Consider the following 57072-nt stretch of genomic DNA (forward strand, 5'->3'; position numbering starts at 1 on the left):
TTGTCCGCTCTTTCCGGCACTGGCCCCTTCCCTTCGATTGTCAATTGTCGAAGAGTGCTTTCAGGAACATTTAACAGCCGAACAAGATCAAGTGTAGAAAATGTCCGAGCGAATGTCTTCTGCGCCGAAGGCGGATAGACGGCTTCGCGCATGTCGTTGAGTTCTGCAGAGAGCTTCGAAGTGTAAACCCCGATTTTCGATGCCGTATCTCTGACGTTCTGAGAAGCCGGTTGAAGCATTCTGTCCTCTTGACGGTTATGATCACTAAACGAGATCATTACCGTCACGGATGACAGAGAGAGTCCGATTCTTCAAGGGATTTTTCGTTAAGCAGAAATTAACGCGCGTAACTCGCACAAGGACTTTACAATTGTAAAGTTCGGGGACCCGCCGGTACGTCATAGAAGGAGCGTAGGGGCCGGATACCTCTCGCTTCAGCCTAAGCCAATGGATGAGGCTTCAAAAGACACGCGCCGGGTATTGCCGCGCGCTCCATAAGAGATGCCCTGGATAATTCCGCATTAGGGCATCTCCGCCCGGGGCATTTCAATCGACAACTTCCTGAGTGAACCTCGCCCGGCCCTCCGACAATAACTCAAGCAATGCAGAAAGAAAGAACTAAGTTTAGGCAATGAACGCCGCATTGATTGATGTCTCGCATCGGGTCAAAATTAGTTCTATACATTTGGTTGCTGCGTCCGGATGCTTTCGCTTTTCCCTATCCAATCCGGTTGAAGCATAACAAGCGTCCCATTGTTCACTTCGTTGTGCGATCTATGGATTTTCGCCGCCACTATCCGGGGCTTTTCGCGTCATATCCAGGGGCCGATGCAGTGTAATAAACGCGGTCTTCGATCCGCATCCAACTGTCTCATACTCGTCCGACCCGGTCCCGTCACGTCCCTCATGGCCTTTAAAAACGTATGGCTCGCCCCGTCTGCAAGCGCTTTATGATCGATGTTTGAACAAGTCTGCGCCAACGTATCCGGTCTCAGGGAAAACCCTGGCCAAGATGGAGCTCCGCGCGTTTCGATCCTCATAACTTCCTCGGCGGCTTGCACCATTTTTTTAACCAGGATTTCGAAATGCCGTTCGACAGTCAGGCCATCTTTCACAACCACATGCAGATATCTTCAGCAGCGTCCGCCAGCGGCGATCGTTGCTGATTATTTGGTTATGCTTGGATTACCGAACCCAAGCCGTCTTCTTTGTAGGGACGGCAGCTTTGCAACACAGCCCACACGATACGCGCTAACTTTGCTGCGAGTGCAACGATCACTTTGTTCTTGTGAGCGCGACCAAGTAGACCCCGTAACCAGTCGCCAAGAGGCGTCGCAGATTTGGAAAGCATTGGAAGAGCTGCGCGCGCGCCGTGGATGATCATCTTTCTTAGATATCCATTTCCTCGTTTGGTGATACCAAGTAATTTCGGTTTCCCCCCGGTTGTTATCTGTCGTGGCACAAGGCCTAGCCAAGCCGCCAGGTCTCTGCCGCGTCCAAAGGTTTGCGCATCCCCAACTGACGCAACCAACGCAGTTGCGTTCAGAGGTCCAATGCCGGGGATAGTGCCTAGAAGCCGGCATGGTGAGGGTTATTGTCCGGCGACTGAGGGCGGGCTTTCCTTCATCGGTTTTCATGTCAAGCCAGATCTCGAGCTTACGACGACCTTGCGGAACGGTAAGGCCGCGCTCCAAGAGGATCGCCCGCAGTTGGTTGATCAAAGCAGTCCGTTCCGCGACGAGACGGTCACGCGCACGATGGAGGGTCTGCATATCCAACTGGTTTTCGTCCTTGATTTCGACGAAACGCATCGTCGGACGCGTAGCCGCTTCAGCTATTCCCTCTGCGTCGCGGTCATCATTCTTTTGAGCCTTTATGTAAGGACGCACATATTCGGGTGACATCAGACGAACATCATGACCTTGAAGCTGAAGTTGCCGACCAACATGGTGGGCGCCACAGCACGCTTCCATCGCCATTATGCACGTCGGCAGAGTTGAGCCGAGTTTGATGACACCCTCTCGACGCAACCGTCGCCGAAGTACGACTTGCCCACGCTCGTCAAGTCCAACCACACTGCAGCTATTCTTTCCAAGATCAATTCCTAACACAGCTATCTGCATTGCTCTGCTCCTTGTTAAATCTCTTCATGCAAAATGCAAAATGCACGATGTGGGAGGGAGGGGCGAGCCATTCCATAACTTTATCCGCGGATGAACTTCAAAAAAACGGTTGTAAAAGGCTTTGCCGCTCGGCACGGCTTGGAGATGATCCTCGCTCTTCCAAAGCCAAGCAGCAAGACCGCGAGTTTGCGTACCACCGCCGATCGCGCCCGCTTTGGACCCAAACATTTCGCGAACTTCAACTCCCTGCTTCGCAAGGCGCACGGCGCGGTCACCGCTGTCAGGAGACAACCCGCTGCCTCATAGTGATAGTGCCGCAACATATCGTCGCCCTGTTTGGAGATCGAGCCTGTCACATCTCGATCGCCCGACTGGTACTTTGGTGTCAGGCCAACGTAAGAAAGGTGGATCGGCTTTTTCCAAAACGTCGCAGGATTTTCCGCCGCGCCACGAAGGGTAGGGAGGTCAGCGGTCCGACGCTACGCACCACATCAGATGCCAGCACGCTTTGATGCGGCCGTCATTTGCGGCACCTTCTTATTCAGGCGGGCCAATTCCACCGAAACCCCTGCGAGCGTATCAAGAAGTGCCGCAATGCCGATATAAGGATCATCGTGTCGGTTGCAGAAAGATCGCACTTCATCGTCGAATTGCTTACCTTCGGCTCGAGCCAAATTCTTGATGCCGAAAGACCGCAGCAGCCCACGAACTTGTCCATAAAGTCCCGAGTTGGGCCTGATTGTGAACTTGCAAGAAAGAAGCAGATGATGTGATCGATCGATCCGAGGCGCGTGACAATCCGTTCGTTCCAATGGCCGTCAAGGTCGTCGCACTGTTAGGAACTCGCGCTGCGGAAATCATCTTGGCCAGTGGTCATGTGCGACCACACACAAAGGCCGCACATATGGAAGCAAGCGATCCGATCAAATATCTGCAGAAAACACTTGCAAGCGGGGGCCGTCCACATATGGGACGACGAACAGGCCATGTATCGAGATGCCAATTTGAGACGATCTTAATAGCCGAAATGTCAGCGCTCGCGTGAGAGGCGTGCGATATCGTAACGCCGAATGAGTTCCTGCAGGTGATCTCGGGCAGCTTGGGCATCTGAGCGTCACAGGGCCGCCTCTTCGGAGGAGGCCCTCTACACGCGGTCGGACTGCAATCGGGCTGCGATCTCATCTCGACGTGACTCTCGTTCCGATCGAGAATTGACAATTTGCCCAAAGCCGGGTCAATCGTCGCAGTGCTCGATACTAGGGCGCCACCGGCTGCCTTCACCGCTTGGCTATGAGACGCCGGGCAGCGTTTCCTTGGTCACGGCGTCGCCTGGACATCGTGGCGTATCGCGGCCTTCTGCGACGGAGGGGAGAAGACGCGCCATTTCGCCAATGTAAACGACTGGCAAGCCGCCGGCGCACTGTGTCGGACCCGACGATCGAAGGGACCGCTGGTAGCGCAGGTTTTGCCGGTCATTGGCTGGCATACCGCGCGGTGAGGATCGATGTCGCGCTGATCGGGTAGCTAGAGATGGTGGACGACGAATTTCAGCAGCAGCGCCTCGGTCGCGGGACAGGGGAGGGAGGCGCCGGTCGCGGCCAGCGACTAGGCCCGTAGGCGAGGTCGGAGGTAAGCGCGCAGTTGATATGCCCCATGCTCCGTTGACCATTTGGCGCAGCTTTTCGATGTCCTGGTGGGTCAACAGTTCGTCCAGTTTCGTCGGCGCGGCGATCGATGACGGTATTTGAGAGTGACCACACGGTCATAAAACCTGCGGATCGATGGTCTTGACGGCCGATCGATAGTGCACGTATCTAATCCGTTGTTTTGCGATTCAAGTCGACCACCTCCATCGATAAGGGATACTTATCGAAGGTGAGAGGCGCGGTTATGGTTAATAATTGGTTACGGAAGCGAATGCCGGTTTCAATGCCGCCAAACACGTTCTATTTAATATAATCAATTGCCTAGGCGTCTCGAACCAAGCGAAATGACCGTCAAATTCGGTACGTGGGGCAGATTTGGTGGCGCTGCCGGTTTGTCAGGCAATTGTGTCGCTGACTTCCTTCTATCATAATCGGCATCGTGCTTGAAGAAGACTGCCATTGGAGGATGGATCTGCGCCATGACCGACATCGATATCGACACGCTCGATGAGACCGAACTGCTAGCGTTGAACGAGCGTATCGTCGAACGGCTTCATCTTCTGCATCGGCAAAAGACAGACCAAGCGTTGCAGCAGATCAAGATCGGCAGTGCTGTGATGTTCGAGACACACGACGGCAGAACGATCACGGGTATCGTCATCCGTCGCAATCGCAAGACCGTGACGATCCATTCTGATGACGAGAAGCACTGGAATGTCTCACCAACGCTCGTTAGGCTGATCGGGCGGAATGTTTTGGAGGACTTGACGCCCAAGGATGGGCGCGTGCTGCCATTCACGAAGCCCGGCAGCCGTTAGCAACGCTCAGGCTCTCGCCGCGACAAGGCCTGCTAATTGCGGGATGGCCTCGCCACCAATGCCGAGCCGGTCGCCAAGATAGTCGTAAAATGAGATGCCGAGCTTCCGGCACGTCTGCATCAGACCGAGCATTGTATCGCGTGCAATGCGACCGTCTCGGCTCATCGTGCCGCCAGAGATCTTCCGCTTGGTCACAATCGTCCGCAGGGCGCTTTCCGATGCGTTGGTGTGCAGCGGAATGTCGGGATAGTCGAGCACCTTCAGGAGTTCGTTCTTTCTTCGATGCAGCCGCTCAAGAAGCTTGTCGAGGGCCTCATAACCGGTGCGTAGAGTGAAGATCCGATCGAACCGTCGTCGGAATGCGGGAGCGGATGCTGGGGTAGGGTTCTGCTTGTAGGCTTTCAAAGCTTTGTAGTATCGCCAGATGAGATCGCGGACGACTGTGGCCCATCGCTCCTCCTTTGCGTTTGCCGGCATCAACTTTTGCACCAGACGTTCTGCATGCACCCAACAGAGGGCATGATTGCCGACGCGGAACTGGCCGGCATCGTCGGACACGATCACCATGTCACCCACCAAACCATGATGGCGGATGGCACCCCAGAGCCCGGCTTCGGCAAGCAGGCCAACGGCTTGCGTATCAAAAATGTCGACGCCCTTGCCAGCCAGATGCGTCATGAACGGAACCTGGTTGCTGAAGTGTTGCGGTTCAAAACTCCTCAGTCCGGCGGTCAACGGTGACCCACCACGGCGTTCTTCCAAGTATTCAAAAGCAGCGTCGTTCAACACATAATCCTGGTAACTGCCGCGTAGCAGCGACAGAAAATTCAGCCGTGATTTCGATTTCGTCGTGCGGAAAACGCTAAAGTTCGGGTGTCGATGTGTGTGGCGTAACCGTTATTATGGCAATGACGGGCGCCGGTGTCGTCAACAGTGACGTAAGACGACGATACCAACCCGGCATGCAGCACCGCCGTATCCTCGGCTGCAAAGCCATCCAGTTGCCCGGTCACAAGTCGCACCACCTGGCGCTTTGAGATATCGAGACCGATATCGTTCAGCAATGTCGTGAGGCGTCCGGTCGTCACCTGCCCTTGTGTATGGAGCATCAGACAAAGACGCCTGAGGTTGAGGCCGTAGCCAGCAGTGATCCCCGCCGGCAAGGACGCAAGAATTGTCTTTCCGTCCGGCGTCAGCCAGCATTCGCGGCGGTAATGCACAAGCTCCGCCTTCATCACCAGATCGCGAACATAGATGCTTCTGTATCCCTTGAAGCGCGACCCGACGGGAGCATCGACGCGCAGGACTTCCTGCCGGCTCACCCGCTTCACATCCAGCTTCGGGCCACGGGGCTTTTTCTTATCCGCCGATATGTCGCCGGGTTTGGCATCCGTTGCCTTCTCCATGCCGGAGGAGCGAAACGGCGGCCGGGGTGGCAGGTTCTTCAGCCGGGCGATCTCGTCGCGCAGCAGCTGGTTCTCGAGTTTCAGCCGGGTGTTCTCCAGGCGAAGGGCGGCGTTCTCTTCGCGAAGCTGGATGTTGTCGACTTCAAGCTTCTCGAGCCGGGCTTCCGCTTGCAGCGACCGTTCCAGCAGCCCCGTCACAAGCCCGCGCAACGCATTCAGCGAAAGCGTGTCGGCATGCTCGGGGGAGGGGAGCCGTTTCTTCATGATGGAATCGAATCATGATTTGCCCCGCTCAGGGAATCCCCCAAGCCGAGAAACAGTTATCAACGCGTGCGGTTATGCACACTTTCTAGGCCCGGCGCCGAAACGCTGCCACCGAATCTGCCCCACGTACAAATTCGGGCGACGACTTTCCGATATCGGCGGCGAGGGGACCTTGTGGAAAAATTCGATGGCGGCGAGGTCGAAATGCTCATCGCTAGCCATGACCGCGACCGTCCAGAACTCCGTCGCCGATCCGAACACCGTTGAGATCTGGACAACCTCGATATCGTTCGGCTCCGAGATTGCCGCACTATCTGCGATCAGACGGCGGGCCCAGTAGAAGCGGTTGGGTTCGAGTTGGTCGATGCCGATCGTGTTCATGCGCCCTTGCCCCCTCAGACATTAACAAGAGATTACCGCACAATCGGAAAAGAGTCTCAGGGGGTGGCGGGAATTCACAGGATTGGCTTTCTTATCTGAGAACTGTTGGTCTTCGCTCCTCGTCCCCATTATAAAATTTATGGTATTTTGCATACAACTTGGACATGTTTTGTGAAGAAGGCTTCACGCCCTTCTCGGACGCTCGAGCATGGTAGAAACTTGGTACAGGAGTGAAAACATAAATGTCAGCCGTTCTCGATCGATGGGTTGTCACTCCTCAATTTCTCTCTGCATGGCTCCAAGCCGCAGCAGCGCTTATCGCACTTGTGATCAGTGTGATCGCGATTGTCAGGTCTGACGCGGTTGTCAGGCGGCGAGATAGACTGGAAATCAAATCACTCGTTGTTGCCATTTATCCAGAAATTCAAATGCTTCGCGAAAGTGTCGACACGGCCAGAGCTAACATCGCGGGCCTTAAAGCTGAATTTGGCCAATTGGTTGGGCAGTCGATTGCCGCAACCGTTCAGTACAAAACATATTTACCGATTCCTGCAATGATGGACAGATATACCGACAAGCTTTTCATTTTGGGCGATGTGGCGGGCCCAACGTGTATCCATCTCGTGAGACTTCTTATGCAGTACAATGATTTCGCTGCCCAGGTGGCAAGCAGTATTATTTCAATGAATGCGCAGCAGTGGCTTGTAGCGATTGACCAACTTGATGAGCATCTTGTTTTGCTCCTACACGTAATCGAAAAAGGCGAAAGAGAAGTTCAACCTCTTCACGCTACGATCTCCGGATAGCGGGCGTCCTCGATCGTGAATCCGCCGGCTTCATCACTCACGCCCATTTGGCCACTAGCAAGCCTCGGACTGAGAAGCGCATCTGTCGATCGCACAATGGCCTCTGACCGCCGCCGAGGTTGGGCTGAAAGAGCATGACCGGCTGACGCTGGCGAAAACGATGATGGACCGAAAAATGCACGGGCGGCGGCCGTCTTCCAAACTGCCGGAGCTGGTCGAGCTGGTGATGGCTCGGCCCTTGGTGTCGGCCGGGATGGTGGCCAATACGCTTGATGTGACGCCGCAGGCGGCGCGGCGAATTGTTTTGGAGTTGGGGCTCAGGGAGATGACGGGAAGGGGGAGGTTTCGAGCGTGGGCTATTATTTGAGTTACCAGCCAATATCCTCTAGGGCGCTTGTCAAGGCAACCACGATACTGGAATCAAGAAATCCTTCTCCCCACGCCAGTTGCCGGCCTCGAATATGTTATCATGTTGACCCCAGGCCTTTTCGTCGGCGTGGTCAAGGACGATAATTTGAAGCCGGCCTTTGAAGCTCTTTTGAGCACGGGAAAGGGCACTGAAGATGCTTTTGGTGCTTTCCAAGTCGTCAAGATGACGACGCGGGCGGCGCTGCGAGGTCGCATTGTTGCTGGCTTTCCCTTCAATAAACTCCTCGAACGTATCACTGGGAAAGTAGACTTGGCTGGGCTGGTCGATAATTAGGAATGTAGGCACGGGATTGTCTCCCTTACGCCTCAGGAATATCCCATGAAGGGCCAGAAGCGCCGCCAAATGATAGGCCATCCAGTTCTCGCCGCTGCCGATCTCCCAGAGGAAGTCGGGGCGACTTGCGCCATCGCGCATAAACTTGACGTTCAGTTCTTTTTCATCAAGCAGCGGGGTACCTGTCGCGCCGGTGACAGCCAAAGCACCGACAAATTTCGCGATGTAGTCCGAGATTGCTCTGCGAACGGCGGCTTCCCGGTCTCTTCGCGTTTTATCGTCCGACTGCTTCTTCAGGCGCTCTAACTCATCCTCGAGATCCGCGATTTTTTTTACGAGCCCGTCCTCGCCTTCGACATCGCCCAAAATCTTGAGCGCTTGCTCGGTGCTTCCGAGGAATCGGTAAACGCCTTCAAGGGTTTGAGTATGACCTTGCTCAGATTCAACGGTCGCTTCAAACTCCTGGCGCGTCCTCCGAAGCTGCAGCATTGCCCTCTCGTCTGCCAGCAAGCCGCGCTGAATACCAATGATCTCGCTATCAACCATAGGTGACGTTGCTTCAGCTCCAGCGGTGAGCTCCGTAAGTTCGCGGATTGGTCCAACCAGTTCCTTGAGGTGAGTATGCGCTTCAGTCGTGGCAGATCCACACAAAACGCATGCACTAGCTTCGACATGCTCGAGAAACCAACCAGATCCCTTGACCCTAGCCTGCTGGTCTTCAAGGACAGCTGCGTAATCGGATACTGATCGTCTCAAACTCTTGAGACGCCGTAGGCGACGACGCTGCGATGAGATCGTGGATTCAAATTCTTTCTCTTGGCTTCGAATAGCCTCGAGGCGTTCAACTGACGCAGAGACGCGGCCAGCCGCAGGGACCACCGCGCCCGCGTTGTCCACCATTTTCCGTAGTAGCTCAACAATCTCCCTCAGATCAGAAGGCGGGTCTCCTGGCGGCAAAAGGTTTAACTCTTGCGCTCGGTAGAAGGCTCCCGTCGCATTCGCACGCCAATTCTCGACTCCCGTTCGTCGAGTACGTAGATCGGCCTCCTGCTTCCGTATTTCCTCTCGGAGCATTTGTATTCGATGGGACCGCTCAATGTCGGAGTTCGAAATAATGCCTAGTGCCAAGGGTAGGACGTTTCGAAGCTTCTCCCGGTGCTCGCTGGAGTCCGCCTTGAAGAAGAGAGTGTACGGATTTGCCACGATGTGTTGCGGCAAGAAATTGAACGCCGCCATGTCGCGAAACGACGCGCGCTCGGTGAACCCTCGCGTCTGCTCGGGATCTAGGCGCAAGTCCGATAGACCGGAGAGAGCGTCCATCATCCCACGGATACGATCTGCATTTGTCGTCGCCACCGGCAAGATCGGCAGAGGGGCCTCAGTATCGGGGCCCTCTTGGAGCCAATACGAATTGTCTACCTGCCGGCCATCGGGTTTTTTACGCGCAAGCCTTATAGAACCGGCGCTCGTTTCCAAGAGTAGACCATACCAAGAGGCATGGTCTCTAATTTCTCCTACGGGTATCGTACAATGTTTGGCACCGAGGACGTAGTCGATGATCGAAATGACCGACGACTTCCCGGTTGAGCTCCACCCGCTGATGACGCTGATCTTGTCGATATCAAAGTCCACAACACGGGGCTTATGATTTAGATCAACAGGCCAGATGACTATCTGTTTGATAAAAAGCTTCATCTAAAACTCCACCCTAAGATGGCGTTGGACTGTCAAAGACGATTCTGAAGCAAACCACGCACCTAGACGTTTGGAGGCGGCCAGCATTTCTGTCACCGGGCTCTCTGGTCTCCGCAATTCTCGGGGAAGTTCGTTCCCAATAGCCCTAAATGATGGCATCCCGTCACTTGCGACGCGAGACAAAAGCTTGGCGCTGGCAGCGACTTGGAGCGTCAGCAATGTGGATTTGGAATAATTTTCCATTCGAGATTGCAGACCAGCAATTATGTCTGGTCGGTCGGAGATGGCTTTCAGGATCCCGCTCTCAAAGTTCATGCGATAGGCTTTGTCGACAGTTGGCTTATGGAAAAGCATTGCTTCTACGATAAAAAACAGAGGGAGGGTGGGGTAGTAGTCGTCGCGACTCTCCGCGAATGTCTTAGCAAACTGCCAGAATAGGCACGCGCCAAGTACTGGGTTACGCAATATGAGTTCTTCATGGTTTGCACGCATCAAGCTTCTCCGGTTGTGCGGTAGCTTGGATGCCACCATACTTCGTCATCGTCGGCGAGGCGGTGATAATGGCCCGATGTCATATAGATTTCACTGCAGCTTTGGCCTCCTAGCGGCTCGCAATGGAAATACGTCGCTTCCGATAAGATCCTTTGGCCTACCTCCACAGGCCTAAGATCGCGATGCACTCGCGTCGTATTCTTCATTATATTGCGCCATCGCGTGATCAGCCGATCTCCGCGATCTTGCCACTCTCGATCCGCTACATCCCCATCTGCGCTAAGTCGGTGCTTCTCAATATTGAACTGTACGAAATGTTCGACTGCCTGCAAAAGATCATCGTCATCCGCTTCGATTCGTCGAAGGTGCTCAGCGAATGGGCGAGCTAGTGCTCGATTTCGCTCGTTGACTGCGATCAACACATCGCGTGCTGCACGAGGTAAGAACCTCTGCCGGGCGAGTGACGCCTCGATTTCGCGGCATTGTCGAATGCACGCCAGCCGCGAGATTAATCCGGGCTGACCCATGTCCCATGCTTCTTTGAGAACCCGCGTCACCCAACCCAAAAGAAAATCGAGTATTTGTTGCTGATCCAACCCTGGGTGAAGCGCGAAGCCATTTATCATCTCTTGGCGGGCACTTGCGAGAGTGAAACCATCAATGAGTTCGATGCGGCTGGCGAGCATTGTCAGAACGATGTCGTCAGCAGACAAAACATCCTGCATGGTTTTGACGATTTTGGCTTTCGACTTCGTCTTACTGATCGTCCTGAGTGCCTCGACTATATGTGCCGGAGTCGCGGTGGTGTCAGCGTTCCCCTTCCACATAGAGGCTACACCGTCTTCGATCCTTACGTTTGTCACGAGTAGGTATCGATCACAAAAAAGTCCGGTATCGCGATACTGGTGCAACCAAATTTGAAGGGTTCGCCAGAGCGCCGTACTCCGATCACCTAGCAAATCAGTTCGGTTTTTAACACTGTTCTTATCCTGCTCTTGAATAACTGGGAGGCCATTTTTGAGCTGTGCAACGTCGTCGAAACGCTCGACCGCAATTGTCACGTCATGATCTGCTCGGCTCAGGTGGTACAGGGCCCGTTCAAGCTGCAGGAGATAGCCTGACGCTTGCGGTGCTGCGGTATGATCTGTTCTCGGAGCTAGACCCACCTTTTCCCCACATCGTCTTGGATCGACTAAGTATGACGAAAGCAAATTTGGTATTCAAATACTTACGGCTTGGTTTAGGCACCAAAACCCAATTTTCACAACAAAAGCGGCGTTGATTGCGTCGTCTCTTGGTTTGGCCAACCCCAAAGATATAGCCATTGCCGTGTCGGTGAATCGGTAATGCGTGCAGTTAGTCTATTACAACAATCGGATGGCCACGATGCCGTGGGGAGCCAGGAAACTTCGAATAACAAACTCTGCTGTTGGTTCGCACCGAGGGACGCCTTTCTCCATAAACGCTCTCCATACTAAAAAAGACTGGGGCACCCCCTTCGTCGATAAAGCCACTGTATCCATTCTGGATAAGATTGTTTATTTCCCCCTCACTTCGATGGACATTGATGTAGCAGACGCCCGAAATTTGTTGGACAAGATCGTCTGCGGTAGGCCGGTCGTCGGGTGCGTACGAAAGGCACGCCTCGACGATGGACTGCAGTTCCAAGGCAAGCGGCTGGTATTGAGCGTTACTCGTCATAAAGGCTGGCCATGGGGCACGATTGCGTGTCTGCACATTGACGGCTGCCTGTAAATAGACGCCAAACGGGTAGATGACCGTCATGATTTTGAACATCATCGCTCCAAGCGACCAGATGTCCGCTTCAGGTCCGGGATGATCGCCGGGAGCGCGAAACATCATCTCAGGCGCCATGAACGGCAGAGCCCCCCTAATCGTGCCAGATGTTGATCGCGTGAGATCACCATCTTTGGCAGCGTCAGCAAAGACCTCTGCGGTAAGCGTGGCGATCCCGAAGTCGGTGATCTTTAAGTGGTGAAGATTAACCCCGGGCTCCGCAATCACATTACTTGGTTTAAGATCTCGATGCACCACGCCCGCGTGATGTGATGCTGCTACACCTTTTGACAAATGATGAAAGACTCTTGCAGAAAGGTGTGGGTCGACTGCGCCAAAACGAGCTAACTTGCTATCAAGTGTTTCTCCTGGAACATATTCTTCAATAAGATACAACCTTCCATCTTCTTCGATATAGTCGAGCGTTTTTGCGACATTGTGGTGGTTAACTTTGGCGGCAATGATGGCGCTTTGCGAAAAGCGCTTGTTCTGCTGCCCGGGCTGCGGCGTCTTTAGCGCAACGTCGACGCCTAACAACTGGTCCTCGGCAAGGTATACATCCTGCATCCCTCCACTGCCGATCGTCCCTTTAATGCGGTATCGACTCGATATTACCTGATCTACTCTCATGGCATGACCTCTGGATGCGACACATCGAATGTGACAAATCTCCGGTTTGAACCAACCCCGAAGGTTATCACGCAGCATCCCGGCATAGGGGAGCCGGAATTCGCAACTCCGTTGTTGATGAAAACGTTACCGCTTACAGAAATAATCACGAATTCGTAGCCGTTGTATTCGATTGCTATAGCGCCGACCGTGCCTGCGTTGAGTGATATCTTCCGCCGCTTATCGTCCAGCTGGTGTATCTTTCCGTCCATGACGACGAGCGCGCGGTGTGCGTTTTCAAGCAATCTGCGTTCAATTATCCTTTGAACTGCGACCATTGTCGGGCGTTTCGCCGAGGCATGATCAAGACAAGCAACGAGTGTCGCCATTATCTCATTCGGGACCGTCGGGAATGCGCTCACCAGCGCAGGAACAGACACTGGTCTTGGTGGCATTACGGCCAGCTCAGCCGGAACATGTTGATTTAAGAGGGCCAGCGCCGTCACGCCGAAAGCATAGACGTCAATCGAATTGTTGAAGCTTACTGTGTCGCTGCCCCAGAGTTCTGGTGCCATAAACACGGGGGTTCCAACTACTCCCCGTGTTCGAGCATCGTCGCGAGATCGGGCAAGTCCAAAATCGATGATCTTGACAACGCCTTCGCTGTCTAGGCGGATGTTGTTCGGTTTGATGTCTCGATGAATCACCCCCGCATCGTGAATATCCTTCAGTCCGCAAGCGATTTGCCATATGACACCGAGGTAGTTGCGATCCGGGGCAAATGCGCCGATAGCGAGATTGGCGCCAGCTATATATTCCAACACAATTGCTTTTTGAGGCCGTTGAGGAGTTCCGATATCCACGATATCGTGTAGCTGAACCACATGCTTGGAACGGACTTTGGCTAAGGCCTTCTGTTCATCGAGCAAGCGCCTCTCATCTATACCCAGCTGAAGTCGCTTTACGACCACCTGCCGCTTTAGGTGGAGGTCTGTGCATTCAAGAATTTCGCCCATTCCTCCAGCGTCAGAATTACCAGTGGGCTGATATCTATTCGTGATTATCACCGCTGTCCTCTCCCAAATTCCCCTCAATTTTTATCTCGAGCTGAATGTCCTCTTTCGCAAAGCTCTCCTTCTTCTTGCCCTTGTTGTTGTTTTTATTCTTGTTGCCTGCAGGCCTGCTGCTGCGTGTGGCCACTTGTGGTCTTCCCGCGGTCTTATCCACATCCTCAATGCGGTCGCGGGTCGTTAGGGTCGCCTGAGAGAAAGGTCTTGACGCGGCCGGACCCGCCGACTCCAGACTAAAACAGAGGCTGCCGTTTGGATCCCACACTTGCAGAAGGTCTTGCTGAACTGCTGGGCTTTCCGAAGCTAACATTGAAAGGTCAACGAAGGCGCCAGAGGCATTGTCAGGCCCGCCGCACCAGCGCGCTAGTGCGGAAAGCCGCTCTGCGGCGCTTCTAACAGTAGGCGAGTTAGCCAACACCGTTTGCAGCGTTAGTGTTTCGATATAATGTATGCCGTCGCTCGTGATCGCGAGATTTTTTGATCCACTAGGAATCTCGCTTATGAACGGCTGCATTTCTGGCCCCATCCCAATGAATTGGAGGAGTTCCCGCCCGTGCCCACCAACTGCTTCTGCTAAGGAGTCATCTTTCGTGAGCCGTTCGACGCGCATGTTGGGGCCGAAGCTGTAAACTCTGCTGTCGCCTACATGAGCGACGAATGCAGCGCCGCCGCCACCCAAAACTACAGCAGACAGCGTCGCGCCACCTTTGCCGCCCGCAAATCTGAATACCGATTCATTGGCGGCGGATACTGCTTGATAAATTTTTTGCTGGACAGGGCCGTGATGCGTTGCAAGGGTGATAAGGAAATTGGTCATGGCGAGCGTGGCGCATTTGGCACCTTCGCGCATGCCGCCCATACCATCGGCCACGGCTGCTACGAGGAGCCGATTGCCATTGGTGTCTTCCATGGATAGGGCAGCCACCCGGTCTTGGTTTTCACTACGCTGTAGCCCGACATCTGTAGTGAGGACGACGGCAGGCAAGTCGAAAGCCTGACTGATGGCGCGATCAGGCACGTTTCGAGACAGCCATGTTTCTAACTTCTGCCGCAAATACACCTCCTGATCCTGCTCGCGCCGCAACTCGGCCCAAACGCGTAGTCACGCTCGTTCCAAATGTTTCACAGCTTACTGTCAGTTGCTGCTCAACGTGCAACTTTAAAGCGTTGGTCGCTGTGGACAAGGCCAATCTTGCAATTTTATCAAGTTTTTAACGGTTGTAGGCCGTCCTCGGAACGAGGAAGGTATCGGAAAGTGGACTAGGGTGGAAACTGTGCGGAGATGACGTTGGGCATTCCTCTCAAGGATGCAGTCATTTCAGCAAGGCTTACACCCGGTCACGGCGCGAGGCTTCGGTTACTTCCCTGCCCCAGGATAGACGTGGACCTGTGCCGGGTGGTGCAACGCCTGAATTGTCGACTCGACGAACTGGCTATATTGCAGTCCAAACCTTACTCCATCGAAAGAGATCACATGAGCGGCCAACCGAAACCTGGAGATTCTTTCGCATCGTGGACGCTGATCGAGAATATTGACGCTGGTGGTAACGCCGACGTCTGGATGGCGCGACATAGCGATGGTTACGAAGGAGCCATCAAGATCCTCCGCAACCTCAAAGATGAGACCTATGGGCGATTTCGCAATGAGATCTCCGCGCTTCAAAAGCTCGGTGACATGAACGGGATTATTCCGATGCTCGAGTCGGATTTTTCGAAAGGCAAAGGCGCAAGACCCTGGTACGCAATGCCTGTCGCTCAACCCAGCAGGGAGTTCTTTCACAATGCCGATAGCAAGGCCATCGTTACAGAGTTCGTTCGCCTCGGCCAAACATTGGAAAATCTGCATGGTCTTCATATCGCCCACAGAGATATCAAGCCTGAAAACCTTCTCGGCCTCAATGGGCGCCTCTGCTTTTCCGACTTCGGTCTAGTCAAATATCCAGATCTTGCACCGATCACACCTGAAAGGCGCGATGTGGGCGCAAAGTTCACGATGGCGCCGGAGATGCGGCGAGAGGCGGCTGGTGCAGATGGCCTTCCTGCCGACGTCTTCTCATTCGCAAAGACACTTTGGATCCTTCTCACTGGAAAGCCCCTTGGCTTTGATGGACCGTACATCGCCGAGTCGAACGTGGGCCTGAAGAACTTCATGGGTGGCCAATACACGACGGTCCTGGACAAGCTGCTCTCCGATTGCACTCAGCACGACCCGCTCGCACGCCCATCGATCACAGAGGTTGTGATGCGGCTCGCCGAATGGTTGAAGGTTATCGATGATTTTCAGTTGCAGAACGCTTACGAGTGGAGGGAGTTTGCCGAGAAGTTCTTCCCCCGGCAGACGCCGGAGGAGGCAACTTGGACTGACCCAGACGCGATCGTCACAGTGCTATCCGAGATCGCCAAAGTGCCCAGTCTCAATCATCTGTTTTTCCCCGATGGCGGCGGCATGACGTTAAGGGCCATTCGGCGCGCTGCGGAACCAGGGTTCATCGACCTGGACACAGACTTCGCGGTTCTGTTGAAGCCCACAAAGCTCACCTATGTGTCATTTGGTCTTGACCCGAACTGGGACTACTTGCGTCTTGAGGCAGAACCCGTCGCCGCTACAGGCCTCGGTGTTGTCGGGTCGCAAGGATACCTGGAATATCTATCCGAGCTTCTTCCCGGACAGTATGACCATCCCGATGTTTACGAGTATCGCTTTGATCACGAGCGGAAGCTTCCAGAGGGTTCCAGAAGCGTCGTAAGGTACCTGAAAGGCACGATGGTATTGTTCAGCACCAGCTCGCCCTATAATCATAACAGTGCGACCTATGACGCCCGCCACGAGAAAATGAGCGAGGCGGAGTTCAAACACGACATGGGACGAGGCGCCCGGTACTTCTGGGAGAAAGCGTCACGAGCCTAAACTCTGTTCGGCAGGTGTCTTAGCCGCAGCAGGTTGAACGCGGCCCTGCGTGACGCGTGATTTCATATCTGCGGCTGACCCGGTCGATCTCGACCGTGGTCGTACCGTAGCGTCGAGAGATGTAGTCGGTGGTTTCCGGATCGTTAATCGTAGCGGCGCCCGTATACAAACGAACTTGTTGAAACATATGTGAAATCCGGACACTACGAGTTTAAAAAATTATAGGGTCGACGGTTCGGTTCCCTTCAAAACACGGTAAACGTAGCCTGTGTTCTAACCCTACGGAAGCTATGAGAAGTTCGACCTTACGCCTACGCAGATATCGCCTATCAGTGAAAGAAGTTCGTATCCTGCAGACTCGTTCATTAGATTTTTATTCCAAAATTTGCGAGACCAAAGCGCCTGAAGAAACTCCATTTCCAGAAACTATTGGGAGAAGTTTGTTTTCAAACTCTATTATTTTACTAGATTATAGCCTCCACAGCTTATAGCGCCGCATCGACGGCGCAGGTGACCGGAGGAAGCTAGTTATGTCGCAGTCAAGAGACGCTCTCAAATTCGCCTATTGGGTTCCAAACGTCTCGGGCGGCTTGGTCATTTCCAACATCGAACAGCGGACGAGCTGGACCATCGAGTACAATCGCAAACTTGCGCAAATCGCCGAGGCCAGCGGCTTTGAGTACGCCTTGAGCCAGATTCGCTTCACCGCCGGTTACGGCGCAGAATTCCAGCATGAGTCGGTGGCTTTCAGCCACTCGCTGCTCGAATCCACGACGACGCTGAAGGTGATCGCCGCCCTCCTGCCGGGGCCATGGAACCCAGCTCTCGCGGCCAAGCAGATTGCGACCATCAACCACCTGACAAACGGGCGCGTCGCGGTCAACATCGTCAGCGGCTGGTTCCGCGGCGAGTTCCACGCCATCGGCGAGCATTGGCTCGATCATGACGAGCGCTATCGCCGATCGGAAGAGTTCATCCGTGCGCTGCGCGGCATCTGGACAGAAGACAACTTTACATTCAGAGGCGATTTCTATCGTTTCAACGAATATTCGCTGAAGCCCAAGCCGCTCGATCCGCAGCCTGAAATTTTTCAGGGAGGATCATCGCGCGCAGCCCGAGACATGGCGTCCCGCGTGTCGGACTGGTATTTCACCAACGGAAATACACCGGAAGAGATTGCCAGGCAGGTTGACGACATCCAGGGCAAGGCCAGAGCCGACAACCATTTCGTCCGTGTCGGCGTCAACGCCTTTGCAATCGTTCGTGAAACGGAAGAGGAAGCCAAAGCCGTACTTGCTGAGATTATCGAAAAGGCAAACCCGGAAGCCGTCAATGCATTCGGCCACGAGGTCAAGAACGCCGGCAAGTCTTCTCCTGAAGGCGAAGGAAACTGGGCCAAGTCGAGCTTCGACGACCTTGTTCAGTACAATGACGGCTTTCGCTCCAACCTCATCGGAACGCCGCGACAGGTGGCCGAGCGCATCGTCGCCCTGAAGCGGGCCGGCGCGGATCTGATCCTGCTTGCCTTCCTGCACTTCCAGGAGGAAGTCGAGTATTTTGGCAAGCAAGTGCTCCCGCTTGTTCGCGAGCTAGAAGCGCGGGAAAGCGCACCCGCCATCGCGGCCGAGTAATTAGCTTCACTGCAATGGGTCGCCGGCAGGCGACCCGTTCAACGCCGATCGACTGGTCGGCGAACGAACCCGTGCGACCCCCAGCCATCGATTATCCAGCCAGAAAGCCGCAAATGTACGCCACTACCTATCCGTTGGAGCTGTTCATGGACGCCGCCCCCTCTTTCAGGGCGATATCGGCTGAACAGATCGAGCGCCGCGCAGAGGCTGCGGGAGCGCCGGCCGCGATCCGCGAAGGCGAGTTGCAACTGCACGGCATCAACCTTTCATTCGGCGGCGTGACGGCCCTGACGGATATCGACCTGTCGGTGGCTTCGGGAGAGATACGCGCGATCATCGGGCCCAACGGTGCGGGAAAAAGCTCGCTGCTCAACGTCATCAGCGGTGTGTATCGCCCGGTCCGCGGTCATGTGCATATCAACGGCGTCGGCTACAGACAGGTACCAACGCAGAGGCTGGCTCATCTCGGCGTCGCCAGAACCTTCCAGAACCTCGCCCTCTTCAAGGGCTTGAGCGTGATCGAGAACGTCACGGCGGGCCGGGCATTCAAGACCCGTTCGACCTTCGTCGGCCAGATAGCCGGGCTGGGTCGCTCGCGGGCGGAAGAACGCGACAGTCATGAGCGCGCCGATCGTCTCCTGGAATTCCTAGATCTCACGCATGTCCGCGATCGCCTGGTGTCGACATTGCCCTATGGGCTCCAGAAGCGGGTGGAACTGGCCCGTGCACTGGTAGCCGAGCCGCACATCCTGCTGCTGGACGAGCCTATGGCCGGAATGACCGTCACGGAAAAAGTCGAGATGGCCGGTTTCGTGCGCGCGGCTCGCGACGAATACGGAACGACCATTATCCTTATCGAGCACGACATCGGGGTGGTCATGGATTTGTCAGACCATATCGCCGTGCTCGACTACGGGCGCAAGATCGCCGACGGAACGCCGGATGCCATTCGTTCAGATCAGCGCGTGATAGACGCCTATCTCGGTGTCGCTCCCGAGAACGAGGACGGGGAGGGCATCTGATGGCGGATTTCGACTGGCAATTCTTTTTGGAAGTCCTCATCGGTGGGCTTCTCTCCGGCATCATGTATTCGCTGGTGGCGATCGGCTTCGTGCTGATCTACAAAACATCGGGCGTGCTGAATTTCGCGCAGGGCGCCATGTTACTCTTTGCCGCCCTGACCTTCGTCAGTCTCGTCGAGCGGGGAATTCCTCACTGGCTGGCCTTCCTCATCACCTTCGCGATCATGGTGCTGCTTGGCCTGGCGATTGAGCGCACGGTTCTCCGGCCGCTCACCAACAAGCCGCCGATCACTCTGTTCATGGCGACACTCGGACTGTCGTACGTCATCGAGGGGGCTGCCCAGCTGATCTGGGGCACGCAGGTTCATGGCCTGGAACTCGGGATCGATGATGTGCCGCTGGAATTCGGCGGCGTGCTGGTTAGCCAGTTCGATATCTTTGCGGCCGTCATCGCAGCCGCCATGGTTGCACTGCTCTCCATCTTCTTCCGCTATACGCGGATCGGCCTTTCATTCCGCGCCGTTGCCGACAACCAGTTCGCGGCACTGGCGGTGGGACTAAGGCTTCCATCGATCTGGGCAACGGTGTGGGCGGCCGCCGGGCTCATAGCGCTGGTCGCCGGCCTCCTGTGGGGCGCGCGACTGGGAGTTCAGTTTTCATTGTCGTTGGTCGTTCTGAAGGCCCTGCCGGTGCTGGTTCTCGGCGGCTTCGACTCGATCCTCGGCGCGATCGTCGGCGGCCTCGTCATCGGGGCGGCGGAGAAGCTGGCCGAGGTCTATATCGGTGATTATTTCGGCGGCGGCATCGAGAGCTGGTTTGCCTATGTGGTCGCGCTTGGATTTCTTCTTGTTCGCCCCTCTGGCCTATTCGGTCAGAAACTCGTCGAGAGGGTTTGACCCCATGGCCCTTGTACTTTCCGAAACGAGGCGATTGCCGCAGGTGACAGCGCGATGGCTTCCATTGATCGCGCTGCTGCTGGTCGCCTATGTCGCTGTACCACTGGTAGGCAACAATTATCTGCTGGAAGCCATCCTCCTGCCTTTTCTGGCGCTGAGCCTGGCGGCACTCGGGTTGAACATCCTGACGGGCTACGCCGGCCAGGTGTCGCTCGGCAGCGCTGCCTTCATGGCTGCAGGCGCTTTTGCTGCCTATAACTTCAATCTCCGGGTTCCCGGTCTGCCGTTGATCGCGACATTTGCCCTGGCGGGACTGGCAGCGGCCGCGATCGGACTTGTCTTCGGCCTCCCAAGCCTGCGCCTCAAGGGCTTCTATCTTGCGGTATCGACCCTTGCCGCGCAGTTCTTCGTGCAATGGGCGTTGACGAAGTTCAGCTGGTTCTCCAACGACTCCGCGTCGGGCGTCATCGATGCGCCGCCGCTGAGCATTGCGGGCCTTTCTTTCAACGGCGCTGTCGGTCGCTACCTGTTTTCGCTGACGATCGTGCTGCTGATCACATGGGCGACGGCCAGGCTGGTGGCGTCCCAGACGGGCCGTAATTTCATTGCGGTGCGTGACAACGAGACGGCCGCACGGATCATCGGCGTGCCAGTGCTGAAGACCAAACTGCTGGCATTCGCCATCTCGTCCTTCATCGTCGGTATCGCAGGCGTGCTATGGGCCTTCACCTACCTTAAGACGGTCGAGCCCGCCGGTTTCAATCTCGATCGCAGTTTCCAGATTCTATTCATCGTGATCATCGGCGGGCTTGCTTCGGTGCGCGGAGCGTTCTTCGGGGCAGCACTTATCGTTGTCTTTCCCCTGATCCTCTCGCGGCTGGGCGCCTTCTTCCTCGGTGACGTCTTCGATTCCGGCGTTCTCGACATGAGCCAGCGGGTCATTCTCGGAGCTCTAATCATTCTCTTCCTCGTGCTTGAGCCGGATGGGCTAGCCGCGCTTTCGGATAGAGGTCGACGGCGCATCGGCACCGTATTCCGAGGCGCGTAGTCGCCGCCACAAACAGAACAATTCAAGCTTTCCATCAACCAGGAGCGGCGGCGTGCCGATCCATACCAGGGGTGTGCCCGAAATGACGATCTTCAGTAAACTCAAACTCGCGGCGATGGTGACCGGGATTGCGCTGAGCATAGGGCTTCCCGCCGCCCATGCCGACGAACAGTATTTCCCGCTGCAGAGCTACCGCGTCGGGCCCTATGCGGCCGGCGGTACTGGCTTCTTCGGTGGTTTCATCGATTACCTGAACCTGATCAACACCCGCGATGGCGGCGTCAATGGTGTCAAGCTCACCTGGGACGAATGCGAGACTCAGTACGAGGTCGAGCGTGGTGTCGAGTGCTATGAGCGCCAGAAGAGCCACCCAGACGCCGCCGCCTGGAACCCGCTATCCGTCGGCATTGCCTATGCCATGATCGACCGCGTCACGCAGGACAAGGTGCCGCTGATCACCATCAATCACGGCCGCACGGACTCCACCGACGGCCGCGTCTTCCCCTACGTCTTTCCGCTGCTACTCAATCCCTACAGCGAAAGCTCCGGTATCGTGAACTACATCGCTTCCAAACTTGGCGGCCTCGACAACCTCAAGGGAAAGAAGATCGTCGTGCTCTACCACGGCTCGCCCTACGGCAAGGAAACGATCCCGATCTACGAACTGCTCGCGAAGAAATACGGGTTCGACCTGCAGCAGATCGAAGTGCCCCATCCCGGGAACGAGCAGCAGTCGCAATGGCTAACGATCCGCCGCGCCAAACCCGACTACGTCGTGCTGCGTGGCTGGGGCGTCATGAACCCAGTTGCCCTGAAGACCGCCGCAAAGGTCGGCTTCCCGGCGGACCACATCGTCGGGAACGTCTGGTCGAATTCGGAAGAGGACGTCATTCCCGCCGGCGATGCTGCCAAGGGTTATACGGCGATCACAACACAGGCATCAGGTGCCGAGTACCCCGTCCTCAAAGAGATCGTCAAAACCGTGTATGATGCAGGTAAGGGCAACCTTCAGGACAAGAGCCGCATCGGCTCCGTTTATCACAACCTTGGCATCGTCAACGGCATTCTGAATGTGGAAGCTATCCGCATTGCACAGGCGAAGTTCGGCAATCGTACATTGACCGGCGACGAGGTCCGTTGGGGCTTCGAACATCTGCAACTCGATCCGTCCCGCGTCGAAGCGCTCGGCGCCAAGGATCTCTTTCACTCGATCGATGTCACCTGGGACAACCACGAGGGCAACGGCTACGTGACGTTCCAGCAGTGGGACGGCAAGAAGTGGAACGTCGTCTCCGACTGGATAGCTCCGGACTGGGCACTGCTGCGCCCGATCATCGAGAAGTCATCCGAAGCCTATGCCAAGGAAAAGGGCATCACGGTTCGGACATCAGGCGAAACGCCTGCAACGAACTGAGGCGTCAACGCCTTTTTGTCAGCCGGGCAGCGAGCCTGCCCGGCCGTCGACAGGCTCGCCAATTCGAAGGAGACAATCGTGACCGACATCATCCTGACCGTTTCCGATCTGAGGGCGACCTACAACAATGCCGTCTCAGCTCTTCACGGCGTGAACCTGACGGTTGAACGCGGTGAGATCGTCGCACTTCTCGGCGCCAACGGCGCCGGAAAGTCGACAACGCTCAAGGCGATATCGAACCTCCTTCCGGCGCAAAGAGGGCAGATCACCGATGGCGAGATTCTCTTCGAGGGCATCGATGTCCGCACGATCAAGCCTTCCGAACTCGTTCGCAACGGCCTTGTTCAGGTGCTGGAAGGCCGGCATTGCTTCCGAAGCCTCTCGGTCGAGGAAAACCTGATCTGCGGCGGCCTTGGTCGCGGCAGCAAACGGGTTGAAATCAACGAGGACCTCGAAAAGGTATATGCCCACTTTCCCCGGCTGAGGGAAAAACGGCGGACACTGGCGGGCCTGACCTCAGGCGGGGAACAGCAGATGACGGCGATCGGCAGGGCATTGATGTCCAGGCCGCGCCTGCTCGTGCTGGATGAGCCTTCCATGGGCCTGGCCCCGCTGGTTGTTCAAAGCATCTTCAGGACGCTGCGCCAGATCAACCGAGACACTGGGCTATCCGTGCTCGTGGCCGAACAGAATTCCACCGTCGCATTGAAGTTCGCCGACCGAGCGTCCGTCCTCGAAAACGGCATAACCGTGCTGAGCGGAAAGGCGAGGGAGCTGGCCGAGCGGGACGACGTAAAGACTTTCTACCTCGGCCACAAGGCAATCTCGACTGCCCCAAACAACCAGAACCCCGTCGCCGCCGTCGTCTGAATACGACCGGCCATCATCAAGGAGACGTCCAATGACACTCTCGACCGTCAATACGGAGAATGCCGCCAAGGCCGTGCCGGCCATACCACGACCGGACACAGTGGCGCACATCATCGCGAACGACGCGGAGGCAATTGCGGTTGCCAAGGCGCTGGCGGCCGAATTCGTCAAGGATTCCGCCAGGCGAGATCGCGAGCGGATATGGCCGGTCGCCGAACTCCACGCCTTTTCGCAAAGCGGCCTGTGGTCGATCAACGTGCCAAAGGAATTTGGCGGGCCGCAGGTATCCTACGCCACGCTGGCAAAAGTCATCGAAATCATTTCTGCAGCGGATTCCTCCATCGGACAGGTCGCGCAGAACCATCTGGGCGTAGTTGCCGCCATCCGCACCGTCTCGGACAAGGAACAGCAGGCATTTTTGTTTGGCGAGGTGCTGAAGGGTATTCGATTTGGCAACGCATTTTCCGAATACGGGTCGAAGCGGGCAGTCGACTTCGAGACGAAATTCGTCGACCAAGGCGACCACGTTGTCGTCAGCGGCAAGAAATTCTATTCCTCCGGCGCGCTGCTTGCCCATCTCGTCCCGATCGTCGCCCTCGATGACAAGGGCAGGGCATGGTATGCTATTGCCGAGCGTGATGCGCCCGGGCTGACGGTCATCGACGACTGGTCATCCTTCGGCCAGCGGACCACACTCTCCGGCACGGTGCTGCTCGACAGGGTCAAGGTTCCAAAGTCGCATCTCGTTCCTGGATACAAGGGCTACGAAGTGCCGACTGCGGATGGTGCGATCTTCCAGATCATCCAGGTGGCGGTCGATACGGGCATCGCCCAGGCCGCAATCGATGAAACGGTCAGCTTTGTGCGCACGAAGAGCCGTGCCTGGGTGGACAGCGGCGTCGACAATGCATGGGACGATCCCTATACGATCCAGGCCATCGGGAGCCTGACGCTGCGCCTGCATGCGGCACAGGCTCTCCTCGAAAAAGCCGGCTACGCGATCGATCGGGCAGTCGCAAATCCGACGGTCGAAACAGTCGTCGAAGCGCAGATCGCGACAGCCGAGGCGAAGATAATGTCGACAGAGATCGCCATCGAGGCCACCAACAAGCTGTTCGAGCTGGCCGGAACGCGATCCACGCTCGCTGAACATGGATTGGATCGGCATTGGCGCAATGCCCGCACCCACACGCTACACGACCCAGTTCGCTGGAAATACTCAATACTCGGAAAATACTTCCTCAACGGCGAGAACCCACCGCTTCACGCCTGGAGCTAATTTAATGAATCCGGGCACGGCAGCTATGGCATGCCGTGCCAGCCATGTAACGCCAATTGAGCTGGCAAAATCGTTACTCGGGACGAGATAGATTTTCATTTTGGTATCATAGGTATCGCGTCCGAGGAATGCCGGTCGTGGGTTCGATATGGTTCAAGGCGTACGCATTTTGTTGTGACGCGAAAGGGGGCGTTATGATAGCTCCTTGCTCTCTGGTATTATTCCAGCAAAAGTCGGGCCGTGTTCTCGTCTGTAATGAGCCCATTCGCCAGTCGACCCTTTAACGCGGCCTTCATCGCCTCCGTTCGGTTTGCGCCAGATGCGACGATAGTCGCAGAAAACTTCCGTTTCGCCTATTCACGTTTCCAATGCATAACAGATCCAACATAGACCCGACCGCGGTACGTTAACTCATCGATCGGCTGTACCAAGGCCCCACCAACCGCTACATCACCTTGCGGACCTCCACCTCGAAGATCATGACATGGTCCATAGCGATCTTCTCGGCCCGATCCGCATCCCCTGAGCAAACCGCCTCCAGCATCAGAACCTGCTCGCGAAGAACGTCCTCGAGACGAGGCACCAACGTCGGGTACCGCTTCATCGCCACGTACAGGATCCGTAGCGAGAGGTTGTGATAGTGATCCAGCGTGTCGGAGAGATAGGGGTTCTTCGCCACCTTGTAGATGAAGCGGTGGACGCGCCGGTCCAGGGCCAGGATATCTTCCAGCGCCATCGGACCCGTCGTCTGCTTCAGCTCCTCGATCAACTGCTGCGCCTCGATCCGCTCGAACTCGCGCAGGCGCTCCGCGGCCAGCCGTGTCGCCCATGACTCAATCCTTGCCCGCGCTTCGTAGATCGCCGTCAGATCGTGGATGTCGATCGTGCTGACGAAGGTCCCGCGCCTCGCACTCACGAACACGAAGCCGTCGTGCTGCAGCCGCTGGATAGCCTCGCGCACGGGTGTCCGACCTGCGTCCAGGCGCTTCATGAGCTCGGCTTCGCGCAGAAGCGTGCCGGGCGGGATGGCCGTTGTTATGATGTCATCGCGCAACCGAAGGTAAGTCCTCTCGGCGAGAGTCGATTCTGTCTCTTCGTATTCCGCGTCAAATGCCGCCATGTCTGGCATCTCTCCAATTTCATTGTTCTTATTTCAATCTTCAATGGCAGTTCGGCCCAAAAAATAGGCACGAAACGAATCTGCTTGACTTCGCATCATACGCATATATGGTCAATATATCAGCAATATATAAGCAAAAAGAGAGGGTTTTAAATGAACAGTGCTGAATTTCTGAAAAACACGATGGCAAGCGGCGTTATCGCCCTGGCAGGACTTGGACTGGCAATGGTGACGTTGGCCATGCCGGCGACCGCCAGCGCCGAAGACCTCGAGCTTTTGAAGCCGAATACGCTCGTGGTAACGATCGAGCCCTACATGCCCTACACGGCTATGAAGGACGGCAAGCTCGTCGGCCTCGACAGCGATATCCTTGCGGCCGTCGCCGACAAGCTCGGCCTCAAGATGGACGTCAGCGTGACCGACTTCAACGGAATGCTGGCGTCCGTTCAGACCCAGCGTGCCGACATCACGATAGGCGGTATTGCCTGGTCGGAAGCTCGTCAGAAAGTCGGCCTCTTCACCGATCCTCCCTACTACTCCCCTCCAGCCCTTGCCGTTAAAGCGCCCGCGAGCTTCCCGGATGTCGCAAGCCTCGAAGGCAAAGACCTTGGAACCGTGACCGGCTATGTCTGGGCGAAGTCGATCGCACAGGTTCCCAACGCGAAGCCGCATACGTTCCCGAGTGCCGACAGCGTATTCCAGGATATCGCGGCCGGACGTCTGGACGTCGGCTTTCTCGATCCTCTGCTGATCACCTACCAGCAGCAGCAGCGCCCCGACATGAAGGTCGGCATCCAGTACATGAAGCCACCGACAGCCGAGCAGCTCGCGGCCCATCCGGACTATAAGTATTTCGCTTCCTACATGACCGGCTTCTATCTACCCAAGCAGTCGCCGAAGCTCGCCAAGGCCATCTCGGATCAGATCGACGCCATGTACAAGGACGGCGCGCTGGCTGCCCTGATCACGAAGTGGGGCGGCGACCCCAAGCAATTCCTGGTTCCGTCGCCCGAAATGGCGGCTCAACGCCGTGGCCTCGACCGTCCTGCGGACTGGAACCCGCCCTCGATCGAGAAGTGAGGTCGCGGCATGACGCTCTTGTCATCATTCACGGACATGTTCCAGGTTTCCTGGGGCGACTATGGCGGAAGCATCGCTGGGGGTCTTTTAAAGACCCTCAGCTACACGGTAACGAGTTTCGTCGGTGCGACGGTTCTCGGACTGGGACTGGCGCTGATGAGGCTCAATCGCTCGCGGCTTTTCCGGATACCCGCGGCGTTCTACACCGAGATCTTCAAGAACGTTCCTCTTCTGGCAATCATCTTCCTGACCTATTTCGGCCTGCCGACTGTCGGGGTGAAACTGCAGGTATTCGAGGCGGGCGTGCTCAGTCTGGTGCTTTTTTATGCCGCCTATCTTTCCGAGATCTTTCGCGCGGCCATCGCCGGTGTTCATCGGGGACAGCAGGAGGCGTCTCAGGCGCTCGGTCTCGGACGTGGTAAGACGTTCAGCCATGTTGTGCTGCCACAAGCCGTACGACTGGCGCTGCCGGGAACGAACACGATGTTCGTTGATCTGATCAAGTCGACCTCGCTTCTGGTGACGATCTCCGCCGCAGAACTGATGACGCAGGCACAATTAATCGCTGCGGAAACGTTCCGCGCGCTTGAAGTGTACCTGGTGATCTCAGCCGTCTATTTCGCCATCTGCTACCCGGTCTCGCAGTGCCTGCTCTGGATTGAACGCAGTATCCATGCCGGCGTGCCTTTGTCCCTGGGCAGGAGGCGTCGTCTCAAGCTCGCGAAAGCCCTGCTTGCCGAGGGGAGGTCCCAATCATGACGACGACCCTGACAAAAATCGCTCCCGGAGCGGAGCAGTCGCTCGTCCGTCCGGCCATCAAGATCGATGGCCTGCGCAAGTCCTTCGACGGCCGTCTCGTGCTCGACAGAGTCGATCTCGAGGTTCCTGCCGGCAAGATCGTCAGCATCATCGGGCAGAGCGGTGGCGGAAAAACCACCCTGATGCGCTGCGTCAATCTTCTCGAGCGTCCCGATCACGGAACGATCACCATCGGTGACGAGACGATTTTCTCGGACGGAGAAATAACCTGTCGCAGCCTTGCCAAGCTTCGGCAGCGTGTCGGCATGGTGTTCCAGCGGTTCAACCTCTTCCCGCATCTGACCGCCGTGGAGAACGTGGTTCTTGCCCAGATGCATGCCGCCGCGATTGACGAGAGTGAGGCGGTCCAGAGGGCGGTCAAGCTCCTGACACGGGTGGGGCTTGGCAAACGTGCCATGGCCTATCCGGAACAGATGTCGGGTGGCGAGCAGCAACGTGTCGCGATCGCGCGCGCACTGGCGCTCGATCCGACGGTGTTGCTGTTCGACGAACCGACGTCCGCGCTGGACCCTGAGTCGACCGGCGAGGTACTCCGGGTCATGCGCGAGCTTGCGACCGACGGCATGACGATGATCCTGGTCACCCACGAACTTCCCTTCGCGAAGGAAGTCTCGGATTGGGTGGTGTTCATAGACGGTGGCCGGATCATCGAACAGGGAACGCCCGGCGACGTTCTCGACCACCCGAAGGAAGCGCGAACCGCCGCCTATGTCGCGCGCTATGCCTCCCTAGGCTAGGCCGCAATAGGACGGGGCATAGCCTGATATCACAGCCCCCGTTCTCTATCTTTTAAGCATATCGCGTCATTGCAACGTCCAGGCGCGGGTATGCGGGGGCTGTGAAGTCCCTTCCTCCGAGGCAAAAGCAGATTTGATGGAAATCATAAAAACAGATATCGCCGTCGTCGGCGGCGGCGTGATCGGTCTGGCAACGTCTATCAGGCTACGGGCCGATGGCCGCGACGTCGTGCTGATCGAGCCGAACGAACCGGGTTCGGGAGCATCCTACGGCAACGCGGGAACAGTGGCAGATTATGCGATACTCCCTGTCGGCACACCCGCCGTCCTCAAGAACCTGGCTTCGCTGCTTTTCAATGCAGACAGTCCGCTTTCCATCCGGAAGGCGGCATTGCCCACTCTTTTCCCGTGGTTGATGCGCTTTGCCTACGAGTCGCTGCCGCACAGGTACAAGGACAATACCAGCCGTATTGCCGACCTCCTGTCCGAAGCTGCGACGGAATGGCTTGATATGGCTGCGGAGATCGGTGCATCCGCGCTGCTAAGCGGAAAGGGATGCCTCTACCTCTACCAGACGCCACAGTCGTTCAGCGCGGCGTCTTCCGACATCGCCCTTCGCCGGCAGTACGGCATCTCGCAGGAACTGCTCAATCCGGACGAGGTTCGACGTCTGGAGCCACATCTGCCGCCGGTGGAGGGTGGAGGCCTGTTTTTTCCGAAGGCAATCAATTTCACCGATCCCGGCATGGTCATGGCCGAGATGGCGGCCGCGGCTAAGCGGGCCGGCGTTCAGTTCGTTCGCGACACCGTCAAGACGATATCGCGGGAGCGCTACGGCGTGAAGATGGCTGCACCGGACCATATTATCCACGCACGCGCGGCCGTGATCGCCGCAGGTGCCTATTCCGGCAATCTCGCCCGGCAGCTCGGCGAGCCTGTGGCGCTCGATACCGAGCGGGGGTATCACCTCGAGTTCGACATGGACACGATGCCTGTCGAAAGGCCGGTGTGCCCGACCCATCATGGTTTCTACTTCTGTCCGATGAGAGGCCGCCTGCGAGTTGCCGGCACCGTCGAACTCGGTGGCATAAACGCTCCGCCCAATCCAAGACGCCTTGAGGTCCTGCTGGCCAACGCGCGTCGGGTCTTCCCGGAGCTCGGCGAACCAAGCCGCACGTGGTTGGGATTCCGGCCATCGATGCCGGATTCGGTTCCCGTCATTCGTCCATCCCGGGGTGGCAAGGATGTCATCTTCGCTTTCGGTCATGGGCATATCGGTCTGACGCTGGCGCCGAGAACGGCACGCATGGTCAGCGCGATGCTGGCGGCCTGACAGATTGGGAGCTAACCGTGGCCTATAAAACCGTTCTTTCAAATCAGACCTGGGCTTTCCGGGACCTGAAGGATCTAATGGCAAAGGCGACACCGCTTCGCTCCGGAGACCTTCTGGCAGGCGTGGCGGCCGGTTCGGCAGAGGAGGGTGCTGCGGCACGCATATGTCTTGCCGATGTTCCGTTGAAGACGTTCCTGGCGGAATTGCTGATCCCCTATGATGACGACGAGATCACCCGTCTGATCGTCGACACGCATGATGACGCAGCCTTCGCGCCCGTCTCCCACATGTGCGTCGGAGATTTCCGTGACTGGCTCCTCTCCGATCATGCGACGACAGAGCGTCTGACGCGACTTGCGCCGGGGCTCACGCCCGAAATGGTGGCGGCCGTCTCGAAACTGATGCGCAACCAGGACCTGATCCGGGTCGCGAGCAAGACGAGCGTCATCAAACGCTACCGTAGCACCGTCGGCCGTCCGGGAACGATGGCGACCCGACTTCAGCCGAACCATCCCACGGACGATCCACGCGGCGTCCTCGCCACGACCCTGGAAGGATTGGCCTACGGTTGCGGCGACGCGGTGATCGGGATCAATCCCGCATCGGATTCGCCTGCCGCGGTCGCAGAGATCGTTCATCTTCTGGACGAGCTTATCCGGCGTTTCGATATTCCGACCCAGTCTTGCGTCCTCACCCATGCCACCACGTCGATAGGACTGATCGAGAAAGGCGTGCCCGTCGATCTCGTCTTCCAGTCCGTGGCGGGGACGGAGGCTGCGAACAGTTCCTTCGGGATCTCGTTGTCGATACTCCGCGAGGCCCATGAGGCAGCCATGTCGCTTTCTCGCGGAACGGTCGGGCAGGACGTGATGTATTTCGAAACGGGCCAGGGATCCTGCTTGTCGGCCAACGCCCACCATGGACTCGATCAACAGACCTGCGAGGCCCGTGCCTACGCGGTCTGCAGACCATTTTCGCCTCTCCTCGTGAACACCGTGGTCGGGTTCATCGGGCCGGAATACCTCTACGACGGAAAGCAGATCATCCGTGCCGGATTGGAAGACCATTTTTGTGGAAAGCTGCTCGGCGTGCCGATGGGTTGCGACATCTGCTACACCAATCACGCGGAGGCGGACCAGGACGACATGGACGTGCTGCTGACGCTGTTGGGTACGGCGGGCAGCAATTTCATCATCGCGGTTCCGGGCGCAGACGATATCATGCTGAACTACCAGTCGACGTCGTTTCACGACCAGCTCTATGTCCGCGATCAGCTCGGCCTCAAGCGCGCGCCTGAATTCGCAGAGTGGCTCGACAAGATGGGAATGACCGACCCCTCGGGACGGCTGACGCCGATGGGACAAGACAATCCGCTGATATCGGACATGGTCAGGCTCGTATCATGACAAACGACGACAAGGATCTGCAAGCATTTTCATCGTCCGCCGTGATACCCGACCGGCTCAACGTGCCGTCGGGAGTGACCAGTGCCAGGCTGGCGCTCGGGAGAGCGGGATCCGGCATGCCGACCCGCTCGGTCCTGAGCTTCGCGCTCGATCACGCCCGGGCCCGCGACGCGGTCCACCTGCCTCTTGATTTCGACGTCCTCGAGCAGAGCTGCGCCGGGCTGCGCTTGGAGATGGTGAGGGTCGATAGTGCCGCCGCCGACCGACAGAGCTATCTCAGGCGCCCCGACTATGGTCGCCGCCTCTCGACAGGTTCGCGGGAACTGCTGGAAGCCCGTTCGCGGCGCCCCCACGATATCCTTTTAGTGGTCGGCGATGGTCTTTCGTCGATCGCGGTCCAGGCAGGCGCCGCAACCCTTTTGCGCAGCCTGGTGGCACGCTTGAAAGCCATGAAGCTCTCTATCGGGCCGCTCGTCTTGGCCAGCCAGGCACGCGTCGCACTTTCCGACGAGATCGGCAAAGTTCTGGGCGCCCGCGCATCCATCATGATCCTCGGAGAGCGCCCTGGGCTTTCCGCCGCAGACAGTCTCGGCGCTTACCTGACCTGGAAGCCTGGCCCGTACAGGACGGATGCCGATCGCAATTGTGTGTCGAACATCAGATCTGGAGGGTTGGACCCGGAGGCTGCCGCGTTCAAGCTGAGTTGGCTGGTCGAGCGCGCCATCGCTTTAGGTCTGACGGGTGTGCAATTGAAAGACGAAAGCAGACCGGTTCAACTTTCTTTACCTTCACGGCCTGGGTATCGTGATCCGAATTATTAGACGGTAGCCTCCGTTCTGCTGTCACCTTGGGTCAAGCACTTACGCCAACTGACTTATTCATGGGTGCGGAAGAAATGAAGTATAGTCTCCGCTGCTCGACGCTCCAGGTCAGTCGCGGGCGTCAGACCGCTGCGAATTAGAATGATCGGCTCTTTTGTAAACTCCTCGATGATTGGAATGGCCCGAATGCGCTTCCCATCGTAGGTCTCCGCGTAGGGAGGGACCGTATAACTAATGCCGATGCCTTCGCCGCCGCCAACGAGGCTCCGCATCACCTCCAGGGACTGGACCCTATGCTGAACTGTCGGTTTGGCATTTATCCTCTGAAACAGTCGAAGGACATGTCGTATCGACAGGCCTTCCTCTGAAAGTATGAGAGGGAAACGGACCAGGTCCTGAAGACTGATCGCCGATAGTCCGGCCAACTCCGTTTCGTCGGCAACGAGTGCACATGGGCCCAGCTTGATCAGCGCCTGTCTTTCAAAACTGGTATCGAACCCAAGATCATAGGTCACGCTGAGGTCGATTCTATCCTCAAACATCTCTTTTGCTAGCTGCGTAAATCCCCCAATACGATAGTGAACGTCGGCCTCAGGTAAGCCAGCTGACAGGACCTTCAGCAGAGGCCCGAGATAAAAGGGCGCCAAGTCGTCAAAGAAGCCGATGGTAATGCGGCCACTGGTGAATTGCCGCAGGCCTTCGGGGTCATCAAGTTTTCGCGCTAGATCGATGAGCTCTTCAATACCCTCCCGGTACCTCTCGCCGGCCGGCGTCAGGGTGATGCGCGCGCCCTTCCGCCTCTGAAAAAGCTTCTGGCCAAGGCGCTCCTCAACTTGGGTTAATGCCACCGACAGCGAGGGTTGGGAAACATTGAGCTGAACAGCCGCGCCAGAAAGGCTTCCGGCTTTAGCCACCGCCAAGACGTATTCGTACTGCCTAAGGGTAAGATATAGCATCAGACTAATTGCCTATTTATAAGACAGTATTGGAAGATGGCGTTTTTTTAACGGTATGCTCAAATTGTTCCTAACTGGGAGGCATAAATGGCACATCCGCTTCTAACACAAGACCATATCGAAAGCTTCCAACGCGACGGTGTGGTGATAATCCGCGGCCTCTTCAAGGATCATGTCGAGACCTTGCGCGCCGGTATCGAGCGCAACATGTCAGAGCCTGGTCCTTTTGCGTCGGAAAACCTAAAGACCGGCGATGCGGGCCGCTTTTTTGATGACTACTGCAACTGGAACCGCATTCCAGAGTTCGAAGAGGTCATTTTCAACGCGCCCGCTGGCGAAGTGGCCGCAGATCTTATGAGGTCTCAAGGGGTACAGATTTTCCACGACCATATCTTGGTCAAGGAACCTGGTACCTCCAAGCCAACCCCCTGGCACCAGGACTCACCATATTATTTCGTGGAAGGCAGCCAGACGGTCAGCTTCTGGTGTGCACTTGATCCTGTTCGTGAAGCTTCGCTTCGTTGTGTTGCGGGCTCCCATCTTTGGGAAAAGCCGGTACTGCCAACTCGTTGGCTTTCCGAGCAAAACTTCTATGCCGGCGAGGGGCAATATATGGCGGTGCCTGATCCGGAAGCGGAGGGCATGGACATCAGGGAATGGGAAATGGAACCAGGCGACGCGGTCGCGTTCAACTACAAAGTTCTGCATGGTGCAAGAGGCAACAATTCGGCTGCACGTCGCAGAGCTTTTTCTCTCCGACTCGTTGGGGATGACGCCCGCTATGTCGAACGGCCGGGCCGCACATCTCCTCCGTTTCCGGGGCATGAAATGCAGGAAGGCCAAAAGTTACGCGAGGACTGGTTCCCCGTCATCTTCCATCGTTCCGCAATGAAGAAGGCGGTCTGACGGCCGGTTGATAGATATCATCGGTCATTACTTCACAGATTTCAAAGTTTGTGGCGGTCCCTGACCGCCACATGATCGAGATCCGGCGCCAAAGACCGGTTGCGATAGAACTGCCAACCAGAGTGGAGAACCAAATGAATTTTAAAGTGACATTGATATCCGCCGCCATCGTGCTCGCCGGCTGTTCAGGCCAGGTGATGGCCAAAGACTGGAAGACCGTCACAATCGTCACAGAAGGCGCCTATGCGCCGTGGAACCTGACGAACTCGGATGGTTCGCTCGGCGGGTTCGAACCCGAACTGATGAAGGCCGTATGTGAACGCGCGAAGCTGGAATGCAAGTTCGTGACCGGCGATTGGGACGGGATGATCGCGGCGCTCAACGCCGGTAAGTATGATGTGATCATGGACGCATTATCGATCACCGATGAGCGCAAAAAAACGATCGACTTCACAGTTCCGTACGCGTCGACGCCGGCATCATTTGCGGCCGCGACCGACAGCGACCTGATGAAGGCCCCCGGTACGGGCACATTGATCAAAATGATGCCCGGCGAGACCGGCGTAAAAGACGTGGATGCCCTCAAGGCGACATTCAAGGGAAAGACGATCGGCATCCAGGCTGCAACCGTCTACGCTAAATTTGTTTATGACAATTTCGGTTCGGTCGCCACCGTTCGAGAATACAAGACAGGCGGTGAGCGAGACCTCGACCTGCAGAACGGTCGTATCGATCTCGGTTTCGACGACACTGCCTATTTCAAGACCGCATTTGATGCGGCCAAGGGCATTTTGGCCTTCACCGGCCCAGAGATCGGTGGCACCATCTGGGGTGACGGCGAGGGCCTGGGACTGCGAAAGAGCGATACGGATCTTCGCGATAAGTTTGATGCTGCGATCAAGTCCGTTATTGCCGACGGTACCCTGAAGACACTCTCGATGAAATGGTTTGCAGCTGACGTTTCGCCGTAAGCCCATGATGTGACCTCTCGGCCAACAAAAGCTTGGTCGAGAGGTCCGTCGCGGCAAACTGTTCCTCAATGGCCTTTGGGCGGCATCAAAGGACACGTCGAACCATGTCTTCATGGCAATTAATTGGATTTGGCCCCAATGGCTGGGGAGCTCTGCTTCTGACTGCATCGTTCATGACACTTGCGGTCACTATTACCGCTGTGTTGATGGGTGCTCTCCTTGGAGCCGCGATTGCTGCAGCCAAGCTGTCCGGCAACACGGCGCTGGTGGCGCTTGGAAAGGGCTACACGATCATCTTCCAAGGGGTGCCAGAACTCCTGATCATCTATCTGATCTACTTCGGGGGATCGTCGGCAGTATCCTATGTGGCGAAGCTGTTCGGATATGACGGCTTCGTCAGCATACCATCTTTTCTATCAGGCACGGTGGCGGTCGGGCTTATATGTGGAGCCTACCAAGCAGAAATCTTCCGCGCCGCCTATCTCGCACTTTCGAAAGGCGAACTCGAGGCTGCCACGGCAATCGGAATGTCTGGGGCGTTGCGCTTCCGGAGAATCATCGTACCTCAGGTCCTGCGACTTGCCATTCCGGCGCTGAGCAATGTCTGGCAACTGAGCTTGAAGGATTCTGCGCTGATATCGGTCACCGGGCTTGCGGAACTGTTGCGCATGAGCCAGATCGCCGCCGGCTCCACGCGTCAGTATTTTACGTTCTTCATCGCAGGTGGTGCGATCTACCTCCTCCTTACGGCATTCTCCGACAACATCTTTGCTCGCGCTGAAAAGCGGGCGAACCGCAGTATGCAACCTTCCCGACTTACCGACGCTTAAGGGGAAAATAATGGATCTCGCGTTTCTATACCAGACAATGGGAACCCTGCTGAAGGCGTTGCCAATGACCTTGGCCCTGTTCTTGCTGTCTGTGTTCCTTGGATGCATCTTTGCATTGCTGATCGTCTGGATGCGCCTTTCCGGCAATCGGCTCCTCTCCGGTTTCGCCAAGGGCTATGTCTTCGTCTTTCGTGGCTCGCCACTGCTTATTCAGATGTTTCTAATTTTTTACGGTCTCGGTCAGTTTGGACTAATCCGCCACAGCTTTCTGTGGCCTGTCCTGCGAGAGCCTTTTTTCTGTGCCGTCCTGTCTCTGGCGTTGTGTGATGCAGCCTACTCCGCAGAGATATTCCGTGGAAGCATTCGCGCGGTTTCGCCAAGGGAGATCGAGGCGGCCCGCGCAATCGGCATGTCTGGGTTTCTTCTGGTGAGACGTATCATCGCCCCCATCGCATTGAGGCACGCGCTGCCTTCGTACTCGACCGAACTGGTCCTGATGATGAAATCGACTGCGCTTGCGAGCCTGGTGACTGTCTGGGAGGTCACCGGTGTCGCGCAGCGGCTCATCTCTCAGAGCTACCGCACTATGGAGGTCTTTCTGTGTGCGGCTGTGATTTATCTGGTCCTAAATTTAATTATTGTGCAGCTCTTCAGCCTGCTGGAGTTTCGTCTCTCGGCACATCATCGCGCTCGGCCGGATGAACATCGCGTAAAGTTCTCTGGCGTCACAGCGGCAGGCAATCGATGACACAGCCGTTGCGCCTTTCAGTTCACAATTTGCATAAGAGCTTTGGAAGCCACGCGGTTTTGCGCGGGATTTCACTTGAGGCCCGACAAGGCGATGTTATCTCGCTGCTGGGTGCATCAGGATCGGGAAAGTCTACGCTACTGCGCTGTATCAATCTCCTTGAATTCGCCGACAAAGGCGAGATCTGGATAGATGGTGAACAGATACGCTGGCTGCAGAAACGGAGTGGAACCGTCCCAGAGAACTCTCGACAAGCCTGCCGGGTGCGATCCGAACTTGGCATGGTGTTTCAGTCGTTCAATCTTTGGTCGCATATGACAATCCTGGAAAATGTCTTGGAAGGCCCGCTTCGTGTCCTGAAGCGACCGCGGAATGAGTGTCTGGAAGAGGCAGAACAGCTATTGGAGAAAGTGGGGATTTACGCCAAACGAAGTGCCTATCCGGTCCATTTGTCCGGCGGACAGCAACAGCGGGCAGCGATTGCTCGAGCACTGGCCATGAAGCCTAAGGTCATGCTGTTCGACGAGCCGACTTCGGCGCTCGATCCTGAATTGGTGGGCGATGTCTTGCGTGTCATGCGGACTTTGGCTGAAGAGGGAATGACGATGCTGGTGGTTACCCATGAAATGAGTTTCGCTCGTAATGTATCGAACCGGATTGTTTTTATGAGAAACGGTGAAATTGACAGCACGGGGTCGCCTGACCGTATGTTTGGTGACGATGCCACGGTCGGCTTTTGTCAGTTCTTGGGAAGGTCAGATCGCTGATAATCCGGCTTATGCTTTGCGGCGATTATGCGCAGTCGCCTTTCCACGAACTCAATGCAAGCATCATACTTAGTGGGATCCAACCATGCTGACTTCATGCTTTGCGGGTTAGCGGTTCGGATCCCTTCACATCAAGGTGAGTAATCCTGAACCCACTAGGGGCCGTCCCGTTAGCCCTATCACGCTTACCCGTTAATCCGCAGCGCTCAGTGTTCGCTCGAGCGAATGAAGGCCAACAGACCCTCTGCATTTTGCGACAAATACTGAACCATACAATAGTCCGGACTATCTTCGGTCACAGCGCAAGCTGATGTGATAAACCAGCTAAATTTCCGGTGTTCCGCACCTCAGCCTTACGCTTCAGGGCTTTGATATTGTTAGAAAACACCTCCATAGGAGAGCGATCGACGGTTCAAACTGCATCAAGGCGAGCGCATGTGAGCGGGCCCGTTAAGCGGAAATTATCTCCGCTTAAATGAGATGCCGCAGGTTCGAATCCATTCAAGCGCAATCGACTGTTTTGTCCACCCTCGGCACTTTACATCAAATTCAGCCGAAGGATGACTGGCGACACAGCTCAGGAGAAGTTTTCAAGCACCGCCAGGAACGTGTGCCGGTCGCCCTGTCCCTCCGTCAACTTCACGCGCCCCTCGATGTCGGCGAGGTGATGGTCCATCAGCTCTTTCGCTTTAAAGGCATCCTTATCCTTGACCGCCGCCACGATCATGCGGTGGTGGTCCGCACCGCAATCATCCTTTCGGTCTTCCTCGTAAAGGGCCATGACCAGCGAAAGACGCGCCACGATCTTGGCCAGCATCTCGGTCAGAACCGAATTGCCGGCAATCTCCGCCAAGGCGATGTGGAACTTGCCTGACAGCACGGTCTTGGATTTCTCATCGCCATGATGATGGATATGTTCTTCCTCGTCCGTCAGCCTCTGCAGCGCATCGAGTTGCTCGTCCGTTGCCCGCTCCACCACGAAATCGAGCAGAAGCCCTTCGACCTTGCGGCGTGCCTCGAACAGGCTTTTCGCCTGCTCGATACTCGGCTCAGCCACAAAGGTGCCTCGGTTTCTCTTTCGCTCCAGCAGATGGTCGCTTTCAAGAACGCCGAGTGCCCCGCGCACGACCGTGCGGCTGACGCCAAAGTGCTCGGCGATCGCTTCTTCCAGGATTTTCGTGCCCGGCTTCAGCGCGCCTTCGCCGATGGCGTTTGCCAGCGTCGTGCGGATACGCTCGGAAATATCGTCGTTGCTGTCGCTGGCATCCACGGGGCTGGTGCCGGCGGGAATGGACTTGGCGCTCTGGCGGCGCGTCTTCTTCATGGTGGTCTCCGGGTCGTGCCTGCCCATCGACATGAGAGCGGCAGATCATTCAGATCAGATATTCGCCTGCGATAATTATTTCCATAATTATCTTCTTGCGCAAACAGCTTTGCCGGCGCGGCAGTCCTGGTGCGGTTGCGCTGGCGAGACTATCGCCAGCGCATCCAGCTGTATCAGGCGGCCTTCTGCCGCGAGACCGTCGAGGACAGTGGAATACCCTTGTCGATGCAGATCGACTCGATATGGCTGGCCGATGCCTGGATGAAGCCGATGGCTTCATTGAAACCGTAAGACTGGGTCTCGTAGGTCGGATAGCCGTACTTGCTGCTCTCGTAGGCTTGCCAATCCATGACTTCGCCGGAGCGGACCCGCACGTCATAGGCGTCGATCATGGCAAAGTAGGCCTCCAGCTCGGTCGCCGTCAGGTCCGGGTGGGCCGCCCGCCAGATCGGATCTTCGATCTCGATACATTGGCGCGGATTGGCCTTGCGTCGGTTGTCATCGGTCGACTGCGCGACTTCCAGCGACAGGTTCAAGGCGGGATTGGCTTCGGCGAGGATGGGGATGATCGCCGAGAAATCGACGATGCCGTTGCCACAGGGCCGGGTCTGGAAATCCAGGCCACCCGGCGCGCGGTTGACATAGGCGTCCTTGATATGGGTCTGGCGCACGAAGGGTGCGAGGCGCTTGGTGGCAAAGACCGGATGCTCGCCGCGCTGCAGCATGTTGGCGGTGTCGAGCACGACGCCGACCACGTCAGCACCAACGTTTTCGATCAGCCGGAGGATTTCGAAGGAGGTGATCTCGTCGTGGGTCTCCATGTTGAGATGGACGCCGTTTGCGCGGGCAACGGGCGCGAGTTTCCGGAGAACCTTCTCCATGGCGAGGAGCTGCTCTTCCCAGGTGACGTCGGTGCGGAAGCGGTCGTTGGCAAGCCTGCCGGGATAGACGGCCTTGAAGTTGCCCGGTGATACCCAAAGCTCGAAGCAGCCGACGGCGGCCCCGGCCTCGATCATGCGGGAAAAGCCGGCGATGATGTCGCCGCCGCCGATTGCCCGGAATTCCGGCGCTTCGGCGCTGCAGTAGGGGTTGATCTTGCCGACACCGCCTTCAAGATAGAGGCCGAGTTCATCGGCCTTGGCGCGGATTTCCCCCAGCAGGCCGAGGTCGAGGTCGGGGCTCATGTCCAGCATGGTGCTGAAGAAGATGCCCTCAAGGCCGAGTTGCTTGACGTGGTCAAGGCTGGCGAGGGGACCCCGTTTTTTGACCTCCGGCAGTTTGAGTCCGTCGATTCCCAGTTTCATGGCAGTCTCCTTGTCGTTTCCTGGTCGGATGCGCTTCAATGGCGATCCTTGATGATCTTGTGCAGCTGGTGATTTCCGATGGCCGGCGATGCTCGCGATCGCTAGGTTCGGGGTTTTCTGGCCGAGGTACGATCCTTCGGCAGAAGGCTTTGCTCGAGAAAATGCTGGCCGATGGAGGCTACGCTTGTGATCGCGAGGTACCAGATCGAGGCGACGAACAGCATTTCGATGACGAGGAAGTTGCGGGCGTAGATCGCCTGCGCCTGGGTCAGAAGATCCTGCATGCCGATGACCGAGACGATGGCGCTGGCCTTCAGCATGCCGATCGCTTGGTTTCCCGTCGGGGGAACGATCAGGCGTGCCGCCTGCGGCAGGATGATTGTCCACAGGGTCTGCCGTGATTTCAGACCGAGGGCGGCCGCGGCGTCGCGCTGGCCCCGATCGACGGAGACGAGACCACCGCGGATGATTTCCGACATGTTCGCGGCCTCATGCAGACCGAGGGCCAGGAAACCTGCCAGCGATGGCGTGACGAGATCGTTGATCGAGATGACATGCGTTCCGATGCCGATCTGCGGGATGAACAGGGCGATATTGAACCAGAAGAATATCTGGACGATCAGCGGCACGCCGCGAAACCACCAGACGAAGGCCGCCGTGATCGCCTTAAGAACGAAATTCTGGCTTGTCGCCATCAGGGCCAGAAGGCATCCGAACACGATCCCGAATGCCATGGCGGCGACGGTGAGTTCGAGCGTCAGCACGACCCCGCTCAGAATGGACGGATCGAACAGGTATTGGGGAACCTCGGACCACTGCACGCTCTGGCTCTGGGCGACGATAAAGGCGAGGACGGCCAGCACCAGGATTGCAGCCGTTCCTGTTGCCACCTGGCCCCACTGGATCGACCGTGTTGGGGGCGGAGCAAGATAGAGCGTTGCGGGTGTTGCGCGAAACAGGGCCATCGGCTCAATCCGCAGGCATGCTGGTTGCATCGTTCACCTTCACGGTCGGAACGGCCAGCGCTTCAAGACCCCATTTTTTCATGATCGCTCCGTAAGCACCGGAGACGCGCATCTGCTCCAGCGCGCCAACGACCGCATCGCGCAAGCCTTCACTATCCTTGGCGACCAGCATGCCGAGGTAACCGGTGGCAAGGCGTATATCGGGAAGCGCCTGCAGGCCCTTGCCGTTTCCGGTCTGGTGTTCAGTGGTGTAGACGCTGGTGGCGTAGCCGTTGACCGTGGCATCGGCGCGACCCGTGCGGACGGCCTGGAGGACATCGGGCATTTTGGGGATCGACAGGATGGCGATCGGGGTCGCGCATTTCACTGACGCTGCCTCGACCATCTTCGCCTGGAATGTGCCGACCGGCACGGCTACCTTTCTGCCGCAGAGGTCCGCCATGGACTTGATGCCAAGGGGATTGCCCTTGATGGTCATGATCGTGGTGGCATCATACATGTAGTCTATAACGTCGAGCCGCTTTTCCAGCTCCGGATCGTCATTGATCCCCGATATGGACATGTCGAAGCGCTTTGCCAGGATAGAGGGAACGATGGCAGCCCCTGCGCCGACGTCGGTCATCTGAACTTTGACTCCAAGGATGACCCCGAGCGTGTCGGCGATATCGGCGTCGATCCCGATAAGCTTGCCATCCTCGCCATGGAAGCTGATGGGTGGCGTCAGGTCAGTCGCGATCTTGAGTGTGCCAGACGACTTGATAGCGGCGGGCAGCATGTCGGCCAGCTTTACCGTGAGCGTGACTCCGGGAAGTTTGGCAACGTCGATCTCCTGTGCGCTACCGTGCGCAGCAAAGGCGAAGGTAGCGATCAGAGTGGCGACTGCCCTTGTCAATCCTGTCTTCAAATGTCCCGGTACGCTTCTCATGGAATCCCCTTTGCAGTTTCCTGTTGGCGCGACATGCTGAAATCATCGATGCAATCGTCGTGCCAGTCATAGGGGGCGAGGGATCAGGAGTTTGATATCTAACGGTTATATCTAAATCATCGGACTTATGGCAATCTTTCCCATATAGTTTCGCATAGATATTCGCATAAATAATGGTCGATATTTGCGTTGAAATTTGATGATATTCATAGTCTCTCGCTTTTTAGGCTCGTATTGGTCAAGTTTGAGGTTTTTGACAGCTCATACACACGCCAGTCTTCTCCAAAAGGCCAGAATCGCGGGTTTGAGCAAGCGAATACCTCGCTTCTTTCGCTTAAAAATTGCGCGGCTTTGCTGAAAGTTTGAGCGAAAGAACGCTTCGCACAAATTCGTGCATGTATATAATTATAAATTTTCGAACATATATAAATCATATAATGTGTTTCAATAACAGCGGCTTGTGATTTTCATACACCCGCTACCTCGAAACTGGCACAGCCATTGCAGCCTGGTTCTCATGAACAACCTCGTTGCAACATTGCCCTCCAAGCTTTCCTTCCGCCTGCCGTCGGAAAGCACCGAGCCACATGTTGCTGCCGCGCAACCGCAGGGAAGCCAGATGTCGGACACCTCGCATACTTCTGACCGGACCCGCCTCAGCGTCCAGGGATTGACGCACAGCTACGGCGGCCAAAATGCAGTCAGTGACGTCTCCTTCGATATCGAGGCAGGCGAGATCGTCGCACTCCTCGGCCCGAGCGGCTGCGGCAAGTCGACCGTCCTGCGGGCGATTGCCGGCCTGATCCTGCCGAAGGCGGGCAAAATCGTTCTCGGCGATACCGATCTCGCGCATCTCTCGGCCCGGTCCCGCGGCATCGGCATGGTCTTTCAGAACTATGCCCTGTTCCCGCATCTGACGGTTGCTGAAAACATCGCCTACCCGCTGGCCTGCCAGCAGGTACCGCGTGCGGAACGAAAGGCTCGCGTCGAAGAAATGCTGTCGCTAGTGCGGCTCGGCGGCTTCGGCAATCGCCTGCCACGGGAGCTCTCCGGCGGCCAGCAGCAGCGCGTCGCCGTCGCCCGCGCCATTGCAGGGCGGCCGTCGCTCCTCCTGCTCGACGAACCGTTCGGGGCTCTCGATCGCGCCCTGCGCTTCGACTTGCAGGTGGAACTGCTGCATTTGCAGAAGACCCTGGGGATCACCACGCTGATCGTCACGCACGATCAGGAAGAGGCGCAAAGTCTGGCAAGCCGCCTGGTGCTGATGAACAAGGGCAATGTCGAGCAGATCGATACGCCCATGGCCGTCTACGATCGGCCGAAGACCCTGTTCGTCAACACCTTCATCGGCCAGGCAAACCTGCTGCAGGGAACGGTCAAGGAACTCGGGGACCAGAGCACGGTGATCATTCTCGCTGAGGACAGGACGTTGCGCCTTCCACGCCGCCTGAAGTTTACCGTCGGCTCCCCGGTGACGGTTGCCTTCCGGCCCGAAGAGGTGCGCCTGTCCCCACACTCGACCGAAAACTCACTGCCCGCCCGCATGACTGTCTCGGTGCCCCTGGGTCCGACCCTTGTTCATGACCTTCTGCTTGAGGACGGCACAAACCTGCGGGCCTCCGAGGTCAGAAGCCCATCCACCAGCATCCCCGAACGGGGCGCGCAGCTCTTTGCCAAGATCGATGCATCCCGGTGCCATGTCTTTCCCGCCCAATCCGAAAACGTCCAGTGAAGACCACGTCAACAGAGGTGACCATGATGAAGAACGCTCAAATGACCCGTCGTGCATTCGGCTTCCTGGCTGCAGGTGCCGCCGCATCCGCCATGCTTCCGCGTTTCGCGCAGGCAGCCGGCGGTACGGCCGTTGCGGCAACCTTTCCCGGAAGCTGGGAAGACGCCTACCGCACCGTTCTCACTCCGATGCTGCAGAGCGCCGGCTATGACCTGACTGTTGCGCCGGCCATGGCACAGGACCAGCTTGCCAAGGTCATGGCAAGTCCCGGCAACCCTCCCTACGACACGCTGCTGATGTCGCCGGGCCAAATGGCAGTGGCCGTCGACAATGACCTGATCCAGAAGATTGATCCGACCAAGCTCAAGAACTGGGACAAGCTCGACAAGTCCTTCCAGGGCGAATACGGCCCGACCGTGACCATCGAGGTCAACGGCATCGCCTACAATCCTGACCTCGTTCCGAAGCCGAAGGGCTATCGCGATCTCTTCGAGAACCTGGCCTACAAGGGCAAGGTTTCCTGGACGGGGTTTGCGTCGAACACTGCCGTCATGGCCTATACCGAGATTGCCAAGATATTTGGCACTGGCCCAAACGACATGGATGCCGTCTTCAAGCTGTTCAAGGATAGCCCGGAACAGCGCCAGGGCGTCGTCGATAGCACCAACCACCAGATGACGCTCTTCCAGCAGGGCGAGATCGCCGTCTTCATGTGCAGCACCAACAATGTGGCGCACTTGAAGAGCCTTGGTCTGAACGCCGAGTTCGTCCATCCGGAAACGGGCTCGCCCGCAGCCCCCGTTAACATCCACCTGGTCAAGGGCTCGCAGAACCTCGAGGCAGCCTATGCCTACATGGATGCTGCCATCTCGAAAGCCGCCCAGGACCTGCTCAAGGAGCCGCCGACGGAGATGTTCCCGACCAACCGCGATGTCGAGCTGACCCCGAGCATTGCGGCCTATGTTACCCGCGAACAGCTCCCCACCATGGTCTATCCCGATTGGGTCGCCATCAACAAGAACCGCTCGGACTGGATTCGCCAGTTCGACGCACTCGTTGCCGGTTGAGGTGACATCATGAAGGCGAGCGGCTTCCCATACGTCGTACCGATGCTTCTGCTTTCGGTGGTGTTTTTTGCAACGCCGCTCGCCGTCCTTGTCGGCTTCAGCTTCGTCAGTCCCGGCGGTGCTAGTCTTGAACACTATGCTCGCTTCTTCGGCGATTCCTTCAATTTCCGGGTCCTCGTCAACACCGCGCGGCTTGGCGTCGAGACGGTTATCGGCACGACGCTGCTCGGGATTCCGATCGCCTTGCTCTATTGGCACGGTGGCCGGAACCTGCGGCAGGTCCTGATTTTCCTCACTCTCATCCCGATGCTGACCAGCAACGTGGTGCGGACCTTCGCCTGGATCGTCATTCTTGGACGCCAGGGTCCGATCAGCGAGACACTCGTTTCCGTTGGCATCACCGGCATGCCGACCAGCCTCTTGTTTACCGAGACCGGTCTGGTCATGGCGATGTGTCAGATCGACCTGCCGTTGATCATCCTGCCCTTGATCGCCATTTTGTCACGGACGCCTCAACAGCTCACCGAGGCGGCACAGGTGTCCGGCGCTGGGCCATGGCGCATCCTGGCAACCGTACTCGTACCGCTGATGCTCCCCGGATTGCTGGCTGGCTGGATCCTGGTCTTTGCGAGCACCAGCAGTTCCTTCGTGACCCAGGCGGTGATTGGCGGCGCGCGGAACGTCTACGTGCCGCAATTGATCTACCGCGAGGTTGGCACGCTGTTCGACTGGCCGTTGGCCTCGGCGATTGCCGTCGTGCTGCTGCTGTCGACGGGCTGCCTGCTTGTCGCTCTCACCATGATTTCCCGTCACAGGAGGTTGGTCGGCCATGCTTGATCGTCGAGAAAATCCCATCCCGGCACTTCTCTACAGCGTCTTCGTCTATGGTTTTGGCGGTCTCTGCGTCATCTATCTGATCGCGCCAATCGTCATTGCCCTGATGATGTCCTTTACGTCAGGCCAAACTTTGAAATATCCCCCACAAGGGTTTTCGTTCCGCTGGTACCAGGCGCTGCTCGATCCCGTCCGCTCGGCGACCGAACAACTTGCTGCCTGGAACTCGCTGAAGATCGCTGGCCTCGCAGTCCTCGGCTCGCTGCTGTTCGCCGTTCCCGCCGCCATCGGTATGACGCGAATGAAGCGAGGGACCGTCAGCACGATCGAGCCACTTCTTCTGGCACCGCTTGTCCTGCCCAGCCTTGTCTATGGATTGGCGGCACTGATCGTTGCCAACTTCATTGGTTTGCGGCCGTCGCTTTGGCTGACGATCGCAGGCCATGTCGTGGTCTTCGGTCCGCTGATGTATCGTGCAGCCTCCGTCGTTGCCCAAGGGATCAATCCCTCTCTTGCCGAGGCATCGACGGTCATGGGCGCGAACTGGTTCACAACCTTGCGGCGGGTGACGCTGCCGCTTTTGATGCCGGCTATCTTGGCGGGTGCGTTCCTCGTCTTCATCCAGTCGCTCGACAACGTCTCCGTCTCGCTCTTCCTTGCCGACGCCCGGACCACGCTCCTGCCGCTCAGGATGTTCGCGTTGATCGAGGAATCCCTCGACGTCCGCGTCGCTGCGATCTCCGGGATTTTGATCGCCGTGACGCTGGTGGGGCTGCTCGTCGCCAGACGCGTCCTCGCCCCACAGCGGCAAGTCTAGCTCACACATATCGAACTCGAACTGACAGGTAACACACCATGACCATGCGCCCCAAAACTGCAGGCAACCGGATCGGATCGCTGATGGCGGAGTTCGAACCGGACTTCGAATTCTCGAGCCCGATGCCGCTTCCCGTCGAGGAGTTCGAGGAGCGCCTCCGCCGTATCCGACGCCAAGCCGTCGAGGCAGGTCATGATGCCATCATCGTCCATACAGGCAGCGTCGGCTGGTTCCACACCTCGAATGCCTATCTCCGCTATATCTGCGACTGGATGCGCGAGGGCGTGCTGATCATTCCGACGGATGCGGACAAGGCCATGGTGCTCCTGTCCTTCTTCACGCAGTCCGTCCTCTTGCCGCCCGGCGGGGAACCGGTCCTCGTTGACGAAATCTGGCAGATCGGCCCGATTGGTCGTGAATATGCCGATCGCCCCGGCGACTCCGTCATCAAGACGGCGGAAAAATGCGCCGAGGTGCTGGCGAGGGTCGGATGTGCCAAGGGGCAGATCGGCAGAATCGGCGATCGGACGTCAATGACATTTTGGGCAGCGCTCGACGAACAGCTTCCCAGATGCAAGTTCGTCGCCGACAACGGCGTCCTCGACCGCATGCAGAAGGTCAGGTCGCCGCGTGAGATCGAGATGTTCCGTGCCGCCGCGCAACTGATCAGCATCGGCACCCAAGCCGCCTACCATGTCGCCAGACCCGGTGTCACCGACCATGAAATCTACGCCGCCTTCAGCTATGCCCAGCTTGCCCTCGGCGGCGAGACGGGCGACGGCTACCAGATCGGCATCAACGAGTTCGGCACCCATTGCGGCAAGCCTTACGGGCATGTTGTCCGTCCCGGCGATCTGATCAATCTCTATATCTCGAACGTCACCTACCGCGGCTATACCGCCCAGACCGCCCGCATGATCGCCGTCGGTAACATCACGCAGAAGCAGGAGGACGTTCTCTCCGCCTGCACCGAGGGCGTCAAGCGCGCCGGAAAGCTGATCAGGCCCGGTGCGCTGATGCGCGACATCAATAACGCCGCCTTCGAGCCGATGATCGAGCGTGGCATGCTGACGTCTCCAGAAGCGCGCACGATGCCTTACAACTGGTCGCCGATGCCCGACGGCGGTGCGCGTCTGATCCCGAGCCAGTACGTCAAGGATCTCGACTGGGAGGCACAGGGCCGCAAGCTCATGCATGTCTATCCAGCAACCGAAGGCCCGCACAATCCGAACCTCGGTCACTCCGTCGGCATGGCCGGCGGCCAGAACAGCTTCAACATCTCTTCGCATAACTACGATCGTCTCGAGGAGGGTATGGTCTTCGTGCTCCACTCCCAGTGGCTCGAACCCCTGTCGGCAGGCTGCAATATCGGCGACATGTATGCCGTCACCAAGGACGGTTTTGAGAACCTCAGCCGCCACACCCCACTTGAAACCCACCGCATTGCCGCCGAGGCTTGAATGAGCAGACCCATGGAACACACGCATTTCGACTTCGCAAAACTCACCGAGCGGGAACGATACAAGCTGCTGATCGGGACGGTCATTCCGCGCCCGATCGCGTTGGTCACGACATTGAGCAAAGACGGTCGGCCCAATGCCGGACCGTTCAGCTTCTTCAATGTGCTGACCCACGATCCGGCGATCGTCGCCATCGGCGTCGAGAACTATTCCGACATGAGCTTTAAGGATACGGCGCGCAATATCCGCGAGACCGGAGAGTTCACCGTTCATATCGTCGACGATGCCCTGGTGGCACAGATGGAGGTCTGCGCCATCAAGTTCGGACCCGAGGTCGATGAGATGTCGGAGGCGGAGTTGGCGACAGCACCAGGGCAGATGGTTCGAAGTCCGCGCATTCTGGCGGCACCCGCGGCGCTGGAATGCCGCCGGCACACGACGTTGCAGGTCGGTCCGGCCCGCGAGATCATCCTCGGGGAAGTTCTGGGGGTTCATATCCGCAGCGATGCCGTCAATCCGTCGAATTTGCATATTGATCAGCAACTGATGGATGCTGTGGGAAGGATGGGCGGCCACACTTATGCCCGGACGCGTGATCAGTTCGACGTCAAGACGCAGACCAAGGAGGAGTGGAACGCGCTAAAGAGGCTTTAAAGGACAGGCCACATTGCGCGATTGGAAATGACACCGGTCGTAGAAGGCTGCCCAAGCCTAACGTTTGCATGATCTGGAATGGGGTATCCAACCCACGCACCAGAGCTTGATCATCGACATACTTTAGCCCCGTCTCCACCCATACGCGATCATCCTGGCTGAACGTCCTTGGGAGCGTTCGATTTATCGTGCCCAAAAAAGCGATAAAGGACGTCAGAGCGCTGTCTGCCTCGCACCTAGACCATCTGCGTTGGTCTTTTCAAAGACGATTGATGCGGCAGAAAGGGTAGAAGTGCGACAGCATCGGACATCGTCACAACTTTGCCTTAAGGATGGGAATATCCCCGCGAGTCCCACTCGGGGGATGTTGATGTGGAGCATAGAATGAATAAATGTTCGTACTTGATCGCGTTCTCTATCGCTCTACTCGCCTCAGCCGGCTCGATTGCGAAGGCCGACGGGTTTGCTAAAGTGGCGCAAGCTGCGTTCGAACCGTTGGTAAAGCAATACGACATTCCGGGACTTGTGGTCGGAGTTACCCGGAACGGGAAACATGAGTTTTATGCGGTCGGGTTGGCATCGCGTGCCGACAACCATCCCGCTACGCCAGATACGCTATTCGAACTTGGCTCGATGAGCAAAATTTTCAATGTGACGCTTGCAGCACTGGCTGAAGAACGCGGGAAGCTCAGCCTCGGTGACACGGTGGCACACCATCTCTGTGACGACGCATGTTCAATTGGTGACAAGCTTACACTCATGGATTTGGCAACACACCATTCGGGCGGTCTGCCATTGCAGGTGCCGGACAATCTATCGAATGTCGATGGGTTGGTGAATTGGCTGAAGGGTTGGCATCCTCCACAACCGGGAGCACGAAGCTATTCTAACATCAGCATTGGGATGCTCGGCTATATATCCGGCCAAGCTATGGGCTCCAATTACAAGCTGTCCTTACAAGACATGTTATTCCCCGCATTCGGGCTACATCATACGTGGATAGACGTCCCGAAGAGTGACTTGAACCTGTAAGCTTTCGGCTATGACCGAAAGACCAATGCACCAATCCGGGTCAACCCTGGAGTCTTGGACTCCGAGGCCTACGGCGTGAAGTCGAGTGTCCGGGATATGCTCACAGTTCTTGACGTGGAGTTGGGACAGGGGAATGCCCCCGAAGACCTCCGCAAGGCCGTCAAGCGAACCCAGGAGGGCCACTACAAAACTGCCTTTTTCACCCAAGATATGATCTGGGAACAATACCCATGGCCCGCCGATCTGCAGGCCATGACGTCCGGCAATGGCTCCGATTTCATTATGAAGCCGCAGCCGGTTCAAGGTATCAGTCCAGCGCTTCCTCCCCAGAGGAATGTGATCCTGAACAAGACCGGCTCAACGAACGGGTTTGGCGGCTACATCGCTATGTTGCCGGGCGAAGGGATAGGTGTCGTCGTCCTCGCAAACAAAAATTACCCGAACGAAGCTCGCGTGAAGGCAACATATTCTCTAATTCAGGCATTGCTCACGAATTAGCGCAAGCGATGGGCGGGCGGGGCGACATGCGTTCAAGGGAAGCAAGCAATGTGGGTGCGCGCAAATCGTGCAGCTTACCTGGTCTGGGTTCGCGTCATCGGATCGCGATGTCATATATCACATAGAAAGAAGGGAAAAATTGGTCAGCTGCCATTCTGGTCGACGAGAGGGTCGTTGCTGCGGTCCACCGCTTTATAGATTTTACTGCAAGCGGTCGTGTTGGCAGAACTTCCGACACCCGCGAACCGGTAATTAAAGCCACGCCCTGCTGAGCTGCGTATGCAACTACCCAGTCAGCGGTTTATATTCTTCGTGTTTTATGTGGCGCGTAGGATTGGTTAGGCAATTTTCCAACTCGCTAGCCTTGTTCTCGGTGCTCAGAACTGCCGGGTCGGTGGTTCGAACTGGTTCAAGGCGAAGGCAATTCGCGTCTATCCCAGGCTTCCTGCGAACCGTTCCGGATAGCGTTCCCGCTGGAACACCTCGACCACGTAATCGACGAAGACCCTCGTCTTCAAAGGGACGAGATTTCTGCTGGCATAGTAGATCGATATTGGCCCGGCGTCGATCCACCATGACGGCAACAGCCGCGGAAGTTCGCCGCTTTCGAGGTGGGGAAGGGCGTCTGCCTTGTCGATCAACGTAACGCCCAATCCCAATAGTGACGCCGCCCGCATTGCGGCCGGATCGTTCACCACAATGATCTCCTTAAGCGAAACCGCCTGCTCCTCTCCGGACGTATTTCTCATCAGTCGCGGCGCAATCCGACCAGTGCGCAGAGACCGCATCGCTATGCCATCCAGCGCCGCAAGATCCGTGGGGGAGGCGGGCAGGGGACGGCCCCGCAGATATTCGGTTGAAGCAACGGCGATGAGATGTGCGGGAGCATGTTGTTGCGTCCAACGAGACCTTTGAATCGACCTAGGCTCAGGACCTATTAAATAGCTTGCGGGGTTTCCTCGGTTTTGATTCACTGGGATCGAACGGAGGGACCGCCATGAGTGATTTGATGTTTTTGTCAGACGCGCAAATGCGCCGTATCGAGCCTTATTTTCCACTATCGCATGGCGTTCCGCGCGTGGATGACAGGCGTGTCTTGAGCGGCATTATCTTCGTTCTGCGCAATGGGTTGCGATGGCGTGACGCTCCCAAAGAGTATGGGCCGCACAAGACGATCTATAACCGCTTCATCCGGTGGAGCAGGCTCGGGGTGTTCAATCGCATACTGGCCGAACTGACAGCAAAAGGGGGCAAGCCTGAGCAATTGATGATCGACGCGACCCATTTGAAAGCCCATCGCACCGCAGCCAGCCTGCTAAAAAAGGGGATGTTCCCCGACGTATCGGACGCACCAAAGGCGGGTTGAACTCCAAGCTGCATGCTGTTTGCGATGGTCACGGTCGGCCACTGATCCTGCTCTTGAGCGAAGGGCAGATGAGCGACTACAAAGGTGCCGCGCGGATGCTGCATGCTTTTCCCAAGGCAAAGACGCTTCTTGCCGACAAGGGTATGACGCCGACTGGTTTCGAGACGCCTTGGCGCAACGCAAGATAACGGCCTGCATTCCATCACGGGCAAACCGCAAGGTGCCGATCCCGCACGATCCAGCGCTCTACAAAAAGCGGCACAAGATCGAAAACATGTTCGGCAGGCTCAAGGACTGGAGGCGAATTCACACCCGGTACGACCGTTGCGCTCACACCTTCTTCTCAAGCATATGCATCGCCGCCGCCGTCATCTTCTAGATCTGATTTAACGAGTCCTGAGCCTAGCTCGATCGACTCGGTTTTTTGATGGATAGTACATGGCCGTCGCGTGGTAATTCACCGGCCGGCGTCGAAAGGAAGCATATCAAGTTTTACTTGGAGAATTTTGAGCAGACAGCTGCGTACCGCGGGGGCGGATATCCGGTTTGAGGTAGAAAAGGGCTCGTCCGGCAATGACTAGGCGAGCCCTTTTGAAGCGCCAATTCAAAACTTTTGGCGCTGCGAAATTTAACCCGATATGGTCAACAATTTTTACCCCCTTAGCTATGCCGAATGCCGGCCGCTCTATCAAGAACGCCATTTCGTTGCGATCTTGATCGACAGCGCCGCATTCTGTTGGTGACGCCGTCGGCCCTTGTAAAGGCGTTTCATTCTGTCGATGAGCCCCTGCCCTCTTCATTCCCATTGACTATGTGATCAAGCCAAACTATATTTTGTACCAACAACTAACCCAGCATCCTGTGAGACTTGCGCTCCGGGCGGGTGGGGGAAAAAGCCGGCGCAAGCCGGTTTTTTTATGTCTTTGGGGGCAAGGGTGCCGGCACTACGAACGCGCGTCTATATTGACGGCTATAACTTATACTACGGCTGCCTACGCAAAACTGCTTTTAAGTGGCTCGACGTTCTTGCCTTATTTGAGGCCCATATTCTTCCGACAATCCTTTACCGCCCAAGCGCTGAAGCGGAACCGGCTTCTATGGTTCTGCATCGTGACTGCGCGATCAAATATTTTACCGCCAAGATTATCGAAAGTGCAGCAAAAGGCGACGACTCGGTTTCGTCGCAGGCTCAGTATCACAACGCGCTCACGACGCATTGTGGCGGTCGCTTATCTTTTGTAATGGGCAGCTATTCGCTTTACAAGGCTAACCAGCATGTTGTTCCGGCCGACGATCCAAAGCGCTGGCCGCGGGACTGCGAAAAAATGCAGGTTTGGAAGCTGGAGGAGAAGCAATCCGACGTTAACCTCGCACTCCAACTCTATGACGACGCGCTAAGCGGAGAGATCGATCAAGTGGTACTTGTCACCAACGACACGGATCTCGCCCCGGCGCTGGAGATGCTGAAGCAGCGATGTCCGCATATCGTCCGTGGACTTGTTGTGCCGACTCGAAAAGTTGGAGAGGGCGGCCATCTTGAACGGGAGGCTAATGTATCATTGGCGAAGCTTGCCCACTGGGTCAGGCGGCACATATCCGAGGATGAGTTGCGAGCCTCGCAGTTGCCAGATGTCATTCCGGGTCGTCGCCGCGCCAGCGTCAAGCCGTATTCTTGGTACGCCAAGCCGCATCATCTCGCGAAGATGCTCGAAATCGCCAAGCCTGTGCTTAATACCGATGGAGAAATCTTAAAATGGGCTCGTAGTGCGGTGACACATCTCGGTGGGCTGCGACCAATCGATATGATTGAGACGGATGCCGGTGCGGAAAAGGTGTTTCAATATATCGAGACTTATATCCGCGAAAATCCCAGTACTACTTGAAAATGGGAAGAAATATATTCAAAGCTTTGCCCACCGGTGTCGAGATCCAATCAAAATGTGTTGCCTCGTTCCAACCAGCTCACGACACCAAACGTCGGTGCGATAATCTGCAAGCGATTTGACACATGGGGAGGAGCGGTTGGCAATTGAACGCCCCCTTTACGCGAATGCAACCTCTGGCCGCTAACACTACGGACGAAAAGGCGAGGAGATTGTTATGACTTGGGGTTTTGAGCGCGGTCGGAAATATAGTCGGAAACTCGACATTCATGGCCATTTTGGTGGCCAAGAACAGGGTGGCATCATAACCCCGGCAAGCCACAGCCTCGTCATTGCCACGACAGGATCCAAAGGTCGAAATCATGGGTACGAGGACCTTGAGTTGCCTGACGGTAGCTTCGAGTATTTCGGTGCTGGACGGCGGGGCGACATGGTTATGTCGCGGGGTAACGAAGCAATTCTAAACCATTCAGCGAACTCGAAGAGCCTTCTTCTTTTTAGAAATGAAGGTGATGGTTATAGCTTTTTGGGCGAGTTTGTATGCTCGGGGTATGAAATCCGTCAGGCACCGGATGAAGACAGTAATATCCGGAATGCCTTTGTTTTCCGGTTCTGGCCGCTCGACAATATCGATGATTTTGTCAGCGAGCAGGTTGATTTACCTACTGGATTAGCCGCTGCGGACCTCAACCTGGAAGAATTGCGCCGACGAGCTTATGACGCCGCACGCCCAAGCGTGCCCAGTCGCCCACAAACGTCAACGGTTTACGAGCGCAGCCGCGATGTTGCCCTTTATGTCTTTCGGCGAGCGAATGGTCTGTGCGAGTATGATGGAAAGGCAGCGCCGTTTCTTCGTGAAAACGGCGAGCCCTATCTCGAGCCACACCATATTCAGCGCGTCAGTGATGGCGGACCTGATGATCCGCGGTCTGTCGTAGCGCTTTGCCCGAACTGTCATCGGCGCGCCCATTCTGGCGTCGGAAAGGCAGAGATGAAAGCGCAACTGATGGAGAAAGTCAGAATGCTCGAGCAGCTATAGCGCCGGTGTATCGTGCTGGTCCTAATCTTAATGGGTCTTGGAGCTCGAAAACTGCGCGGATTCCATAATGAGGGCTTACGTGACCGCCGATATCCCGTACGAACCACGCTTCCTTTTGTATCAATCACTTAATAGATCTCAGACACGGGTCGAGGGTTCGCTTCCCATCAAGGCGTAAGACGCGAGCAAGGGATTTTGCTCGCGTCTCCTTAGGGTGCGTTTTCTACTGCATGCGGAAGGCCGGGCATCGATGAGAGGCCGGTTGGGCCGAACCCGTCAGTCCATCCTAAAGGATCGCGCTCGCTCAGCCGTCTTCGCCCGGCATGCCTGCCGGCCCAAGAGAGCAACTCAGCTCGCAGTTTTGCCGCTGGCCCGGCGAAACTCATCCGAGGTCTCGTCGAGAAAGACGTACAGCGCTTTAATCTTGCCATCGCGGACGGTGATCACGTCCCAGCCCGTATATTCGGGCGACTCACCGCGCGGCCCCGAACCCCAAGCCAACCGTCCGGCGTTGTGGAGCACCTGCGGATTGCCGTGCGGCGCATAGACATAGTGCGGATGCGTGGCTCTTAGGTCGCCAGCGAACTTGTCAATCGCATCGTGGCCGATGATTGCACCGGGAGTAACGTATAGGACGCCGTCGTCTGCCCAGAGTTCGCCGATCGCGGCACGCCGCCGGTCGTTGTCGCCTTCGCCGAAGACCTCCTGGAGGTTCCGGTCGAGCAACTCGCGGATACGCTCTGCGGATTCGTTAGACTGTATCATGACATGCTTCCTTGAGAGGACGCCGAACCTCGGCCACGGTATTGTGTCGAGGTTCCTGGCGACACGTGTGACTTCAGATTTGAGCCTGGCCGCCATCGACGAAGAGTTCGATACCGTTGACGAAGCTCGCGTCATCAGAGGCAAGGAACAGCACAGCCTTGGCGATCTCTTCCGGCTGGCCGACCCGTCCGGCAGGAATCAGGCTCGCGAGATAATCCCTTGTGCCCTGCGCCTGGTTGCCGCCACCAAACAGTTCATCCAAACCGGCTGTATCGGTGACGCCGGGGCTGATCGCGTTGACGCGGATGTGCCGATCTTTCAGGTCGAGCATCCAGTTGCGGGCGAAGTTGCGCACCGCGGCCTTGGTCGCCGAATAGACGCTAAAGGCCGGTGTGCCGGAAATGCTGGTGGTAGAACTCGTCAGGATGACGGATGCACCGTCCTTCAAAAGCGGTAGCGCCTTCTGAACCGTGAACAGGACGCCCTTCACATTGGTGTCGAACGTGCGCTGATAATGTTCCTCGGTGATCGCACCGAGCGCGACCATCTCGCCGCCACCGGCATTGGCGAACAGCACATCGATCTGTGCGTGCTTCTGTTGGACGGCGTCGTAAAGCCTGTCGATGTCGGCGAGATCAGCCATGTCGCCCCGCACTGCCGTCACGCGGCCGCCGATCTGCTTCACGGCGGCATCCAATGCCTCCTGCCGGCGCCCGGTGATAAACACCGAAGCACCCTCTGCAGCAAAAGCTTCTGCTGCGGCGAGACCGATACCGCTGGATCCACCCGTCACCACCACGACCTTGTTGTTGAACCTGTTCGTCATCGTCTTTCTCCTTCAAAACCGGCGAAGTGCCGTTGCTTCTGAATATGGAAGATGGACGATGAGGCTTGTAGTCAGCGAGTTTGACACGTACCGTTCCATGGGAGGAACGCTGGATGCGGATTGATCTGAACGATTACGCCTATTTCGCCAAAGTCGTCGCTCATGGCGGCTTTGCCGCCGCAGGACGGGCGCTGCGTGAGCCGAAGTCTAAACTTAGTCGAAGGATTGCCAGCCTTGAGGACCGGCTGGGCTTGCGATTGATCGAACGGACGAGCCGCCGCTTCCGGGTGACTGACACTGGCCAGGCATTCTACGAGCGATGCAGAGCAATACTTGCGGAAGCTGAACAGGCGGAAGCGCTGGTCGCGCAGGCGCAAACTGAACCGCATGGCCGCATCCGCTTCAGTTGCCCAACAGGGATGGTCGCGCCCATTTCGACATTGATGTCATCCTTCCTGTTACGCTTTCCGAAAGTGCGGCTTCAGCTGGTGGCAACCGACCGGGCGGTGGACCTGATCGAAGAACGCATTGATCTCGCGCTTCGCGTCCGCGCCAGCCTTACCTCGGATGCAGCCCTGACCATGCGGTCGCTGGGAGCCTCGATCCGCATTCTGGTTGCCAGTCCTCAACTTGCCAGTCAGGTGGCCAACATCGAGCATCTGAACACCTTCCCGACATTGGCAACTGACCATGCGTCGGACGATCTCGAATGGCACCTGGAAGCGGAGGATGGGCACAAGCATATCGTTCGCGTCCGGCCGCGCATGGGATGCGAGGATATGGCAACCGTGCGCGATGCTGCAATCAATGGCCTGGGTATCGCGCTGCTGCCCGATCATGTCTGCCGCGATGCGCTGGAGGCTGGAAAGCTTGTGCGCGTGTTGCCAGCTTGGGGTGGGCTACAAGGCATCGTGCATCTGGTGTTTACGACGAGACGCGGCCTGTCACCTGCCGTCCGCGCGCTCATCGACCACCTCGCTGCCGGCTTTCCGCGCGACGCCCTCAGCAAACGCACGTGACACGGTGCATCTGCGTAGCTAGCCCGCCAACTGGTTCTCATATCGCAATGCCCAGTCCCGCAAGGTCGCAAAGGTCGGCATGAGGTCGATACCGGCCTGCGAAAGCGCATATTCGACCCGTGGAGGTATCTCCGCGTAAGCGGTGCGAATGACAATGCCGTTGCGCTCGAGGTCGCGAAGCTGCTCGGTC

The 57072-nt window shown here is 57.0% G+C and carries 51 protein-coding genes and 6 pseudogenes (2 of these 57 running past the window's edge); 33 read left to right on the forward strand and 24 right to left on the reverse strand.

All coding sequences use genetic code 11. The annotated features are described in order from the left end of the window. The 3 genes and pseudogenes from repA to J5278_RS31825 all read right to left on the reverse strand — a co-directional run. Positions 1-239: the start of a plasmid partitioning protein RepA gene (gene repA, locus J5278_RS27485; protein WP_111219431.1), read on the reverse strand. Its footprint begins 976 nt before the window's first position; only the first 239 of its 1215 coding nucleotides appear in the window; the start codon lies at positions 237-239; its stop codon lies beyond the left edge, outside the window. A 935-nt stretch (positions 240-1174) separates the two neighbouring features. After that, positions 1175-2123 (reverse strand): annotated as a pseudogene (locus tag J5278_RS27490) (IS110 family transposase). 80 nt (positions 2124-2203) lie between these two features. Then, positions 2204-2479, reverse strand: a complete 276-nt coding sequence (locus J5278_RS31825) for a hypothetical protein (protein WP_374108332.1) — start codon at positions 2477-2479, stop codon at positions 2204-2206. Positions 2480-4248: 1769 nt separating this feature from the next. Here J5278_RS31825 and J5278_RS27500 point away from each other — a divergent pair. Further along, positions 4249-4587 carry a hypothetical protein gene (locus J5278_RS27500; RefSeq protein WP_143123097.1) on the forward strand — a complete coding sequence of 113 codons (339 nt, stop codon included), beginning with the start codon at positions 4249-4251 and terminating at the stop codon, positions 4585-4587. A 6-nt stretch (positions 4588-4593) separates the two neighbouring features. On the opposite strand, the gene J5278_RS31830 is transcribed toward J5278_RS27500, so the two are convergent. From J5278_RS31830 to J5278_RS27510, 3 genes are all read right to left on the reverse strand, one after another. Then, positions 4594-5265 carry a transposase gene (locus J5278_RS31830; protein ID WP_257623493.1) on the reverse strand — a complete coding sequence of 224 codons (672 nt, stop codon included), beginning with the start codon at positions 5263-5265 and terminating at the stop codon, positions 4594-4596. 149 nt (positions 5266-5414) lie between these two features. Further along, complete coding sequence (locus tag J5278_RS31835) at positions 5415-6257, reverse strand: transposase (protein WP_257623494.1); 843 nt, start codon at positions 6255-6257, stop codon at positions 5415-5417. Between the two features lie 72 nt (positions 6258-6329). Then, positions 6330-6638, reverse strand: a complete 309-nt coding sequence (locus tag J5278_RS27510) for a hypothetical protein (RefSeq protein WP_219259264.1) — start codon at positions 6636-6638, stop codon at positions 6330-6332. Positions 6639-6880: 242 nt separating this feature from the next. Here J5278_RS27510 and J5278_RS27515 point away from each other — a divergent pair, with 242 nt between their 5' ends. Continuing rightward, positions 6881-7444, forward strand: coding sequence for a hypothetical protein (locus J5278_RS27515; protein WP_219259266.1), 564 nt, complete (start codon positions 6881-6883; stop codon positions 7442-7444). 82 nt (positions 7445-7526) lie between these two features. Beyond that, positions 7527-7811, forward strand: a pseudogene (locus J5278_RS27520) (helix-turn-helix domain-containing protein); the annotation flags it as partial. Positions 7812-7841: 30 nt separating this feature from the next. Here J5278_RS27520 and J5278_RS27525 read toward each other — a convergent pair. The 6 genes from J5278_RS27525 to J5278_RS27550 all read right to left on the reverse strand — a co-directional run bounded on the left by J5278_RS27525 (position 7842) and on the right by J5278_RS27550 (position 14864). Then, positions 7842-9842 carry a DUF3732 domain-containing protein gene (locus J5278_RS27525; protein ID WP_219259268.1) on the reverse strand — a complete coding sequence of 667 codons (2001 nt, stop codon included), beginning with the start codon at positions 9840-9842 and terminating at the stop codon, positions 7842-7844. Then, positions 9843-10334 carry a three component ABC system middle component gene (locus tag J5278_RS27530; RefSeq protein WP_219259270.1) on the reverse strand — a complete coding sequence of 164 codons (492 nt, stop codon included), beginning with the start codon at positions 10332-10334 and terminating at the stop codon, positions 9843-9845. Beyond that, positions 10334-11395 carry an ABC-three component system protein gene (locus J5278_RS27535; RefSeq protein ID WP_219259273.1) on the reverse strand — a complete coding sequence of 354 codons (1062 nt, stop codon included), beginning with the start codon at positions 11393-11395 and terminating at the stop codon, positions 10334-10336. The genes J5278_RS27530 and J5278_RS27535 overlap by 1 nt, the downstream gene beginning before the upstream one ends. Positions 11396-11690: 295 nt before the next feature. Then, positions 11691-12761 carry a serine/threonine-protein kinase gene (locus tag J5278_RS27540; protein WP_219259274.1) on the reverse strand — a complete coding sequence of 357 codons (1071 nt, stop codon included), beginning with the start codon at positions 12759-12761 and terminating at the stop codon, positions 11691-11693. Next, the gene (locus J5278_RS27545; RefSeq protein WP_219259276.1) at positions 12758-13756 is read right to left on the reverse strand and encodes a serine/threonine-protein kinase; all 999 of its coding nucleotides are present in this window, start codon (positions 13754-13756) and stop codon (positions 12758-12760) included. Before J5278_RS27545 ends, J5278_RS27540 begins: the two co-directional genes overlap by 4 nt. 34 nt (positions 13757-13790) lie before the next feature. Continuing rightward, positions 13791-14864 (reverse strand): PP2C family serine/threonine-protein phosphatase, encoded by a 1074-nt coding sequence (locus tag J5278_RS27550; RefSeq protein ID WP_219259278.1) that lies wholly within the window; start codon positions 14862-14864, stop codon positions 13791-13793. A 420-nt stretch (positions 14865-15284) separates the two neighbouring features. On the opposite strand from J5278_RS27550, the gene J5278_RS27555 reads away from it, so the two are divergent. After that, on the forward strand, positions 15285-16718 hold the full coding sequence (locus tag J5278_RS27555) for a protein kinase (protein ID WP_219259288.1): 1434 nt from the start codon (positions 15285-15287) through the stop codon (positions 16716-16718). 34 nt (positions 16719-16752) lie between these two features. Here the strand turns inward: J5278_RS27555 and J5278_RS31390 are convergent. Further along, positions 16753-16872, reverse strand: a pseudogene (locus J5278_RS31390) (type IV secretory system conjugative DNA transfer family protein); the annotation flags it as partial. Positions 16873-17248: 376 nt separating this feature from the next. Between J5278_RS31390 and sfnG the strand changes: the two are divergent. The 7 genes from sfnG (at position 17249) to J5278_RS27595 (ending at position 24878) form a co-directional block, all read left to right on the forward strand. Continuing rightward, positions 17249-18349: a dimethylsulfone monooxygenase SfnG gene (gene sfnG, locus J5278_RS27565; protein ID WP_219259292.1), complete on the forward strand. Its 1101-nt coding sequence runs from the start codon at positions 17249-17251 to the stop codon at positions 18347-18349. Between the two features lie 146 nt (positions 18350-18495). Beyond that, complete coding sequence (locus J5278_RS27570) at positions 18496-19371, forward strand: ABC transporter ATP-binding protein (protein WP_257623495.1); 876 nt, start codon at positions 18496-18498, stop codon at positions 19369-19371. Further along, positions 19371-20267: a branched-chain amino acid ABC transporter permease gene (locus J5278_RS27575; protein WP_219259296.1), complete on the forward strand. Its 897-nt coding sequence runs from the start codon at positions 19371-19373 to the stop codon at positions 20265-20267. Before J5278_RS27570 ends, J5278_RS27575 begins: the two co-directional genes overlap by 1 nt. A gap of 4 nt (positions 20268-20271) precedes the next feature. Next, a complete protein-coding gene (locus tag J5278_RS27580; RefSeq protein WP_219259298.1) occupies positions 20272-21315 on the forward strand; it encodes a branched-chain amino acid ABC transporter permease in 1044 nt (347 codons plus the stop codon). An 82-nt stretch (positions 21316-21397) separates the two neighbouring features. Then, on the forward strand, positions 21398-22729 hold the full coding sequence (locus J5278_RS27585; protein ID WP_219259442.1) for an ABC transporter substrate-binding protein: 1332 nt from the start codon (positions 21398-21400) through the stop codon (positions 22727-22729). Positions 22730-22807: 78 nt separating this feature from the next. Next, the gene (locus J5278_RS27590; protein ID WP_257623496.1) at positions 22808-23599 is read left to right on the forward strand and encodes an ABC transporter ATP-binding protein; all 792 of its coding nucleotides are present in this window, start codon (positions 22808-22810) and stop codon (positions 23597-23599) included. A 31-nt stretch (positions 23600-23630) separates the two neighbouring features. After that, positions 23631-24878 (forward strand): SfnB family sulfur acquisition oxidoreductase, encoded by a 1248-nt coding sequence (locus J5278_RS27595; RefSeq protein ID WP_219259299.1) that lies wholly within the window; start codon positions 23631-23633, stop codon positions 24876-24878. A 218-nt stretch (positions 24879-25096) separates the two neighbouring features. Here the strand turns inward: J5278_RS27595 and J5278_RS27600 are convergent, their stop codons facing one another. Then, entirely contained in the window at positions 25097-25174 is a 78-nt protein-coding gene (locus tag J5278_RS27600) for a sugar-binding domain-containing protein (protein ID WP_219259449.1), read from the reverse strand. A 149-nt stretch (positions 25175-25323) separates the two neighbouring features. Next, positions 25324-25998, reverse strand: a complete 675-nt coding sequence (locus tag J5278_RS27605; protein ID WP_219259300.1) for a GntR family transcriptional regulator — start codon at positions 25996-25998, stop codon at positions 25324-25326. 153 nt (positions 25999-26151) lie between these two features. Between J5278_RS27605 and J5278_RS27610 the strand changes: the two genes are divergently transcribed. From J5278_RS27610 to eutC, 6 genes are all read left to right on the forward strand, one after another. After that, on the forward strand, positions 26152-27078 hold the full coding sequence (locus J5278_RS27610; RefSeq protein ID WP_219259301.1) for an ABC transporter substrate-binding protein: 927 nt from the start codon (positions 26152-26154) through the stop codon (positions 27076-27078). Between the two features lie 9 nt (positions 27079-27087). Then, positions 27088-27837 carry an amino acid ABC transporter permease gene (locus tag J5278_RS27615; protein ID WP_219259302.1) on the forward strand — a complete coding sequence of 250 codons (750 nt, stop codon included), beginning with the start codon at positions 27088-27090 and terminating at the stop codon, positions 27835-27837. Further along, the gene (locus tag J5278_RS27620) at positions 27834-28634 is read left to right on the forward strand and encodes an amino acid ABC transporter ATP-binding protein (RefSeq protein ID WP_257623497.1); all 801 of its coding nucleotides are present in this window, start codon (positions 27834-27836) and stop codon (positions 28632-28634) included. Before J5278_RS27615 ends, J5278_RS27620 begins: the two co-directional genes overlap by 4 nt. Before the next feature lie 136 nt (positions 28635-28770). After that, entirely contained in the window at positions 28771-29967 is a 1197-nt protein-coding gene (locus J5278_RS27625; RefSeq protein WP_219259303.1) for an FAD-binding oxidoreductase, read from the forward strand. Between the two features lie 17 nt (positions 29968-29984). Continuing rightward, positions 29985-31373, forward strand: a complete 1389-nt coding sequence (locus J5278_RS27630) for an ethanolamine ammonia-lyase subunit EutB (protein WP_219259304.1) — start codon at positions 29985-29987, stop codon at positions 31371-31373. After that, entirely contained in the window at positions 31370-32194 is an 825-nt protein-coding gene (gene eutC, locus J5278_RS27635; protein ID WP_219259305.1) for an ethanolamine ammonia-lyase subunit EutC, read from the forward strand. Before J5278_RS27630 ends, eutC begins: the two co-directional genes overlap by 4 nt. Before the next feature lie 53 nt (positions 32195-32247). Here the strand turns inward: eutC and J5278_RS27640 are convergent, their stop codons facing one another. Then, positions 32248-33150 carry a LysR family transcriptional regulator gene (locus J5278_RS27640; protein ID WP_219259306.1) on the reverse strand — a complete coding sequence of 301 codons (903 nt, stop codon included), beginning with the start codon at positions 33148-33150 and terminating at the stop codon, positions 32248-32250. Between the two features lie 87 nt (positions 33151-33237). Here J5278_RS27640 and J5278_RS27645 point away from each other — a divergent pair, with 87 nt between their 5' ends. From J5278_RS27645 to J5278_RS27665, 5 genes are all read left to right on the forward strand, one after another. Next, the gene (locus J5278_RS27645) at positions 33238-34056 is read left to right on the forward strand and encodes a phytanoyl-CoA dioxygenase family protein (protein ID WP_219259316.1); all 819 of its coding nucleotides are present in this window, start codon (positions 33238-33240) and stop codon (positions 34054-34056) included. A gap of 134 nt (positions 34057-34190) precedes the next feature. Further along, positions 34191-35027, forward strand: a complete 837-nt coding sequence (locus J5278_RS27650) for a transporter substrate-binding domain-containing protein (protein ID WP_219259455.1) — start codon at positions 34191-34193, stop codon at positions 35025-35027. A 104-nt stretch (positions 35028-35131) separates the two neighbouring features. After that, positions 35132-35857: an ABC transporter permease gene (locus J5278_RS27655; RefSeq protein ID WP_219259318.1), complete on the forward strand. Its 726-nt coding sequence runs from the start codon at positions 35132-35134 to the stop codon at positions 35855-35857. 10 nt (positions 35858-35867) lie between these two features. Beyond that, entirely contained in the window at positions 35868-36605 is a 738-nt protein-coding gene (locus J5278_RS27660; protein WP_219259319.1) for an ABC transporter permease, read from the forward strand. Next, positions 36602-37372: an ABC transporter ATP-binding protein gene (locus tag J5278_RS27665; RefSeq protein WP_219259321.1), complete on the forward strand. Its 771-nt coding sequence runs from the start codon at positions 36602-36604 to the stop codon at positions 37370-37372. Before J5278_RS27660 ends, J5278_RS27665 begins: the two co-directional genes overlap by 4 nt. Positions 37373-37949: 577 nt before the next feature. Here the strand turns inward: J5278_RS27665 and J5278_RS27670 are convergent. The 4 genes from J5278_RS27670 to J5278_RS27685 form a co-directional block, all read right to left on the reverse strand. Beyond that, positions 37950-38696: a GntR family transcriptional regulator gene (locus tag J5278_RS27670; RefSeq protein WP_219259323.1), complete on the reverse strand. Its 747-nt coding sequence runs from the start codon at positions 38694-38696 to the stop codon at positions 37950-37952. A gap of 173 nt (positions 38697-38869) precedes the next feature. Continuing rightward, the gene (locus J5278_RS27675; protein WP_219259325.1) at positions 38870-40000 is read right to left on the reverse strand and encodes a sugar phosphate isomerase/epimerase family protein; all 1131 of its coding nucleotides are present in this window, start codon (positions 39998-40000) and stop codon (positions 38870-38872) included. A gap of 101 nt (positions 40001-40101) precedes the next feature. Continuing rightward, positions 40102-40965: an amino acid ABC transporter permease gene (locus tag J5278_RS27680; protein WP_219259327.1), complete on the reverse strand. Its 864-nt coding sequence runs from the start codon at positions 40963-40965 to the stop codon at positions 40102-40104. 4 nt (positions 40966-40969) lie between these two features. Next, entirely contained in the window at positions 40970-41890 is a 921-nt protein-coding gene (locus J5278_RS27685) for an ABC transporter substrate-binding protein (protein WP_219259329.1), read from the reverse strand. Positions 41891-42407: 517 nt separating this feature from the next. Between J5278_RS27685 and J5278_RS27690 the strand changes: the two genes are divergently transcribed. The 7 genes and pseudogenes from J5278_RS27690 to ampC all read left to right on the forward strand — a co-directional run bounded on the left by J5278_RS27690 (position 42408) and on the right by ampC (position 49984). After that, positions 42408-43622, forward strand: a complete 1215-nt coding sequence (locus tag J5278_RS27690) for an ABC transporter ATP-binding protein (protein ID WP_219259331.1) — start codon at positions 42408-42410, stop codon at positions 43620-43622. 26 nt (positions 43623-43648) lie between these two features. Next, a complete protein-coding gene (locus tag J5278_RS27695; RefSeq protein WP_219259333.1) occupies positions 43649-44689 on the forward strand; it encodes an extracellular solute-binding protein in 1041 nt (346 codons plus the stop codon). Positions 44690-44698: 9 nt separating this feature from the next. Further along, positions 44699-45526, forward strand: a complete 828-nt coding sequence (locus tag J5278_RS27700; RefSeq protein ID WP_219259334.1) for an ABC transporter permease — start codon at positions 44699-44701, stop codon at positions 45524-45526. Then, entirely contained in the window at positions 45519-46340 is an 822-nt protein-coding gene (locus tag J5278_RS27705) for an ABC transporter permease (protein WP_219259335.1), read from the forward strand. Before J5278_RS27700 ends, J5278_RS27705 begins: the two co-directional genes overlap by 8 nt. A 38-nt stretch (positions 46341-46378) precedes the next feature. Continuing rightward, positions 46379-47800 (forward strand): Xaa-Pro peptidase family protein, encoded by a 1422-nt coding sequence (locus J5278_RS27710; protein ID WP_219259336.1) that lies wholly within the window; start codon positions 46379-46381, stop codon positions 47798-47800. Next, positions 47801-48454 carry a flavin reductase family protein gene (locus J5278_RS27715; RefSeq protein ID WP_142831168.1) on the forward strand — a complete coding sequence of 218 codons (654 nt, stop codon included), beginning with the start codon at positions 47801-47803 and terminating at the stop codon, positions 48452-48454. It begins immediately after the preceding gene. Positions 48455-48838: 384 nt separating this feature from the next. Then, a pseudogene (gene ampC / locus J5278_RS27720) lies at positions 48839-49984 on the forward strand (class C beta-lactamase). Positions 49985-50415: 431 nt separating this feature from the next. Here ampC and J5278_RS27725 read toward each other — a convergent pair. Continuing rightward, positions 50416-50871, reverse strand: a pseudogene (locus J5278_RS27725) (LysR substrate-binding domain-containing protein); the annotation flags it as partial. 110 nt (positions 50872-50981) lie between these two features. Between J5278_RS27725 and J5278_RS27730 the strand changes: the two are divergent. The 3 genes and pseudogenes from J5278_RS27730 to J5278_RS27740 all read left to right on the forward strand — a co-directional run bounded on the left by J5278_RS27730 (position 50982) and on the right by J5278_RS27740 (position 54272). After that, positions 50982-51729, forward strand: a pseudogene (locus tag J5278_RS27730) (IS5 family transposase). Positions 51730-52447: 718 nt separating this feature from the next. Then, positions 52448-53233 (forward strand): NYN domain-containing protein, encoded by a 786-nt coding sequence (locus J5278_RS27735; RefSeq protein ID WP_374109219.1) that lies wholly within the window; start codon positions 52448-52450, stop codon positions 53231-53233. Between the two features lie 217 nt (positions 53234-53450). Further along, the gene (locus tag J5278_RS27740) at positions 53451-54272 is read left to right on the forward strand and encodes an HNH endonuclease signature motif containing protein (protein WP_219259338.1); all 822 of its coding nucleotides are present in this window, start codon (positions 53451-53453) and stop codon (positions 54270-54272) included. 348 nt (positions 54273-54620) lie between these two features. Here J5278_RS27740 and J5278_RS27745 read toward each other — a convergent pair whose 3' ends face one another. Beyond that, positions 54621-55037 (reverse strand): nuclear transport factor 2 family protein, encoded by a 417-nt coding sequence (locus J5278_RS27745; RefSeq protein ID WP_219259339.1) that lies wholly within the window; start codon positions 55035-55037, stop codon positions 54621-54623. A 73-nt stretch (positions 55038-55110) separates the two neighbouring features. Beyond that, positions 55111-55863: an SDR family NAD(P)-dependent oxidoreductase gene (locus J5278_RS27750; RefSeq protein ID WP_219259340.1), complete on the reverse strand. Its 753-nt coding sequence runs from the start codon at positions 55861-55863 to the stop codon at positions 55111-55113. A gap of 113 nt (positions 55864-55976) precedes the next feature. On the opposite strand from J5278_RS27750, the gene J5278_RS27755 reads away from it, so the two are divergent. Further along, the gene (locus J5278_RS27755) at positions 55977-56882 is read left to right on the forward strand and encodes a LysR family transcriptional regulator (protein WP_219259341.1); all 906 of its coding nucleotides are present in this window, start codon (positions 55977-55979) and stop codon (positions 56880-56882) included. Positions 56883-56900: 18 nt separating this feature from the next. Here the strand turns inward: J5278_RS27755 and J5278_RS27760 are convergent, their stop codons facing one another. Next, positions 56901-57072, reverse strand: partial view of a helix-turn-helix domain-containing protein gene (locus J5278_RS27760; RefSeq protein WP_082933820.1) — the 3' end only. It continues 209 nt past the right edge of the window; 172 of the gene's 381 nt are visible here — the last part of the coding sequence; the start codon falls outside the window, past its right edge — the gene reads right to left on this strand; it ends in the stop codon at positions 56901-56903.

Origin of the sequence: Rhizobium sp. B21/90 (assembly GCF_019355815.1) — a bacterium.
Lineage (GTDB): Bacteria > Pseudomonadota > Alphaproteobacteria > Rhizobiales > Rhizobiaceae > Rhizobium > Rhizobium rhododendri.

Excerpts from the sequence above, each read along its gene's own strand:
- J5278_RS27515 (WP_219259266.1), top strand. The coding sequence starts at position 6,881 with ATGTCAGCCGTTCTCGATCGATGGGTTGTCACTCCTCAATTTCTCTCT.
- J5278_RS27585 (WP_219259442.1), top strand. The coding sequence starts at position 21,398 with ATGACGATCTTCAGTAAACTCAAACTCGCGGCGATGGTGACCGGGATT.
- J5278_RS27745 (WP_219259339.1), bottom strand. The coding sequence starts at position 55,037 with ATGATACAGTCTAACGAATCCGCAGAGCGTATCCGCGAGTTGCTCGAC.
- J5278_RS27595 (WP_219259299.1), top strand. The coding sequence starts at position 23,631 with ATGACACTCTCGACCGTCAATACGGAGAATGCCGCCAAGGCCGTGCCG.
- J5278_RS27580 (WP_219259298.1), top strand. The coding sequence starts at position 20,272 with ATGGCCCTTGTACTTTCCGAAACGAGGCGATTGCCGCAGGTGACAGCG.
- J5278_RS27650 (WP_219259455.1), top strand. The coding sequence starts at position 34,191 with ATGAATTTTAAAGTGACATTGATATCCGCCGCCATCGTGCTCGCCGGC.
- J5278_RS27700 (WP_219259334.1), top strand. The coding sequence starts at position 44,699 with ATGAAGGCGAGCGGCTTCCCATACGTCGTACCGATGCTTCTGCTTTCG.
- J5278_RS27575 (WP_219259296.1), top strand. The coding sequence starts at position 19,371 with ATGGCGGATTTCGACTGGCAATTCTTTTTGGAAGTCCTCATCGGTGGG.
- J5278_RS27545 (WP_219259276.1), bottom strand. The coding sequence starts at position 13,756 with ATGGGCGAAATTCTTGAATGCACAGACCTCCACCTAAAGCGGCAGGTG.
- J5278_RS27610 (WP_219259301.1), top strand. The coding sequence starts at position 26,152 with ATGAACAGTGCTGAATTTCTGAAAAACACGATGGCAAGCGGCGTTATC.
- J5278_RS27735 (WP_374109219.1), top strand. The coding sequence starts at position 52,448 with ATGGTTCTGCATCGTGACTGCGCGATCAAATATTTTACCGCCAAGATT.
- J5278_RS27655 (WP_219259318.1), top strand. The coding sequence starts at position 35,132 with ATGTCTTCATGGCAATTAATTGGATTTGGCCCCAATGGCTGGGGAGCT.
- J5278_RS27675 (WP_219259325.1), bottom strand. The coding sequence starts at position 40,000 with ATGAAACTGGGAATCGACGGACTCAAACTGCCGGAGGTCAAAAAACGG.
- J5278_RS27660 (WP_219259319.1), top strand. The coding sequence starts at position 35,868 with ATGGATCTCGCGTTTCTATACCAGACAATGGGAACCCTGCTGAAGGCG.
- sfnG (WP_219259292.1), top strand. The coding sequence starts at position 17,249 with ATGTCGCAGTCAAGAGACGCTCTCAAATTCGCCTATTGGGTTCCAAAC.
- J5278_RS27620 (WP_257623497.1), top strand. The coding sequence starts at position 27,834 with ATGACGACGACCCTGACAAAAATCGCTCCCGGAGCGGAGCAGTCGCTC.
- J5278_RS27695 (WP_219259333.1), top strand. The coding sequence starts at position 43,649 with ATGAAGAACGCTCAAATGACCCGTCGTGCATTCGGCTTCCTGGCTGCA.
- J5278_RS27740 (WP_219259338.1), top strand. The coding sequence starts at position 53,451 with ATGACTTGGGGTTTTGAGCGCGGTCGGAAATATAGTCGGAAACTCGAC.
- J5278_RS27625 (WP_219259303.1), top strand. The coding sequence starts at position 28,771 with ATGGAAATCATAAAAACAGATATCGCCGTCGTCGGCGGCGGCGTGATC.
- J5278_RS27685 (WP_219259329.1), bottom strand. The coding sequence starts at position 41,890 with ATGAGAAGCGTACCGGGACATTTGAAGACAGGATTGACAAGGGCAGTC.
- J5278_RS27670 (WP_219259323.1), bottom strand. The coding sequence starts at position 38,696 with ATGAAGAAGACGCGCCGCCAGAGCGCCAAGTCCATTCCCGCCGGCACC.
- J5278_RS27540 (WP_219259274.1), bottom strand. The coding sequence starts at position 12,761 with ATGAGAGTAGATCAGGTAATATCGAGTCGATACCGCATTAAAGGGACG.
- J5278_RS27555 (WP_219259288.1), top strand. The coding sequence starts at position 15,285 with ATGAGCGGCCAACCGAAACCTGGAGATTCTTTCGCATCGTGGACGCTG.
- J5278_RS27605 (WP_219259300.1), bottom strand. The coding sequence starts at position 25,998 with ATGGCGGCATTTGACGCGGAATACGAAGAGACAGAATCGACTCTCGCC.
- J5278_RS27755 (WP_219259341.1), top strand. The coding sequence starts at position 55,977 with ATGCGGATTGATCTGAACGATTACGCCTATTTCGCCAAAGTCGTCGCT.
- J5278_RS27715 (WP_142831168.1), top strand. The coding sequence starts at position 47,801 with ATGAGCAGACCCATGGAACACACGCATTTCGACTTCGCAAAACTCACC.
- J5278_RS31835 (WP_257623494.1), bottom strand. The coding sequence starts at position 6,257 with ATGAAGAAACGGCTCCCCTCCCCCGAGCATGCCGACACGCTTTCGCTG.
- J5278_RS27570 (WP_257623495.1), top strand. The coding sequence starts at position 18,496 with ATGGACGCCGCCCCCTCTTTCAGGGCGATATCGGCTGAACAGATCGAG.
- J5278_RS27705 (WP_219259335.1), top strand. The coding sequence starts at position 45,519 with ATGCTTGATCGTCGAGAAAATCCCATCCCGGCACTTCTCTACAGCGTC.
- J5278_RS27510 (WP_219259264.1), bottom strand. The coding sequence starts at position 6,638 with ATGAACACGATCGGCATCGACCAACTCGAACCCAACCGCTTCTACTGG.
- J5278_RS27750 (WP_219259340.1), bottom strand. The coding sequence starts at position 55,863 with ATGACGAACAGGTTCAACAACAAGGTCGTGGTGGTGACGGGTGGATCC.
- J5278_RS27680 (WP_219259327.1), bottom strand. The coding sequence starts at position 40,965 with ATGGCCCTGTTTCGCGCAACACCCGCAACGCTCTATCTTGCTCCGCCC.
- J5278_RS27710 (WP_219259336.1), top strand. The coding sequence starts at position 46,379 with ATGACCATGCGCCCCAAAACTGCAGGCAACCGGATCGGATCGCTGATG.
- J5278_RS27690 (WP_219259331.1), top strand. The coding sequence starts at position 42,408 with ATGAACAACCTCGTTGCAACATTGCCCTCCAAGCTTTCCTTCCGCCTG.
- J5278_RS27615 (WP_219259302.1), top strand. The coding sequence starts at position 27,088 with ATGACGCTCTTGTCATCATTCACGGACATGTTCCAGGTTTCCTGGGGC.
- J5278_RS27640 (WP_219259306.1), bottom strand. The coding sequence starts at position 33,150 with ATGCTATATCTTACCCTTAGGCAGTACGAATACGTCTTGGCGGTGGCT.
- J5278_RS27530 (WP_219259270.1), bottom strand. The coding sequence starts at position 10,334 with ATGCGTGCAAACCATGAAGAACTCATATTGCGTAACCCAGTACTTGGC.
- J5278_RS31830 (WP_257623493.1), bottom strand. The coding sequence starts at position 5,265 with ATGACGCATCTGGCTGGCAAGGGCGTCGACATTTTTGATACGCAAGCC.
- J5278_RS27645 (WP_219259316.1), top strand. The coding sequence starts at position 33,238 with ATGGCACATCCGCTTCTAACACAAGACCATATCGAAAGCTTCCAACGC.
- J5278_RS27665 (WP_219259321.1), top strand. The coding sequence starts at position 36,602 with ATGACACAGCCGTTGCGCCTTTCAGTTCACAATTTGCATAAGAGCTTT.
- J5278_RS27500 (WP_143123097.1), top strand. The coding sequence starts at position 4,249 with ATGACCGACATCGATATCGACACGCTCGATGAGACCGAACTGCTAGCG.
- eutC (WP_219259305.1), top strand. The coding sequence starts at position 31,370 with ATGACAAACGACGACAAGGATCTGCAAGCATTTTCATCGTCCGCCGTG.
- J5278_RS27600 (WP_219259449.1), bottom strand. The coding sequence starts at position 25,174 with ATGAAGGCCGCGTTAAAGGGTCGACTGGCGAATGGGCTCATTACAGAC.
- J5278_RS27525 (WP_219259268.1), bottom strand. The coding sequence starts at position 9,842 with ATGAAGCTTTTTATCAAACAGATAGTCATCTGGCCTGTTGATCTAAAT.